Consider the following 57,671-nt stretch of genomic DNA (forward strand, 5'->3'; position numbering starts at 1 on the left):
GAAAGAAACGAGTGGAGACGTGCGAAAGAGACAAACCACCTGATAGAGGTCAGCTTTAAGCTATGCCGTACGCAAAAACATAATGATTAAAATGGCTGTTCCCAAGAGAAAACAAAGGGGCGAGTAGAGCACAGTGTCCCACTTTGCAAAAACAGTTCCTTTCTTTCTCTTGAAGAACCCTACCCATTTGAAATCTCCTATAGAACGTAAAATAAATACGCACGACAACAAGCCTGCACCGTAGGAATGAAAGGACCTGAAAAACAGGAATTGTGTAACTCCACCTAGTTCTAGGACGAACCAAGCGGCTAAAGCTAGTAGAATAGCTACAATTGATGTCCCTATCTTGGAGGGCTCAAAGAGCAAAGCCGTTCCTGTGCTTGGGATCGCTACCTTTGCACCTTTTTGTCCGCCGAATACCCAATATAGATGCATGCCGCTCAGTACCCATAGAATTCCGCCAACTGCCCATGTAAGTAACTCCAACATGTGACATCCTCCTCAAATCGAAATCCATTCTGTCCAAATCATATGAATATGTTGCTGAATGGCTTCGTCACTTAACGTCTCTTGCTTGTGACGCTCATACCAACCTAAGTAGTAATGGTACAACATCCATGATTTCTGAAAGGCTTTCTCTGGTTGCATTCCCTTCTGTATTAGAAGCTCTTTCATAAACTCCATTCTCATCTGTTCAACTTCATTGAGCAAGGAACGGTAACTATCATCCTTCAATGACAGTTTTCGCAGATAAAACAGAAAATCTCCTCGTTTCGTCTTTCCGAACATCTGGGTTAACAACTCTCTGATCCGCTCATCTGCGGCAGCATGGATGATGGACGCTGCAATAACCTGTTGTGTCGTCTGTTCCTTCCATGTCTCCACAATCTGTCTAATGTAGCTGCTGCGATTGTTAAAATACCAATAAAAACTACTCTTACTGCACCCTAAAGAAACGGCCATTTTTTCAACTACGAGTTGATCAATCCCACCCTGTTCAAAACGTTCGATTCCTTTCTGAATCCATTGTTCTTCTGTGACAATAATTTTAGGCATCTCTCCCTCTCCCTCTCCCTTTCTGTACGGTATCGTCTAGATAAGTATATATTATAGTGTTTTTAGAGCTGTGTAAATATGGGCACATGAGCTCCCTTAGCCCGCTGATGCATAGGAGGCATGAACTTACATAAACGCCCACTTGAAATACCTGCGAATTTGATCTATAATGCTGTAGCATATAGTGATATTCAAGGCATTGACCAAAGACATGATTTCCTTGAAGGGCCGTTCAGAGAGAAAAGACGAGGCTGAGAGCTTTTCCGGCAACCGCATGTGAAGTTACCCCTTTGTAGCCGTGACGTTGAACATGTAGCTGTGCAATCTGGCAGTAACATCAGTAAGCGCCTACCGCTTTATCCCCGTTAACGGATACCAATGGAGGGTCACGCATGTCGTGCATGAGCATGTTCCGATGAACATAAATGTACGCACAGGAGCGGGCCGAACTAGGGTGGAACCACGAGCTGAACGCACTCGTCCCTTGAGGGAGAGAGGCGTTTTTTTGCGTTCAATTTTGATATAGCACACAATTTGAAATGGAGGCTTTAATCGTGAGTATTCAAGTGAAATTGCCAGATGGAGCCGTACGCGAGTACGAGCAGGGCGTAACGATCGCCGACGTGGCGGGTTCGATCAGCTCCGGGCTGAAAAAGAACGCAGTAGCAGGTAAAGTGAACGGAAAGGCTGTAGATCTGAACACCATTTTGGATCAGAACGTTGATCTTGAAATCATTACGCTGGACGGTGCAGACGGTCTGGAAATTTATCGCCACAGTACAGCGCATTTGCTCGCTCAGGCGCTCAAACGCATTTACGGTGAGAAAAACGTGAAGCTGGGTATCGGTCCGGTTATCGACAGCGGCTTCTACTATGACATTGATATCGAAAACCCATTGTCCGTTGACGACTTGGCCAAGATCGAGAAGGAAATGACGAAAATCGCACAGGAAAATCTGCCGATTACACGTCGTGTGGTCAGCCGTGAGGAAGCAACTCGTATTTTTGGAGAGCTGGAAGATCCATTGAAGCTGGAACTGATTCGTGATTTGCCGGAGGATGCGGAAATTACGATCTATGATCAAGGCGAATTTTTTGACCTGTGTCGTGGTCCGCATTTGCCATCTACTGGCCGCATCAAAGCTTTTAAACTGCTGAGCGTAGCGGGTGCATACTGGAGAGGCGATTCCAACAACAAGATGCTGCAACGTATCTACGGAACAGCATTCCCGAAAAAAGCGCAACTGGATGAGCACCTGCACTTGCTGGAGGAAGCGAAAAAACGCGACCATCGCAAGCTGGGTAAAGAGCTGGAACTGTTCATGTTCTCCGAAGAAGCACCGGGCATGCCGTTCTACCTGCCTAAAGGTATGGTTGTCCGTACTGCGTTGGAAGATTACTCCCGTGACATTCAACGTCTGCATGGCTATGAGGAAGTACGTACACCGCTGATGATGAACAACCGTCTGTGGGAGCAATCGGGACACTATGAGCATTACAAGGAAAACATGTACTTCTCCGAAGTAGATGAAACTACATTTGCTCTGAAACCGATGAACTGCCCAGGGCATATGCTTGTGTTTAAAAATGAGCTTCATTCTTATCGCGATCTGCCAATTCGTATAGCCGAATTTGGACAAGTGCATCGCCATGAGCTGTCCGGTGCGTTGAACGGTATGATGCGTGTTCGTACATTCTGTCAGGATGATGCACATATTTTTGTCACACCAGGTCAGATTGAACAAGAGATTACAGACGTGATTAAGCTGATTAACGAAATGTATAGTGTGTTTGGCTTTGACTTCACAGTGGAATTGTCCACACGTCCAGATGACTTTATGGGCGAGCCAGCGCTGTGGGATCAAGCGGAACAAGCTCTGCAAAACGTGCTGGATCACCTGGGCATCAACTACCGTATTAATGTGGGAGATGGAGCATTTTATGGCCCGAAAATTGACTTCCACATTCTCGATGCGCTCAAACGCAGCTGGCAGTGCGGAACGATCCAATTGGACTTCCAAATGCCTGAAAAATTCGACCTCACTTATGTGGGCGAGGACAACCAGAAGCACCGTCCAGTCGTTATTCACCGTGCCATCTATGGTTCGATTGACCGCTTCATGGGCATCCTGACTGAGCATTTTACAGGTGCATTCCCATTGTGGTTGGCTCCTGTTCATGCAAAGCTGTTGCCAGTATCCGAGAACTATATTGAGACTGCCAATGAGATACAGGATGCGTTGCTGAAAGCAGGTCTGCGTGTCGAAGTGGATACTCGCAATGAGAAGCTTGGTTATAAAATCCGCGAGGCGCAATTGGAGAAGGTTCCATATATGTTCGTTATCGGGGAAAATGAAAAAACAACCGGTACTGTAGCGGTTCGTAAACGCGGCGAAGGCGATCTGGGATCACTCAGCATTGCGGACATCGTAGAGAAAATCAGCACAGAAATTCGCGAGAAGCAGTAATATTTGATCGAAAAAATGTGTAAAAGAGCCATCAAAACCATGATGAACGTGGTTTTGATGGCTCTTTATTTATACCCAATACATAAGAATCCAGCTTGAGACTGAACCAACGTTTTTGCAGCCTCGACTGAATTCTTAAGTTATCTTGTACACAAAAACTTAGCAGGTTTGTGGCCGTGAAGTGGCGTGATCTGCAGGGAGGGAGAGTGTCTTCAAGGACGACTCTTCGGATGGTTTCGCCGGGGATTCTTCCGCATCCTGTTCTTCGCTAAGCGATAAAATTTCGCCGCGCAACTTCAGCATTTTCTGATCCAGCTCGTAAGTTGCACGTGCAGCTTCGGTCAATCCATTAACGACATGTTCAGGCACTTTCTTATCGAACTTATAGTACAAAATATGCTCCATACTGGCCCAGAAATCCATAGCCAATGTGCGCAATTGAATTTCAACCTTGATCCAGCGTGTGCCCTCAAACAGGATCAGCGGAATTTCCACAATGACATGCAGGCTCTGATAGCCGTTGGGCTTAGGATGGGCTATATAGTCCTTGACCTCCAGAATACGAATGTCTTCCCGTGTGTGAAGATGATCCATCAGACGATAAATATCTTTCACAAAAGCGCATACCACGCGCATTCCAGCGATATCATGAATTTCACGCAATATATTGTCCAAGGTCACTTCATGCCCTTTGCGCCGAACCTTTTCCACGATGCTGTGGGGCTCTTTGATCCGGGTTTTAATATGCTCAATCGGGCTAAAACCGTCTAACAGCTTCCATTCCGTCTGGATTAGCTTAATTTTATTCTTTAATTCTTCCAGAGCCAGCTGATAAAGGACGGGAATCTTTCTCCACTCCTCTAGTTGCTTGGCGTCAACACTGTTTTGATCCAGCTGTAGCTGAAATTCCTGCAAGGGTAATGGGACAGCATTCAGGTGCTTCCAATCCGGTTCATTCACAGAGCATTCTCCTAAATGAGGCTTATGATGTCCTCGATCTTTTTCGTAAAAATGCATTATCGTATACATTGTACACTATGTCAAAACCTACAGGCAAAGGAGAGACGGTCAAAGAAAAAAGAAATACGACAAGAATTATGGTGGTAAAACCGAGTAATCCGATGTATAATTACAAAAATACTGATTTGGAGCATTTAATTCTTTTAAAAAAACACAAATGTAGAGTATCCATCATTAGATTAAAAATATAAATTACAGAAAAGAGGAAATGAAAAATGGCAAAAGTAGAAAGTTTTCAATTAGATCACACGATTGTAAAGGCTCCTTATGTAAGAGCGGCGGGAGTAGAGCATGACGAAAAAGGAAGCACAGTACAAAAGTATGACTTGAGATTTTTGCAACCCAATGAAGATGCACTTCCTACAGCTGCTGTACATACGCTGGAGCACTTATTAGCGACGTATCTGAGAGATGAAATCAAAGGAATTATTGATATCTCTCCTATGGGATGCAGAACGGGGTTCTACTTGATTTTATGGAATGAACATGAGCCTGAGGAAATTGCACTCGCTTTGGAAAAAACCTTGAAAAGAATTCTGGAAACGACAGAGGTTCCGGCTGTTACTGCTTTAGAATGCGGGAACTACAAGGACCACTCTCTTTTTTCCGCGCAGGAATATGTGAAGATTGTATTAGAGGCGGGTATTAGCCGCGATCCTTTCGAAAGAGTATTTTAAAATCTATGATTTCGATTGACCTATCTCATCAGACAGCGGTAGTGACAGGCGGCAAGTCAGGCATAGGCAAGGGAATTGTAGAGCTTTTCATTCAAAGCGGAGCTAAAGTGATTTCTGCTGATATTTCTTATGAAGAGCCATATAGAGTGGTTAATCCACAGTTGGTTGAAACGCAATTGGACATATCGAAACCGGATGATATCGAAAGATGGTGCGATCTACTAATCAGCGAAACGGGAGTTCCTGACATATTGGTGAACTGCGCAGGTACTTCTACGATGGATTATGTCATTGATAGTGAGTTAGCTGATTGGGAGAAAGTATTTTCGATCAATTCAACTGGGCTGTATGTAGCGTCCAAACGGTTTGCCAAGGAAATGGTGGATGCGCGCAAACCAGGACGAATTATCCAAATTGCTTCGCAGGCTGGAAAAAATGGATATCGGGCCATGGGCGGATATTGTGCATCCAAACATGCGGTTCTCGGCTTGACCAAGGTGATGGCCATTGAGCTTGCTCCGCATCAAATTTTGGTGAATGCGGTTTGTCCAGGTATCGTAGAAACGCCGATGAAGCATCGTGAACGGATTGAAGGGGGCGTCATTCGAGGAATGACCGCTCAAGAAATATACGAAGAAGATTGTTCACAGGTACCTTTGGGGAGAACGGCCGAGGTGGAGGATGTCGCCAATGTGGTGCTGTTTCTGGCCAGTCCGCTCTCTGCATATATGACAGGACAAGCGATTAATGTTACAGGTGGAATGACGATGCACTAGCATACATGATCTGGGGGAAAACAACATGAAGAAATCGTTCGTTTTACTATTAGGGATTAGTTTATTATTGGTTGCTGCAGGATGCGGTAATAAAAGTTCAGACAGCAATGGCTCCAGCGCCGCTTCCGGTTCGGAAACGCAAAAAGTAGTCATCGGCTCCATGGGCTCTGACGCCCAGATCTGGAAGCATATTGCCCAGTCTCAGGCCGCCAAGGATGCCAAGCTGGACATTGAAGTGAAAGAAATTAACGGCGGAATCGAAACGAACAATGCGACCAAAGAAGGCGAAGTAGACGTGAATGCATTCCAATCGTGGGCGTACCTGGTTAGCTATAACAAAGAGAGCAAAGCCGATTTGAAGGCGATAGCCACAACCTATCTGGAGCCTATGGGGATTTATTCGCAAAAATTCAAAAGCATTAATGAAGTGACCGACGGGGCTCTGGTAGCTTTGGCAGATAACCCGGCCAACACGGCAAGAGGTTTAAAGTTATTGGAAGCATCCGGTTTGATTAAGCTTAAGGCTGACTTTAATGATGCCTTGGGTACAGTCAATGATATTACTAGCAATCCTAAAAACCTAAAATTTGAACTAATTGATGACAAAACAGGACCACGAGTGATTCAAGATGTAGGCTTGGTGCTGATTGGGAATACGATTGCTTTAGAAGGGGGTCTGAATGTACTGAAAGATTCCTTGTTCCATGAGGAAATCAGTCAGGCAACCAAAAATAATATTAACGTCCTGGTTACTTCATCTGATAAGGCGAATGACAAAGGGCTGCAAAAGTTAGCGGATCTCTATCATAACGAGGATACTCAAAAATACATTAAAGATGAATTTGGCGGTACCAAAGTAGAAGTTAAAGAGCCGGTTTCTTATTTGGAAGGACAAACTACAACAAAATAAACTTATGAGATCAGCCAGTTTTTCTGGCTGATCTTTTTTGTTCGTAAGAGGCCCCGTACCGGTAGTCGGGTAGAACGTCATCTCTGCTCTTGGAGTCCATGCCGAATAGGTGACAAACGTTGAGTTGATGTCTCCCATCTTCCAAATGAGTCAGCGATTGTATTTTTAGTAGTCGGCTTGAGTTTGAGCAAGGGTTCCTGTTCGATAATGTTTGGGGGAGAGTCCCTGTACCTTTTTAAAAATTTTCGAGAAGAGTAAAGGGTCATTATAGCCGACTGAACGGGAAATATCACCTATCGAAAGTTCAGCGTTTCCCATCATTTCACATGCTTTGTTGATCCTATAGCGAACCAAATAATCCTGAATGCTTGTGTTCACTTGTTGTTTGAATAACGAACATAAATAGCTTCGATTGAGTCCGATAAAATTTGCAATGTGCTCAATGGTAATTTTCTGAGCATAATTCATTTCAATAAAATCCTTCACTTTTTCAACGTAAATTTCCGCCCGGCTTTCCTTTTGTTCGGGAGGTGTTACCGGACCGAGCTCTATAAGCTCCGATAACATTAAGCAAAGCAGACCGGTCAGTCTGGTTTCCCGAGCTTTATGGCACCCACTTGATTCGTTCATTCGCTGCAAATACTGATAAATCAAATGGTCTCCTTCAAAGTTGAGGATTGGACGCGTCATCGTTAGGCCTGCTTGCTTGAGGAGTGTTTCTGCCAGTGCCCCGTCAAAACCAAACCAGCAATAAGACCAAGGATTCACTACATCGGCTTGATAATAAGTAATGACCTGGGGGCAGATTAGAAACCACTGTCCTTTCCGCAAGCGATAACTGAACCCACCGACCTCGAAGGTACCTTCTCCGTCCAAAATATAATGAAGCAGATAGTGATCTCTTATCGCAGGTCCAAAAAAGTGACTCGGTATGCATTCCTCTATGCCAAACTGAGTTAGATACAATTCAGAATGCTGTTTACTACGCGGCAGATATTCTATCACGCTAAATCTCCTTATGTAAATTATCAAGTATTATAACATAAATAGTGAGCACCATGCCATGTACTTCATATCTAAAATTAATATATCATTTCTATAGAACCTATTGCGATTATTATGAGGAGATTATCAAGCTTTACACCATGTGAACTTAGTTGATGACTGTTACAAAAAGGTTCTTCTATGTACCTTTTTAGGTGCGGATTTCCGAGAGGTATGATTTAGAGGAAGGGGGTATTTTTCCATGGGTATCATTGTTCAAGAGCAAACGGGGCTGTTTCATCTGCAGTCGTCGGACATGAGCTATATTATTCAGATTGTAGATGGATTTCCTGTACATGTATATTGGGGAGGCAGGCTGAAGCACCGTGAACCAATGGCCGATCTATTGCTTCACACTCCTGCGACGGCTGGATTGGATCGGTTGCCGCAAGAATATCCGCAGTATGGGAGCGGGGACTTCCGTAACCCGGCGTATCAAGTAGAGCTTGAGGATGGAACTCGTATCACGGAGTTAAAGTATAATGGCTACCGGATCACTAAGGGAAAGCCATCATTAACCGGGCTTCCGGCCGTATATACCGAAAATGAAGACGAAGCGGATACGTTGGAACTGGAGTTACAAGATGACTTTTCAGGCCTTGAAGTTGTTCTTCTTTATACCGTCTTCGCAGATCGAAACGTAATCGCTCGTTCGGCTCGTTTGAGTAATGCGGGAGCCAAGAACCTTCGGCTTCTCCGTGCTCTAAGTGCCAGTGTCGATTTTTCAGGTAAAAGCGATTTGGAGTTCATGTATCTTTCGGGAGCATGGGCACGGGAGGGGAATATTACCCGCAAACCGATTCTTCAAGGTGAAACCCGAATTGATAGTAAAAGGGGCATGAGCAGCCATCAACTCAACCCTTTTGCTGCATTGGTCACTCGGGGAACAACGGAAAGCTATGGTGAGGTATTCGGCTTTAGCCTCGTGTACAGCGGGGGGTTTGAGGCGGGAGCAGAAATAGATTCATTCGGCTCTACACGGTTTAGTATCGGCGTGAACTCCTTTGACTTTTCGTGGTTACTGAGCCCAGGGGAGAGTTTCCAAACGCCAGAAGCCGTTATGGTTTACTCCGGTCAAGGACTGGGAGATATGTCGCGGACATATCATCGCTTGTATCGGACTCGACTTTGCCGAGGGAAATATCGGGACGAAGAACGCCCTATTCTGGTCAATAACTGGGAAGCTACCTATTTTGACTTCAATGCAGATAAGCTGGTATCGATAGCGAAAGAGGGGGCTGAGCTAGGCATCGAACTATTTGTCTTAGATGACGGTTGGTTCGGAAAACGTGACTCCGACAATTCGTCTCTCGGCGATTGGTACGAGGATCGTCGGAAGCTGCCAGACGGACTTGCGGATGTCGCGAACCGTATCAACCAGTTGGGTCTTAAATTCGGGCTCTGGTTCGAGCCAGAGATGATCTCTCCAGACAGCGAGTTGTACCGGGAGCATCCGGATTGGTGCCTTCACGTACCGGGACGCAGGCGCAGCGAAGCCAGATGGCAGCTAGTGCTGGACTATACTCGCAAGGAAGTGCGCGATTTCATCTACGATTCGCTGGCTGCCATTTTCTCCAGCGTGCCGGTTTCTTACGTGAAATGGGATATGAACCGCTGCCTGACGGAAATCGGTTCCGCTGCTCTGCCGCCGGAACGCCAATCCGAGACTGCCCATCGCTATGTTCTTGGATTGTATGAGCTGTTGGAGCGCATCACCACCGAATTTCCGCATATTCTTTTCGAGAGCTGTTCAAGTGGCGGAGGGCGCTTTGATCCAGGAATGCTTTACTACATGCCTCAAGTCTGGACTAGTGATAATACCGATGCGGTGGAACGCCTGAAGATTCAATATGGAACTAGCCTTGTCTATCCTGTAAGCGCCATCGGAGCGCATGTGTCGGCAGTTCCGAACCATCAAGTTGGACGCATAACACCCCTTGATTTTCGAGGTGATGTGGCCATGTCAGGAAATTTTGGATATGAGCTTGATCTCACGAAATTCACCGATGAGGAAAAAGAGACGGTCAAACGCCAAATCGCAGTATACAAGCAGATACGTGGCTTAGTACAGAAAGGTGACTTGTATCGCTTAAAGAACCCGTTTGAAGATAACGAATCGGCTTGGATGTTTGTTTCCGAAGACCAAGAGGAAGCTATCGTCTACTATTTTCAAGTGATGGCTGTTCCGAACGCGCCTTGGCGGGTCCTGCGCCTTGACGGACTTAATCCAGAGCTCGAATATGAAGTTAAGTCAGGAAATAGCGGGCAAAAGTCTATCCATGGGGGGGATCGGCTTATGAAGTTGGGCCTCCCTCTTCTCTACAGACAGAAAGACTATGAAAGTGGATGGTTCAGGCTTCGGGCAATAAAGCCTGGTAAGGCTTAAGGATCAGTACAACAGTATAATTGCCGAAAGAGAGAAAACAATCGATGGAGTTATGCCCCTTTTTATATGAAAAGGGGTATTTTGCGTGTAGCAGCAGTACTGATCGAGGAGGGGGAAGCCATGTTTTTTATACGAATGATGAATGACATGAAACTGAGAAAGAAGATGACGCTTACATTCATTTCGGTAGCTGTTCTTCCCTTACTGTTATGTGGCCTGTTTCTGACGGGGAAGCTTCGAGAGGCCGTCATTAAAGACGCCTTTATGCAAGTGTCCAACAATGTTGAGCGGGTCCGAAATCGTACAGAAGAATTGATCAAAGTGCCGCTGGACATCTCGTACCGGTTGACCAATGACAATCGGATGAAAATGGTAGCCAGCCAGAAGTATGACAGCTATATCGAAGTCATTCAGGCATACCGGGAGTATACAGATATTCGTGACTACCTCCAGTTGTACAAAGAGATATCCGGCATCCGTGTCTATGTCTCTAATCCTGGAGCACTTAATAATTGGGAGTTTATCCAGCCGGATGATAAGATCACAACCGCAGATTGGTACAAAGAGGCCATCGCGCAGGAAGGATTGGCCGGCTGGAATTTAATTAAGGATGAGAGGGACGATGCCGATTATCTCAGCCTGATTCGATCATTTTCAGTGGATTCACCAGGACGAAAAGGGGTTCTGGTCATAAATGTTAACAAGCGCCAATTAAATTCAATCCTGAATCAGGAATCGTTCCCTACCTTGATCGTGGATAACCGGAATCAGATTGTCGCGTCTAATGAAGCAGAGTTGTTCGGGAAGAATCTTTCTGAAATTCATGCCGACGAAAATATACTTTTCCATCAGGAAGGAAGTTACAACATGCTCATCGATGGAAAAGCGTCGAAAGTGGTGATCGCAAATCTAACTCCACAGAACAGCTGGAATGGACTTCGCATTATTTCCATTTTTTCCGTTTCTGAGATTACCCGAGATGCTAATCAAGTGATATGGCTTGGCGGAATCGCGATCACAGCCAGCCTGATATTTGCAGCCTTGCTTATCTATGCTTCTGCTTCGCTATTATCCAGAAGGCTTCTTCGCTTGAGCAAGCATATGACCCAAGTAGGGGCGGGCTCATGGGAAACCTATCTCCATATCGATGGGAAAGATGAAGTGGGGCTATTATCGAGGGAATTTAACGCGCTCGTCAGTAGCGTGAACGATTTGGTTCAGGAGGTTCAAGAGACGAATCGCCAGAAAAGTCTCGTGGAGCAAAGACAAAACGAGATCAAGTTCAAAATGCTGGCAAGCCAGATCAATCCGCATTTTCTCTTCAATTCTTTGGAGTCTATCAGAATGGAGGCCCACATTCGCCAACAGGACGATATCGCTAAAGCAGTCTGGCAGTTGAGCGCGTTGTTGCGCAGCAGTCTGGAGGCTGGTAACGACAAGATTCCACTGCGTAAAGAGCTTGAGCAAGTGTGCTGTTATCTCGATCTTCAAAAGTTTCGGTATGAAGACCGTTTGGAGTATCGCTTAACCGTTGATCCAAATTTGGAGAAAATGTTGGTTCCACCTCTGATTATCCAACCATTGGTGGAAAATTCCATTGTACATGGTCTGGATAATCAAGCAGAAGGAGCTGTCATTGAAGTGAAAGTTAAGGAAATCCCGGAGGGGGTTCGAGTTATGGTATGTGACAACGGCGCTGGTTTCACGGCCGATCGTCTCGCCCTAGTACAAGCAGAGCTTGCTGCATCCGTACATGAACAGGAGGTCCAGCGAATTGGACTACGAAACGTAAATGATCGTTTAGTCTTACTGTATGGGACCTCAAGTGCTTTACATATTGAGAGCGAGCCTGGGAAAGGCACTTGTATTCAGTTTTTCATACCTGGAGGTGAATCCAAATGATTAAGGTAGTCATCGTTGACGATGAGCCGAAGCTTCGTCAAGGGCTTCAAACGCTGATCCCATGGGAAAGCCTCGGATTTATCGTTACAGCTACGGCAGCCAATGGAAAAGAAGCACTGGAAGTCATCGAGGAAAAAGCCCCTGATGTCGTAATCGTCGATATCCGCATGCCGGTTATGGATGGCCTACAGTTGATTGAGCGCTTGACATCCGACGGTCATCATTTGCATTTTATGATCCTCAGTGGATATGCCGACTTCGAGTATGCCAAACAAGCGATCAAATACGGGGTTGTCGGCTATCTCCTTAAACCGGTGGACGTCGCTGAAATGTCGGCCAACTTAAAGAGGATACGCGAGCGGATTGAAGAGGAGCGACTTCAAGGAGAGTGGCGTGAGAGGGAGATTATAAATCGTGATTTTTGCCTGCATAGCCTGCTCGTCCCGCAAGAGAGAACTGAGGATCCTGCCAAATTGAGAAGTAAGGCAAAAGAAGCGGATTTGTTGTGGACCAGCTATGAAGTCGTAGTCGTCTACCCGCGTGTTTCTGAAGTGGATCGTGCCGATGTGGTAAATCGGCTTTCGATTGAGTTAAAACCAAAGATAGAAGGGCAGATGATGGGGCTTGTAACTGTGATTCCCCCCTATACGGTCCTTCTGCTCAACGAGCCGCTGCACGGAAGGAAACGACGTGAAAGTCTGTATAACGAGATTCGTAACGCCGCTGGTAATGTACGGTTCGTTGCTGCAACCGGAGGGGGAGTGTCTGTTCCCGAAGATATTTGCAAATCTTTTTTTAAGGCCCAGAAAGCAGTAAAACAATCCTTTTTCAGTGAGAAGAACCGACTGCTAGGTCCGTATCCTTTCTTTTCTCCTGCGCTGGATTCCCCCCGATTATCTGCTGATAAAGCTGAGGAAACGATGGAGGAATTCATCTTCCGCCTGTATTACAGTCTGGAAGTAGGAAACCAAACCGCAATACTGCCATTATTGAACGAGGCGGCTGCATTTTTTCTCCAACAGGGGCAAGATGAGAAGTCAATCAAAGAGTCGTTCTTTTTTATGTCCAATGCGGTCATTCATAAGCTGACCGCGGGTTTCTGTATCGAGTTGAAAGAGACGGAGGAAGTTTCCCGTTTTTTGAATGGGATATACCAGCATGATCATTTACATGATCTTTTGGAAGAGACCTACCGTTTCCTGCTAGCTTTGGCGAAAGACTCCGAACCTCGTGGAAAGGAGCAGGAATTCAAAAAAATGATCGACTTCATTCACAGTCATTATACAGACAACCTGAAGCTGGAAACGCTGGCTGGACTACTAAACTATAGTACTGCCTATTTGGGCCAGCTATTCAAGAACAAGACTGGGGAGTACTTTAACACCTATCTGGACAGAGTCCGTATCCACAAGGCAAAGGAGTTGCTGGACCAGGGAATGAAAGTTTACGAAGTCGCTGAAAGCGTCGGCTATACAAGTGTTAACTACTTTTATAGCAAGTTCAAAAGGTACGAAGGCTGTTCACCTTCGGAATATAGAAATCCATAATTTGTGTATGATTTTTCCCGAAATCCGTTGTATGGGCTCTGACTCTCCTCTGTTTTATGATGGATTTAAGAGAGGGGATGAAAAAAATGAAAGCGGTAACAGCAAATTCGGAAAACGTATACAAAAAACCGAAGCGGAATGCTTGGAAGGTATTTAAAAGCCAAAGGTATCTTTATTATATGTCCATTCCGTTTGTGATCTGGGTCTTCATCTTTCAGTATTTGCCGCTATGGGGCTGGACAATGGCATTTCAGAAATACAGACCCGGTTTGAGTTTTTTTGAACAGAAGTGGGTGGGCTTGGAGCATTTTCGTACTTTGTTCCAAGATGATCATTTCTACCAAGTACTGCGGAACACGCTGGCTATGAGCCTTATGGGACTGGTCGCTGGTTTTATTGTACCCGTTGTCTTTGCTCTATTGCTCAACGAGGTCCGCATACAAGTGATAAAACGATTTGTTCAAACCGTATCTTATCTGCCGCACTTTGTTTCATGGGTGGTTGCTGCAGGCATTGTCACCAAAATGCTTTCAGCGGATGGCGGTGTCGTAAACGATATGCTCATGGGTCTAGGCATCATCGATCAGCCAGTCCAGTTTATGGCCCAAGGTAAATTATTTTGGTGGGTTGTAACTTTCGGAGACATCTGGAAGGAAACGGGGTGGAACGCCATTATTTATCTGGCTGCCATCGCCGGTATTGGTCCTGAATTATACGAGGCTGCGCGGGTGGACGGCGCTAGCCGATTACAGCAAATGTGGCATATCACGCTGCCGGGGATCCGGCCGACTATTATCATTCTCCTAATTATGTCTATTGGTCATCTGCTCGGTACAGGATTCGAGAAACAATTTCTGCTGGGCAATCACTTGGTCATTGATTACTCTGAAGTACTTGATTTATATGCGCTTAATTATGGTCTGGCAATGGGACGTTACTCTTTCGGAACGGCCATTAATATTTTTAATTCGGTGATAAGCCTGATCCTATTGTTTGCGGCTAATGGAATCTTTAAGCGCTATACCAACGAGAGCATTATGTAAGGAGGAGAATGGACATGGAGGCTGTCAAAAGCACTACGCCGGTCGGCGGATTAAACAACAAGCTTCAGGCGAAATCACTACAAGACCGAATCCTGGGGGTAGTTGTTTATGTTTTCATGATTGTGGTCACCGTTCTGACGATCTACCCGTTCTTAAATGTGTTAGCTATCTCTTTTAACGATTCGGTAGACACCATTAGAGGTGGGATCACCATCTGGCCAAGGCAATTTACGTTGAAGAATTACGACTTGATTTTCACCTATGAGGGGTTAATCACTGGATTCAAGATCTCCTTTCTGCGAACCGTCATTGGCACCGTAGCGGGCTTGGTCAGCGGCTCGATGCTTGCCTATACGCTTGCACGAAGTGATTTTCAAGCTAGAAGGTTCATCTCAATCTTTCTTGCTGTCACCATGTATGTTTCCGGGGGATTAATCCCAGGTTTTATCTTGATGAAGGAATTGCATTTAATTGATACATTTGCCGTCTATATTTTACCAGGCCTTGTAAGTGCGTTTAATGTCTTCATTATTCGTTCCTTCATTGATGGTCTGCCTTATGCGTTACAAGAATCAGCTAAGCTGGATGGTGCCAACGATTTCACGATATACTGGCGCGTTATTCTTCCTCTTTGCAAACCAGCATTAGCGACCGTAGCGCTCTTCTTGGCAGTAGGGCAATGGAACTCTTGGTTCGATACTTATCTGTTTAATGGGTCTAACGAATCGTTGACGACCCTGCAATATGAATTGATGAAAATTTTGCAGAGTACTACAACGAGCGCAACCAATTCCCAGGATGCTGCTAATATGGCTGAGCGTATGGCACAAGTGTCTCCGGAATCCGTCAAAATGGCAATCACCATCATTGTTACAGTACCGATTCTTATCGTCTATCCTTTTCTACAAAAATATTTTGTTAAAGGTATGACGCTTGGAGCGGTAAAAAGCTAAAACGAAGCAGCAAACATTCATTATACAGGGAGGTTTCGCTCCATGAAGTCAAGAAAAAACAGAATGATCGTATCTTTCGTAATGTCACTGACTTTAGTGGCGACCCTTGCAGGGTGCAGCGGTAATAATCCATTTGAGGCTACCAAGGCCGTAACAACAGGTGACATCACGCTTACTTATTTTTCGGAAGACTCCAGCACAAATTGGAATGGCATGAAGGATGAAGTCGGTAAGGTCATCGCTGAAAAAACCGGAGTAACCCTAGATGCTGAATTCGCTGTCGGCGACCCGGTCCAAAAGATTTCATTGATTGCAGCCACAGGAAACTATCCTGATTTAATCGCTGCTAAGGCGGATGTCGGCAAACTTGTCGATGCTGGCGCAATTATTGATCTGACGGATTTGATCGACAAGCATGCACCAAACATCAAAAAAATGCTGGGTGACAAGCTTGTTCGAACAAAGTACAGTTTGGACGACCCATCAATCTATGTGATTCCAACTTGGTCTGCTGTCGAAGAGAAAAAAATCAAACCCGACGTAGGATTTAAACTCCAACACCGTGTCGTCAAGGAAGCGGGATACCCAGACATTCGTACGGTACAGGATTTCGAAAAAGTCATTAAGGACTATCTAACCAAGCATCCGACGGATGAAAATGGCAACAAAAATATCGGACTGTCCCTAAATGCGGACGATTGGCATATGTACCAGGTAACGAACTCAGGATTCCAAACAACTGGGGGACCAGACGATGGCGAATACTACATCGATCAAAAAACACACCAAGCGACTTATCATTTCCGTCGACCGGAAGAAAAAGAATATTTTCGCTGGTTGAATCACATGAATGCCATTGGATTACTTGATCCGGAAAGCTTTGTGCAAAAGACTGACCAGTTTAAGGCGAAAGTGGCTTCAGGTCGCGTACTGGGCCTGGCCGATCCGGAATGGGACTATGGCGACGGACAAAATGCGCTGAAGGCGGAGGGCAAATTCGATCAGACTTACGGTCATTATCCAGTTACCATGAGCAAGGAGTACAAGGATACCAACTTCTGGCTGCCTGGTTTTGATGGGGGGTACGGGATCTCAATCTCTAGCAAATGCAAGGATCCGGTACGCGCTATCCAGTTTCTCGACTTTCTAGCATCGGAAGAGGGGCAAGTCCTGAATAACTGGGGAATTGAAGGAAAGCATTACACGATGAAAGACGGCAAACGGACGATTACTCCGGCTGTACTTGAACGGATAAACAATGACAATGCGGCTTTCCAAAAAGAGTCTGGAATCGGCCTATATTGGAACTTGTCGGTCCATTATGGTGATGGCATCGAGGACTCAACCGGCAACTATTTCACTCGTAGTTATCCAGAACTGCTGACAGCGACTTACAATAAGTCGGAGAAGGAAGTTCTGAAGGCTTATAAGATCGAGCACTGGAAAGATCTATTCCCGAAGGAAGAGGAATTTCCGCCTAGAGCATACGGAGCAGCATATACAATGTCTCTTCCCAATGACGATCCGGCTGTTATTCTCGGAGCCAAGATGAAGGATATTACCTGGAAACGAATTCCGGAAGCGGTCATGACCAAGCCGGAAAACTTTGATAAGGTTTGGGATGCCTATATGGCAGAACTGGAGAAAGCCGGAGTACAAGAAATGGAACAATCCTTTACCAAGCATATCCAAGACCGAATTAAGCTGTGGTCCACGAACTAACTCGTTTCGCATAAAAGAACGGGGCCGTTTCCACTTTCCTGCCGGAGAGGAGACGGTCCTTTTTCATAATGGTCTCTTTGTTAGAAAAGTAGCTACATTAACGAAACGGGAGAATAGAAATATGGAGCATTTGAGGTACAAATAAACAGCGGTACCCTGGTTATTTTCAGAGGTAGCCGCTGTTTGTTAGAGGAAGACTACTTCGTTACTTTACGACGCTGGATGGGACGGTATAGTTACGGATACGTTCAAAGTAATTTACTCCGCTTCATTCTTGGACGAAGTAAATAGGTCTTGGGGAAGCTCATCCCTCGTGATCACGTAATCGCTGTTGAACACTTTTATGAGATGATCCAGGGAGTTATATTGTCCGTTGCGGATGAAGTCGCCTGTCCATGTGGTGAAAAAGAGCCAATGCGCTGAATATGTTTGAAGTAATTCAGGATCGCCAATCGGGCCGTTTTCGGACAGACCAACCAGCTTCTTGCCTTGCACGAGATTCACCAAGCTGTCATACTTGCCGATACTTGGGCTATAATTAGCCGCCTGGTTGTAGATATCCACACTTACAATATCGACGACATCGTCTCCCGGATACCACTCGGGGCTCTCGGAGTTCCATACCCAGATCAGGTTGTTCAGGTGATGGTAGTTTGTTAGGCGGTCGTACATGATATGGTACAGTTGCTTGGCGGAGTCTGGCCCTTGGGCGCCCCACCAGAACCATTTGCCCTCCGCCTCGTGCAGTGGTCTCCACAGCACCGGAACGTGAGCGTCTTGGAGACGTTTCAACTGAGCAGCAATAGCATCGATATCCCTTAGGATAAGCTGATACTCTTCCGACTCGGGATGAGTAAGCGCATATTGAACGTCGAATGTAGTAGCGTCCGTGTAAAATCCGCGCCACCATTCTTTGCCGGGAATATCATGCAGTCCCTTAGGAGCATTCCAGTGCCATGCGAATGTGACAATTCCACCTTCTTTGGCCCATTGAATCGCCTTTTCCACTTCAGTTGAGGTGGCGCCATGTTCGATGCGAGAGGGGGAATAATCCATCATGTCCGTTGATAACATCGCAGGATACTTTCCAGTTTGGTCTTTAATCCACTGGGCATCCTCAAGAGTGTGCTGACCGGAAAGAATTTTGTTCCCGTAAACATCCACGAGATAACCCATAAGTGCCTTGGTTTCCGCAGTCGCATTCGGGTTTACGGGCTTTTTCTCAATCTGATGCAGTTTCGGGGGGGACACTGCTGACAGCTTGACGTAGTCGAAATGATATTGGTCCGAATCGACATTGAACTGTATGGTATTGTTTCCCGCACTCAGCATCAGTTTGCCGCCAGATACCTCTGTGTAGCTTGCTGTTGTCGGGAGTGATGTTTCGCTGGTCTGGCCATTGACCACCAATTGGGTCTTTTTGTCTCCATTGGGGTTACTGTAACCGATTGCAAGATTGTAAAGCCCGCTTGAGGCTGCGTTATAGGCAAAGGTTAACGACCCTGTGCCTTTAAAGGCTGCGTAACCGGTACCGGAATAACCCGTATCAGCAGCTTCGATGCTGACCTCACCAGTAATGGCTCCGTCTTCGGCTTCCATTTTGCTTATTGCAGCAGGCAGATTGGCGAATTCAACCTTCACATACTCGATCCCGTAATATCCCCAGCCTCTTGAAAAAGTCAGCTCGTTTGTGCCAGCATTCAGCATGATCTTAGTTACCATTTTCTCGTTCACCGCCGCACCTTTCGGAGGAGCAGCCAGCGTTACGTTTTCAGCCATTGTGCCATTGACCTTGATGCTGGTATCCTTGGAGCCGGTGTCCGCCGGAATGTAGTAGCCGAGGCTCAGCCTATAAAGACCTGCTGTAGGCACGTTCACTTTAAACGTAGCCGTCCCGTCAGACTTTCCTGAGTTTGGGTCATAGTCATAAAAGAAGGATACATAGCCATCGCCTTTATAAAGTGTATCGCCGGTATAGGGAGTATCCCGTTTTTCTACGCCGTAACCTTGAAGAATTGCATCTTTGGAGCTGACGACTATAGGAGAGGAATTGCCGCTAGTGGATAAATCTTGACTTGCATTCATCACTGTTCGGCCATCAACATCGGTGACCAAGTGAGCTGATTCTGCTTTTGCTAAGTTTGGAATTAAACTGAGAGATACCAACAAAAAGGATAAGAGAATAAAACTGAGAATACTGAAAAACCTTTTTTTCCATGGGTCTGGCATATGACTCACTCCTTGAATTAGATGTTAACGCCTTAGTTAACCTGCAACGCTAGTTCGGAAAACGCTTTCATTAGTGCGTACTCATTAAGTACTTTGAAGTAATTGATGACAGATGATTCGCCGTTCACCAGCATTCCTTCTTCAATTGTATGCGTTTTCAATATTTGTCATTAATTTTTTCAGTGCCTCACCTCTCTTTCATTTCATCATAAATTAGACGCGAGGCAGGAACCATACAATGAATTTCGGAAAAAATCATCCTTAAATTATGGATTTTTATACTCTGGCGGCAAACAATTCATATTTTTTGAAATGTATAACCCAAGATTTTTTTAAGGCTATATGGGATAAGCGGGAAGAATAGTTTCAATTTGTGGTATCATGCCAGTAAGTATTCCACGCATAGGAAAAGTATGTGTAATGAAAGGGACTAATAAATGATTTCTCATCAATTGCTCACCTACGAAACAATTAGTCAAACGGGATTATCGGGGAATAGCCCGATCTAAAGGAGGAAGAGGGCTTTGGAACAGAGTGATATTAATATTTATCAACTGACTGACGAGATCCATCAGATCTTACACAAGAGAATTGATAAGCTAGGTGTAGCATACGGCATCGTTAGCGAATTTAGTTATAATCCTGAGGAGCCACCGTCTTGGATTATTAGTATCGAGGACTCTGAAATCGTGCTCACCACGGCCATCTTGTTCCAATATATGAAACAGCATAAAAATTTAAAGGATACGTTAACCCATTTTATGCGAGATCACTTACCATACTTCAATTAAACAGTGTCAGCAGGATTATATAAGATTAATCGACGGGAACCGTACTACACGTGATGGTACAGACAATCAGAAAAGAAATAGCTCTTAATCCTTGATTTCATTTCTAAATTTCCGGAATTCTTTAGGTGTTTTTTTATGATGTTTCTTAAAAGACTGAATGAAGTGATTTACATGATTGAACCCCACTCTGTGGGCTATTTCAGTTATTGTAGAATCTGTTGAAATTAATAACTCGCTGCTTTTCTTGATACGGTACTTAATTAAGTAGTCGTAAGGTGTCATATGAATGGTTCTCTTAAAACTACGAGTGCATTCCGAAATACTTAAATGTGCTATAGCAGCAATTTCTTGCAGTGTTATATTGTCTGAGTAGTTTTGATGGATAAAGCTGAGCATCAATTGAAGTCGCTCCTGTTGCAATTTCATGTATTTAGGTGCTTCCTCAGAAGACAGCGAAATATTAGATATTAAGACTAACCATAATTGTGCCGTTTTGATGGAAACCTCGTATTCCCAGCCCCATTTTTTTTTCATATCAAATTTCTGTTTCATATCCCAAAGCATTTGCAGTATTTGATTTTGCCATTCAACATCTCCTTTGATTACTAAGGACAATAAGAGAGAGTTTGTATAAGGCAGTACATAGTTTTTTTCCATCGCACTATCTGCATAAAAGGCCAGCAGCTTCTCAGGGAAATTAAAACTGACATATTGACCGTTATGTGTAAGGTGTGTAGTAACGTGAAGGACACCTTTATTAATTAAAATGGCCTGACCTGTTTCTAATTCATGATCAATCCCATTAACTTGTATCACTAGCTTTCCTTTGGTAACCAAAGTGATTTGTAGTTCCTCATGCCAATGTAAATCGTTGAATCCTCTACCTTCAGGATTACTTGCATGAATAGTATGGGTGTACATGATGTATGGAAATGAAACATCGGGATATAGAATGGTCTCATGCAATTGTTTTTCCATTTTAGCGAGGTCCTTTCTGATGACGATATTTCTATATAAATTAAAGATATAGTTACACAAATAAAATAAAAGTGGTGATATTATTATACCAGATCTTTGGCTTATCATTACAATCCTGTGCACAGGCGATTGGATAAGACATCTTGGAGGCGTACATGTGAAAATAAATCAATCGTCGTTACCGTTTCATCCGTATATTTTGCTTTTAATCAGCATACTGTCTGTTTCTATCTCATCCATCATGATAAAATCCTCAGATACTCCAACCTCTGTGGCTGGGATGTACAGATTGTATATGTCAGTACTCATAATGCTTCCTTTTGTACCTTGGAAAATGTTCCGTTCCTTAGAAATGAACAAAAAAGATTGGAGTACCGTTTTCATAGCTGGTCTTTTTCTCGGGTTGCATTTCTTATTCTGGATGGAATCATTAGTATATACCTCAGTTGCGAGTTCCATGGTCATCTTATCCTTACAGCCTTTATTTGTAATGATGGGTTCATACTTTATGTTCAGAGAACGAGCAAACATATTGACCCTTCTTTGTTTGATCGCCGCTCTTATCGGTTCAATCATTATAGCTTGGGGAGACATTGGGATTTCGAGAGAGGCATTAATCGGAGATGGATTATCTTTAGTAGGAACAATTTTGGTTTCAGCATATATGTTGGCAGGACAGAAAGTAAGCCACAAAATAAATGCAAATGTATATAGTGTTATTGTTTTTTTTATTGGTGGCAGCGTCATGCTGGTCTACAATTTGTTGAATCATTATGCCTTGATCGAATATGACTCGTCGGATTGGATTTATTTCTTGTTACTTGCAGTAATCCCAACTATTTTCGGACAATATATTTTTAATTTGTTGTTGAAATCAATGGGTGCAACTACAGTCTCAGTTGGTATTATTGGGGAGCCTGTTCTTGCCATAATTCTCGCCTACTTATTCTTGGGAGAAATAATCTCTGCATTTCAATTCATAGGTGGAATCATGACTTTATTCGGTATGGGGATGTATTTTTGGGCAAAATCTTTAAAGTATACTACGGTTGCAAAATATTAAATTTGAAATTCATTATCGCGAAATTGAATAAAACAATCGATGAGGAGAATGTTTAGATGGCAACGATTGATGATTTTTTGAAACTAGATATTCGAGTTGGAACCATAATTAAAGCTGAGTTTTTTGCAGAAGCAAAAGTACCTGCTATTAAACTTGAAATTGACTTTGGACAAGATATCGGAATAAAAGCTTCGAGTGCACAAATTACAAAAAGATATGTGGCTGAAGATATTATAGGGGAACAAATCATAGGTGTAGTCAACTTTCCACCTCGACGGATAGCAGGCTTTAAGTCAGAGGTATTGGTCCTTGGAGGAATACCCGAAAAGGGGGATGTGGTTCTATTGAAACCAGATACCAAACTACCTGACGGAACACCTATTGGGTGATAGAACGCTTGTTTAATCATTAAAATGTATAACTTCACAACAGGCAAGGCATTGAACTAACGGGATACGATCGTTCGATAGCAAGTTAAAACAGATAGCGGCAGACTAGGATTTTATTTTCATATCCTAGTCTGCCGCCTTTTCTTTTATTGGTCTGTCTACAACTTAACTTTTTTGATTCATTAATAATCTGCAACAGTTAGGCTGGAAATCACGAGTGTCACCAGTCCAGTAAAAGCACAATTCTCCATACCAGCTATGCGCCTTATGCTTATCTGGCTGGGATGCTGCGTGTCCCCTCTGTCATCGGGGAGGCGCAGAGCGGGCACACCGGCGGCGTGCCTGTGCTAGCCGCGCTTGTACGGCGTCCGCTTGTTGTGTCGCGACGCATCCACGCTTTGCAGGCACCGTCGGTGCATTTCCACACAGGCACGTTGATGCGTGGCTCCGCCGGAGACCCTGCCACCGACGAGGTCGTCCGTGTCGTAGCGCTGCCTGGTCCCGGCCTGCTGCTCACGCGGGTCGCTGTGCCAGACGCTGGCGATCCAGCGCCAGCACGGTTGCTATACCCGGAAGCACCCTTCGGTTGGCCGAAGCTGCTGCGGCGTGTTTCCGGCTTGGAAGCCTCAGGAGTGACCCCGTAGGCTTCCAGTAGGAAGCGTGACACGGCGGCAGGCTTGCCATGATTAGAGGCGGGAGAGGTGATGTATAGCAACTCCTTCGCCCGGGTGACGGCCACATAAGCGAGGCGGCGCTCTTCTTCAAGCGCTGCCTCGTTATCCACAGCGGTAGTCGGGGCGGCGCCTGCCCGCCGATCCTCCGGAAGCTCGCTGTGCAGCGCCGAGCTGTGCGGCAGAATGCCTTCGCTGGCTCCGATCCAATATACGCAAGGGAATTCCAGCCCTTTGGCGCGGTGGATCGTCATGAGCCGAACAGCATCGCTGTCTTCTTCTCTGCGCAGCGATTCCATTTGGCGGTGACGCTCGGAAAGCTCGTCCGCAAAGCTGACGAACGCCTCCACGGTGTCAAACCGCTTGGCTGCCGTTTCGAGCTCCTCCAGACTTTCTTGCATCGTTTCCTTATAATGAGTCCACGCGCCCGTATCTCCGCTTTCCAAATATTTGTCATAAAAGACTCGCCGCATTTCTTGAATGGCATAGGCAGGCTTCATTGTAGTGAGACTGCGAATTAGACGAATACGCTCTTTCACCTGTTCACGCTGAAAATCACGTAGTCGATCCCAGCGGCTGAGATGAATCAGCGGGTATTTTTTAGCCTGCTGTTTCTCCTCGCGCATAATCCATTCCATACCCGCCTCGCGGGAGACGTACAGCGGCCCAAGGGTGCTCGGAATGGATTCTATACGCCGGGGATTCAGCGACAAACGCAGGTGATCCATTAAGGGACGAATCAGGGACTGATCATAAAATACAGCCCCTGCCCCGTACTGAATAAATGGGACATCCCGCATAATTAATTGCTCAAAAATAGATCGGCTTCCGCTGGCTGTCCGGTGCAAAATAGCGATATCCCGGTAGCGCAGCCGACCTTCCTCTACCTGCCCGAGTAGATGAGTAACAATATGCCCCGCTTCCTCCTCGGGTCCGGATGGGGTGGCAAACTGCGGCGGCAAGCCTTCACGCCCGGCAGCCGAAAGACGTTTGGAGCGTCGATGAACATTTTTGGCGACAATGTTAGAGCCCAGCCCCAAAATCCGCGCATCGCTGCGATAATTAATATCCAGGGTAATGACCTTTGCATCCTTATAGACCTTGTCAAATTCCAGAATGGATTCCTGGCGTGCTCCATTAAAGGTATAGATCGTCTGATCATCATCCCCCACAACCATCAGATTGCGATGTCGGGCAGCCAATCGCTGCACCATCTCATATTGCAGGGCATTCGTATCCTGAAATTCATCGACCATGATATGTGAAAAACGCCGCTGAAGCGGCTGAAGCACATCCGGGTCACGCAGCAGTGCGGAGGCACGCAGCAGAATATCGTCAAAATCCATTTTATTGCGTTCCTGTTTCCACGCTTCATAGGCGAGCATGGCACGCTTGGCATCCGATTCCTCGCGCACGCTTTCCGGCAGCTCGTCCGCGCTGCGGCCTTCCGCTTTCCAGGCGGAGAGGGCAGACAGCAGGCTTTCTGGCTGGAAAGCCTCGCTGAGCCCAAGCTGCCGCAGCATCATTTTCATGACGGTATGCTGGGCCTGCGTTTCACCGAACACTTCATCTTGCACGCCGCGATGACGCAGCATCGCCAAAGCGAATGAGTGAAACGTGCGAGCCTGAACTGCACGTGCAGCGGCAGGGCGCACACCGGGTAATCCCGCGATGCGCAGTTTCATTTCGGCAGCTGCCTTGCTGGTGAAGGTCACCAGCAGAATGGACGATGCAGGGACATCCCGCATCGCCATGAGGTAGCCTGCGCGGGCAGCCAGCACTGTGGTTTTACCGCAGCCCGCCCCTGCAAGGGTCAGAAGGGGGCCTTTGCCGTGGCGGACGGCCTGGATCTGGGGGCGGTTCAGGTGAATGCCGGCGTTCTCTAAAGCACGAAAATAGGCCGAGTCTTGGTCGGTGTCAGGCACCAGCGTCATACTGGTATCCATGGAAGCACGACGTGCCTGAGGGCTCGACGTTGAATAAGGAACCCCGATGGGTCGGGGGTAAAAAGAAGGATTTGGGTCCATAATCCTGAAACCCCTTTCGTTCTTAAAATCTTCCATTTTCACAAATGGGGGTAGTTTTTGGTATGATAGAGTTCTAGTCAGCTTTAGCTGACGATAAGAACAAGGCGATGGACTAAAATAATGCTGAAATTCATGCGGATCTTGCCGGAGCGACAGAACGTCAATACGTTGACGCTAATGTCTATAGCCTTCAATCGGGCGATATGACCGCATTCCATTATACAGGAGTTCGAGGTTAGCCAACAGAAAAAAACTTTGGGATATACGGACGGTACAGTGAAATCCGGCTGGATATGGGGAGGAAATAACGATGAAGCTGATTCAACGTATAAAGGAAGGCGCTAATCGCGCAACAGAAAAGGCGCAGCATGCTGTCGAGATTAGTAAGATCAATTCACAAATTACAACGATTCAGCAGGAAATGGATGTTCATTTCTTACGAATGGGTCAGATCTTTTACGAAGGTTACCGCGCATCCGACATGTCGGTGGCAGAAACCGAGATGACACAGCTATCCACCGCATGTGATGAGCTTCAGGATGAAATTGACGAGCTGCGCAGTAGAATTGCAGAATTAAAAAACGCTCATTTATGCACCTGTGGAGCAGTTGTGCCACTGGATGCCAACTTTTGCCCCAAATGCGGACGCAAGCTGAATGAAGGACAGGCTGCTTCCAAACAAGTAGCTGCTGTGCGTGAAGAGGTGCCAACGGACGTCTATTCTTTTGATCTGCGCAAGCCAGAGGTAGTGAAGGATGCTGCGCCTGCTTACACGGAGTATGCAGAACATGAAGTAGTCGATCGGCATGAACAGGAACAGGATGAGCGGTATGAAACACACGAACCAGCGGGACTAGACCGCGATTACACAGTGTCTGATTTTACACCGGAAGAAAAAGCGGCATTCGACGCTGAGTGGGAGCGCCGTCGTCAGGAAGAGCTGGAAAAAGAACACCGTCGCCTTGAAGAACTGGCACGTGAGCGTGAGCGTCAGGAAGAGCTGGACGAGCGGATTCGATATTGGAAGGCCAACAACTCCGGGGCTGATAAGCCGGCAACGCCGTCTGCACAAGTACGTGAAAATGTAAAATGCCAAATCTGTACTGCAGAACTACCCAAAGGGTCCAAATGGTGCCCGCGTTGCGGAGCTGAACAGATTTGACGCAGCCGAACAGGCTGCTGCAGGACACAGACATAACGCCGGGCAGCATAGGGGGAACAGAATATATGGAGCGTTTGCTGCATCATCTGCGGAATCTGGGTTTTACGGAAATGGAAGCCAAGGTTATGGTCGAGCTTTCGAGGCAAAATGCGGCTTCCGGCTATGAAGTGGCTAAGCGTCTGGGCGCATCGCGCTCCAACGTGTACGCGGCTTTACAGCGTTTGGCCGGACAGGGATACCTCAGAACCAGTGCTGGAGAGCCTGTTCGTTACAGCATGCTGCCACCGGGTGAATTGACCCGGATGATCGAAGGACAAATGCAGGAGTCCCTGCGTGCGGTGGAGAAGGAAATGCCACGAACAGAACCAACCAAGCCGACCTTTTATAATGCGGAAGGCGATAGGAAGGTGCTGGAAAGTCTGACACGTGAGTTGGAACGGGCAGAGCATGAGATTGTGTTGGATTTGTGGCGCGAGGAAGCCGAACTGCTGCGTACAGAGTTGGAGAAAGCCGAGAGTCGAGGTGTGCGTCTGCTCTGGTCCTGCGATAACGGAGAAACCATGATGGGACCGTGGTTACCGCTTAGGTCTGGTACAGACGGACAGGAACCAGCAGGGCGCAAGTTTTCTTTTGTTATTGATCGGCGTTGGTGCATGCTGGGTATGCGGGGAGAGAATTGCCCGACACAGGCGCTTATTACCGAGCATCCGGTAATGACAGGTCTGCTGCTTAATCATTTTGCTCAGGATCTTATTCTGTATGAGCTGGAGCATGATATGGGCAGAGAGCTGTCGACCCGGTATGGCTGGCGGTATGAAGGCATTATCGGCAAATATATGTCAGCTGGAGAATAGCTAAAGATTACTGGCTAGGAAGTTCCATCAGTGCCCGGCATATAGATGTAATATAGCCCGCCTTATGAGGCACGAATTGATCCGATGTAATCAGGCGGCGAGTTTTTTCTGGATTCGGCCCTGACGTAATGCCTTGGGCTTCGATAAAGGGAATATGGCCTTCAAAAAGGGCCAGTGCTTGGTTAAGATCTGCTTCGTACAGTCCGGCTACTTCTTCTTGCTGGAGGTGATAAGCTTCCAATGGCTGGTTCGATAGCAGTCCAAACACCGAGCTAACCTCCCGGTCCCAAAAAGAGATACCCTGTGCGGTACCTTTGCTTTCATACCGAACGGTCATCAGCGGTGTTAATGAGGCAAAGGGCACATGAATACCCAGTTCTTCCTCCAGCTCACGAGCCGCCTGAGACATATCTTCGCCTGCCGTCAAATGACCGGCTGCTGTAATATCGTAGCATCCGGGGAAGGTATCCTTCGTATCCTGACGCTGTTGGAACAGTAAGCGACGGCCTATCGAAGTGTCTCGTGCTAGCCAGCAGTGAAAGGTATGGTGCCAATATCCCTTGGCATGTGCGTCTTGTCGAGAAGCTGTGCCAAGGGGGTTGTCTTCATCATCGTAGATATCCAGAAGCTCGCTAGTCATCGTGGTTCCTCCTATAGTAAGCAGAAATCAAAGGTCTACTTTACAGTATAACGTGTTTTCCGTCCTGACGATATGAAGGCGCGTGTGGAATGTGGAGTGGCATTTGGGGTATGCTGGGAACATGAGGATTTGCAACATCACACAGGTTTACGATTGAAAGGAGCGATTTTACATGGAATGTATAGTACATTTTCGAGTCATGCATCCGGAGGAACCCAAGGAACTTCGTGGGTTAATTATGCTGGAAAGTGGGGGCAAGCCGGGGATTGATCAAATCACGGATATGTTCAAAAATATGGGCTATGATGTCCGTCCAGACAATCCGGAGGAATTGATTTTTAAACCAGTCGATGTCAGAGCCAATTATACATATATCCGGGTGATTGAGCTGGATACGGGTGAGGAAGTCTACCAGGAAGATAGGGATTTGCGCGCGATTTTGGAAAATTTGCTGAATAAACGCTAAACGTTAAAGATCAGGAGAACTAATCGATGGAATGAGATAAAGCGATCCTGTCGCCATTCATAGGAACGGAGAACCAATGATGAGATTGTATATTATCCGACACGCAGACCCCGATTACCCCAACAACACCATCACGCCGGAGGGGCATTTGGAAGCCCAGGCACTGGCCAAGCGGCTTTCCAGTCACGGACTGGATCGAATTTATGCCTCTCCTTTGGGGCGGGCTTTGGATACGATGCGCTACACCGCCGACTCTCTGGGTATGACTCATGAAGTGGAACACTGGACGCAGGAGCTGGCCCTAAAGCTGGAGGAAACTCCATACGGCCGTCTTTCCCATTGGGATTTGCCTGGTGAAGTGATCCGTTCCGAATTGCCCCTGCCGACTCATGACTCTTGGCAGGAGATTTCTTATTATCAGGGAACGCAAAGTCCCGAAACCTTCGAGCGGCTGAAGCTTCATTCTGATGAATTCCTGAAACGGCAAGGCTTCGAGCGGGTGGAGGGCAGGTACCGGATTCTGAAGCACACCGAAGATCAGGTGGCCGTATTTTGTCATGGCGGCTTCGGGCTGACCTGGCTTGCTCATCTGTTGGAGCTGCCATTGGCCTTGGTCTGGTCCGGTTTTTGGATGCCGCCTAGCTCTGTAACCACGATTTTGTTTGATGAGCGCTCCCAGGAATGGGCAGTTCCCCGTTGCATCGGCTTCGGTGATGTTTCCCATCTGTATGCTGAGGGTTTGCCCGTCAGACCCCGTGGCATTATCACCAATTTCAACTAATCAGATCTCCTACACCATACCAAAACGGCTTAAGACGGTATACCGTCTTAAGCCGTTTGTTGTAGTCATATATAGGTGTGGGTTGAGTCAGCGTGCTTCGACGTACCCCTCCAGCTTGGAGGTGCAATGTGCGCAACGGGTAGCAGCTACAGGAATTTCGGATAGGCAATGTGGACATTCCTTGATCGTTTTTTCCTGAGGAGGTTTTTCTTCCTCTTTGCGTTTCAGCATGTTAATTCCCTTGACCAGCATGAACACACAGAAGGCCACGATCAGGAAGTCCAGCAGGACGTTAATGAACTGACCATAGGCGAGGACCGCAATCCCTGCTTCTTTGGCCTGTGCCAAAGTCATGCGTGTACCGTCAGCATTTAAAGGATCGGCATTTTGTAAAGCTACATACAAGTCTGGAAAATTCATGCCGCCCAGAAGTTTACCAATCGGAGGCATGATAATATCGTTTACCACAGAAGTGACAATCTTGCCAAACGCTCCACCGATGATAACACCGACCGCGAGGTCAATCACGTTACCCCGTACAGCGAATTCTTTAAATTCTTTTATAATACCTTTTCCGCTCATGTGAGTGCTCACCTTCTTTACATAAAATCATTTATCTATAATACATGCTATGTCAATTGAGGGCAATTCCAAATTGATGATTACACATTGTCACAAAATCACATGTTCATTTGTCTTCTATATGTAAACCAATAATGGAGGCGATGTATCGTGAGTTTAAGATTCAATCACAGAGCAGTGAGTCCTAGTACGTTCAAAGCGATGCTGGAGATGGAAAAATATATTTCCGGTCGTTTTACAGACAAAGTATTGTATGAACTACTGAAAATTAGAGTATCCCAAATCAATGGATGTTCCTATTGTCTGGATATGCATGCGAAGGATTTGCTCAAGCTGGGGGATTATGCTGACCACATTTTGCAGCTAGCCTTATGGCGGGAGGTTCCTTTGTTCACGGAAAAAGAACGTGTTATGCTTGAATTAGCTGAAGCGGTCACTCGCATCTCTGAACAAGGGGTACCTACGGATTTGTACAATAGGGTCAGAGAACATTTTACAGAGGAAGAATACGTAGATTTGATAACCGCGGTTAACGTGATTAACAGTTGGAACCGGATTGCGATTGCAACGGGAATGTATCCGGGCATTCTTTAATGAACAGGGGGCTATGCTTTGTCTGGCAAAGAACATAGGATTGAACAAGAATCGGTGGATTTAAATCTGGAGGAGCTGTATCAAAGATATCGCAAATATTCTTTTGCCATTGCTTATCGCATGCTTGGAACGGTTACGGATGCCGAGGATGTAGTTCAAGACTGCTTTGTCGAGCTGAAGAATAAGCCCCTGGATGATATACACAATCCCAAAGCCTATGTAGCCAAAATGACGATGAATCGGTGTCTAAATCTGTTGAACTCTGCGCGCAAGCAAAGAGAGACATATGTAGGACAGTGGCTGCCGGAGCCGTTGGGTGAAAGCGCAGATCTCCCTGCGGATTGGTTAGAGCGTAAAGACATGATATCTTACGCTTTTCTGGTTTTGCTGGAGCAGCTAAAGCCGATAGAGCGGGCTGTTTTTGTGCTGAGGGAAGCTTTTCAATATGATTACAAAGATATTGCGGAATTGCTGGGGAAGACTGAGAGCAACTGTCGTCAGTTGTTCAGTCGCTCCCGTCGTATTCTGTCTTCGGGAGAATCTGCTCTTGAGGCTCAGTCCAGTTGCAATGTGAATAACTCTTCCCGAATAAAACTACTAGAACGTTTTACAACCGCCTTTCTTGCCTACGATGTGACTGCTATGCTGGAACTACTGGCTGAACAACCTGTATTCCTGTCAGATGGCGGAGGTAATGTGCATACGGTAATGAGACCGATGGTTGTACGAAAAGGTGTTCTTGCCCTGTTGACTTCTCGTCGGGTATTAACCGTTTTACGAGAAAGAGATGTGTTCCACACCGTCATCAATGGCGAGGTTCAGCTGGCATTTCTGGAAGACGGAAAAGTGAGAGAAACCTTATGTCTCAGACTTACACCGGACGGGGAGCATATTCAGAGTTTTTATTTAATGGTCAACCCAGATAAGCTGGGATACATTCATATAGGACAGAAGAAGTGAACATGCGATAAAAAGTAATCATCAAAACAGCAAAAACCTTGAATCCTGCTAAGGATCAAGGTTTTTTGTTGTCTTCACAACTGCCGGGCTTGATGAAGAGCTAGATCGCCTACCCAGGGAAGCTTGAGCCACTTGCCTTGTCCCGCGCGAATTAACAGGATGACCCACAATACAAGGCCTGCCAGCGTTAACAGGGAAGCGAGCAGAGGACCGAGCAGCGGAATGAATCCAACAAGCACATGCCCGATCATGAGGGTGACAAACAAAAATATGGATTGCAGCGCGTGAAATAATACGAATCGACTTTTCTTTTCCAGCATGACAAAGGCCAGTGCGCCAATACATGCGAACAGATAGCACAGGACAGCTGCTATATTTTCATCCAATCCCGTGGAAGACTTATAGACTGACATGTCAGGCAAATCCCCCTTTATAAGTTATCCGTACTATACAAGCTATGAGGACAGGATTGAAGGATATGCCCGATCTCGGTAAAAAAGTTGACTCTACACCAAGGATAAGCGGTCAAGCGAATGGATATACTCGAATTTGGCGATAACCTTTTTTACTTTTTTGGTTTGCAAATGATCGATAAAGTGCCACGTTCCGTGGTTGAAGGGCCTCCCATTTGGACTGCGCTTCTGTCGCATCGCCCACAAGCTTCGCAGATTCGATGTTCGACTGCAGGCAGACGAGCTTGCAGACTCATTGAACCACTTCCACCTTACGAATTGCCTGATAGTCTTTCCCGAGAATCCGTTTCGGTTCCCGCCAAACGTTTTAGAAACGTATTTCTCCAGTTTACGGACAATTCTTCCACTTCGAGAATTTGTTTAATACCCTCGATATGATCCTTCTCTTGATGCATAATTCGATTGGCAAATGAAACCGTAATTGCTTTCGGATGGCGATGAAGGAGAGATAGTCCGTCGGCTTTAGAGGCAACTCCCTCTTCCAGAACGCGGAAGTAGAATCCCGTGTAGCCTGTTTGCTGTACCTTCAAGGGCATGTCCGATACGCCGTACTTGATGGACAACTTGTAGCAAGGCTGTCTCGGCTGGCTAACTTGAACGATAGCTTTGCCAAGCTTAAAGACGTCTCCAATGCAAACGTCGGATTCTAGCAAGCCCTTTATCGTTAAATTTTCCCCGAACGAGCCGTAATCGAGCCGTCTCCGCAATTCATTTTCCCAGAACGGATAGTGCTCGTAGGGATAGACGCATACAGCTTTCTCTTTACCCCCGTGATGAACTAGATCGCCCTGCCCATCCCCTTCGAAGTTTAGATAAGATAAATACAAATATTCATCTGTGGCCGACTTGAATATCCCCGTAGAAACGTCCTTCTGATTAAACTGGATCTGCTTGGGCATGCCGACATTAAGTGAAAGGATTTTAATAGATGCCATTCGGATCACTCCACTCCAAATTTTGGTCAACGAGTTTTTCTAGATGCTTCTATATACCGCGTTCCTGCATTCGTTCGCCTGCCTGAAGCGAGATTTCTATGATGACTACGCCTTTTTACATTTCGGTAATTTCTCTTTTGACTCTGTTCGTCCCCGTTTCCATTTTACACTCCTCTATGCGCTATTTGTGAATTTTCGATTAGTCTCCGTTAATGTTATAGAGTCCTTTTTGGGCAACTCATCATTCCGTTGTTCGAACATACCCGATCTCGGTAAAAAAAATGAATTAGAGAATGTGTATAAAAATACGAAAAAGGCTGAACGAAAGGGATTCGTTCAGCCATTCACACGGTTATGCACAGGTTTTGCACATCTTGTACGCACTTTATCCACCGCACATTACTATTTATCCACAAAAACAGCATGCTTTATGCACAATTTGTGCACAAACTGTAGACAATATAACGATATCTCACACTTTGCACACAGATTGTCCACAAACTATCAACATATTGGGAGTAACTGTGGATATACTTCCGTAATTATCGGTCGCCAGTTTTTAAATGGCGGCGTGGATGTGTGATTTTACCCATTTTATTCTTGTCATCCTTTTTGGGGATAAGTCGTTCATCAGTACGTCCTTCATGATGATTATCAAAGGCATATTCGGTCATTTTCCACTCGGAAGTACCCAAAACAACATCAGCGGGAAAATGCTGGCCTCTGTGCAAATGCTGCTCATGTCCATCCTCATCAATATAAACACCGTCCACTTCTACCTTTTCACCCGTTAGCGGGAGTAAATCCTTTCCTTTGCGTTCCATTGGTATCCCCTCCGTCTGGCTTATTCTTCGTTAATTTGTCCGTACGGAAGGTCTTTTATCCACAAGCTGATGCAAAATATCCTCGGCAATCTGGTCTGCAGGATGAGGCTTGCGGAGCAACTCAATCGCCTGCGTCATTTCTTCGGCAAGAGAGGGGGTGGAAATCAGGTCGAGACAATGCTGAATCAGCTCCTCCGTCGTGCGAGCAATACGGGCAGCTCCTTTTTGCTGCAAATACAGAGCATTATTTAGCTCCTGACCGGGTACGGGCTTGAACACAAGAATAGGCAAACCGGATGCAATGCTTTCCGAGAGTGTAATGCCGCCGGGCTTCGTAATCACCAAATTGCTCGCACGCATAAGTGCTGGAACAAAGTCCACGAATCCATAGGTGTAAATGTCCGGGTGGTCTGCATACAGCCCATCCACTTCTGCTTTCAGTTGCTGGTTACGTCCGCAGACGATGAGTAGCCGCAACTGAGGAAGCTTGCTTAATTGCCGACAGATATCCAGTATGCCGGATAGCACACCATAGGCGCCTGCCATAATGAGTACCGTAGTAGTCTCAGACTGTAGTGATGGAATTACCTGTTCCTGAACAGGAACTTCGTTAGCAGACATGTTATAAAAAGAAGCGTGAATCGGAATACCCGTAGCGATAATGCGTTCGATAGGTATTCCCCGCTGGGCGGCTTCCTGCTGGATATCCTCAGTGGCTACATAGTAGCGGTCAATATCGGGATGCAGCCAGCGCCCATGCAGATCGAAATCTGTAACTACGTTGACAATAGGCAAATTCATTTCCATTTTGCGGCGTAACGCCGGGAGCGCGAGCTGCGGGAACGTATGTATCACGAGATCCGGCAACTCCTTTTTCAGTGTGAGCGTAAGTTGACGCATTCCGAATGAATGCAACACATGGCCGAAGGCCGATTTAGCCTTCATACCGCGGGTGATGTTATAGACCCAGCCGTAAAGCTGAGGAATGGTTTTGAAGCTTTGCATATATACAAATTTGGTCAGACCGTTCAACCAGGGATGAGATTCAGCCATCAGGTCGAGAAGTTGTACCTCGCAGCGTCCGAGTCTTCGCAAACTGTCCATAATCGCCCGAGCGGCCTGCACATGGCCTTCCCCGTAACTGGCATATAATATTAGAATTTTTGGTGCTGAGACTTCCATGATTGTTTAGCCTCCTATATTCAATAAGCACATTAAAGCTCATTTCAGGAACGTTCCAAGTTGAGGGAGGATACGGCTGGCAAAACGTAGCGCTCCAGCAGTGTTCGCGGATTTTTCCAACGGCTCACCTTGCTATCTGCTGTAAATACTGCGACTGCGTTCGCTTCTGGCACAAGATAAATTTGCTGTCCTCCATGTCCGTGCGCACACGCATAGTTGATGCCGTGGAGTCGTCCTGTCCACCATTGGAATCCGTAATCCCCGAATTCTGGATAGCCTTCAACCTGTCGTTGTGTCGCCTGATGTAGCCAATCGGCCGGAATCAATTCTTTTCCGTTCCAGCTGCCTTGATGAAGGCAGCAGTCGCCGAATTTAGCCATGTCACGCGATGTCAGATATAGCCCGATGTGTCCCATAGTGTAGCCCTCTGGATCTTGTGCCCAACCACTTCTCCCGAAACCTAAGGGTTCGAACAGATGCTGGAGAGCGTACGTATAGGCGTCAATCCCACAACAATGGGTCAGCAGCACGGACAACAGGTGCGAATCAACACTACGATATTGGAATACACCGAGTTGATCCTCCTGTACAGGTAAGCGCAGGGCAAAGGACGGCCAGCTTTTGCTGCGATGAAAACGGTGGATAAAAGCTTCTCCGAGCTTTTTGCCCGTCTGCCAATACAAGCCGGATGTCATGGTCAACAGATGGCGAATCGTAATCTGCTCTAGCAGTGTTTCCTTCCGTCTAGGTAAATACTCAGGCAACAGCATATGCACAGCCGTCTCTGGCCCGGGCATATCACCGCGAGCCATAGCTATGCCGATGAGCGTGGAAGTGAAGCTTTTGGTCGCGGATCGCAAATCGTTCAGAGAGCTTACTTCATGACCATTGTAATAGCGTTCCCAGATCAGCTTGCCGTGGCGCAACAGTAGGAAGCTGTGCATTTTAGGAAACTTGGCTTGGATTTCACGGTCTGCCTGATCAAGTAGGGAGACATTGATGCCCTCCTCTTCACAAGTTCCTATGTTCAGGGCAGACATGCGGGCAACAGGTGCAGTGAACAACGGAACATAGCGGCTCATCCTTTTCCCTCCTTGTTATGTTTATTTATTTTACCCCAAACACATACACTCCAAAAACCGATAAATAAGGTATATCCTCTGTGCAACAGCTGATTGAGTACCCCAAATGACATGATGCGTAAAAGATAGGTAAAATCAATGTAAATTTACTGGAAAGCTGAAAGCTGTATCTGAATATGTTATAATGGGGTAGTGATTCAGCCAAAAGAAAATCGGTTAATAATAGTGTCAGGTACATGCCTTGTATAAGGTGTTCCCGACCTAAGCTGCAATTAGACATACTACTTCACTGCATAAGGACATCAATACTTTTCGGCATTCTCTTCAACGGAGCACTTATTTTCAACGTTTTGGGAGGGAGTTACATGGCAACGAAAGGTCACAATGAAGTTAAGGAAAGTCTGCGGGAAATGACTCGAATTTTCCGGCCTAAGGATCCCAAAAAATTTGTAAAGGAATATGTGCGAAAATACCGGATTACAGGAGGGTATGAGGAAGAGTTGACCATGGTGGTGGAAAACGAACTCGGTCGCATAAATTCTTCAGTATCTTAAAGGGTTCGATTACCCGAAAAACTAGAAATACGACTTTTATAAACCGTCTATCCACAGAGGAGACGGTTTTTTTGTGTCCGCCTTGCATACAATGGGATAGGTTTAGTGAATTTGTATGCTCAAAGGAGGCGGATTCCAATAGAGATAGCGATACGAACACCGGAGGAAATCGGCTACATGAGGGAGGCCGGACGTATTTTGGCAGATTGCCATCGTGCGCTGGAAAGTCGTATTCTTCCGGGAATCACAACGCTTGAAATCGATGCTTGGGTGGAGCAGTTTTTAAGCAAGCGCGGAGCTACGCCTGAACAAAAGGGCTATAAAGGTTTTCCTTATGCCACCTGCGCTTCGGTCAACGAGGTGGTATGTCACGGTTTTCCCTCGGAGCGGGTGCTTCATGATGGGGATATTGTGACCATCGACATTGTGGTTAACAAGGACGGTTGGCTGGCTGACCGAGGATGGACCTATGCGGTAGGTAACATTAGCCGCCCGGTAGCACGACTGTTGCGGCAGACCCATAAGGCACTGGTGCGCGGTATCGAGGTTGCCCGCCCGGGGAAGACGTTGGGGGATATCGGGCATGCTGTGGAAAAAATGGCAGGCTGGCGGCGGTTCGGCAACGTCAAGCCTCTGATCGGGCATGGCATTGGTCGCCAAATGCATGAGCCGCCAGAGGTTCTGCACTACGGTCGTCCCAAAACGGGATTACCGCTGCGCGAAGGGATGGTGATTACCATTGAGCCGGTATTTACCCTCGGAACCGAGGGCGCGGTGCTCTGGGGAGACGATGGCTGGACCATCAGCACAGCAGACGGCAGTTGGGGAGCTCAATACGAGCACACGATTGCGATTACAAAGAACGGTCCTTATATTTTGACCTCGTAAAAGAGAGTTGTGCCATAGGGAGTCAATGTGCGGGTCGTTTGCATAAGGCTCTCTAGGTAAGTTTTTTCAGGATGACACATTCATCGTGCTTGTAGAGATTTTTCGATAAAGCAACAGATAAATCCCCAGCTCGACAGGGGAGGAAACAGCCATCACAATTCCCGCCACTTTGCCATCCAGTCCTGGAAAAAAGCAGATACACAGAATAAGCGCGAGAATCGCAAAGCTTACAGAAAACAGCCTACCGATAAAGATAGGTTTGGTATTGCCGATTAATATCGACCGTCCAATAAAATATTCCACCCAAGGATAAAATGCAACATAGACAGCCAGTATACGAAGCAGTCCTCTGATTTCTAGCAACAGTTCTCCTTCCAATCCCAATACATTCCGTAACACAGGATCGCCAGCAAATCCGAAGGAAAGTAACAGTAGTAGCAACGGCGACAGGGTGGACAAAAAGCTCAAAAATATCAGCACTTCCCTGCGCTTGGACGTATAAAATTGAATCACAATTTGATGCAAAGAGCTGCAAAACCAGACAAATAAATTCAGGATTTGCAGTGCTACAGAAAAGGATGCCACGGCCAACAGTGGATCAGTTGTATTGTTCAGCGCTGCTTGGATGGAAGGATTCAAGATAACCAGCACCAGCGCCGAATATAGCAAAGGAAGGTAAAAAGGTAGGAGATGCTTCGCGTGATGGATGGTTTGCTCCCCGTTGTCAGGAGGCAGCATTCTTTTGAGAACCCGGCCTTCTAAAAAAGTAACGACCAGCTCTATGAGAATACCTGCAATAAAAATGGCGGCACCGACTCGTCCGTCATTCGTCCAGCCAGCACGGATCAAAAACAAGGAAGCAATTAGCATCACGATAATACGTATGGACGAGCTGAATGTCATCCATGCCGTTCGGTGCTTGTTAATAATAAGTCCCTGATATATGTTACGGACAGCTACCAATATGTATAGTAAAGTAAGAACCTGAAATACGTTCTTGGTGGGTTCGATCAATACTGGGGACACACCAAATACATATTGAAAGACCAGATTGCCTACGGGCGTCAATCCGATACTCCAGCCGATGATCAATACAGCCACCGCCACGAACGTACATAAAATACCAATAGAATGAACGGACTTGCGATCATAACCGAATTTCGTGGTCATCTGCCGTACAGCGGTTAACGGAGTTTCCAACAGCAGGCACAGGCTGACGGCAACCGCATAGCTGCTTAATGTAAACGAAGGATGCTCCGAACGAGCAAGCACAGCATTGACGATGACATGCGTTAGTGCAGCAATTAATGACGAAATGCCAAGCGGCACATAAAATGAAACAATTTTATTCAAGTCGAATCCTCCAGTAATGAATGAGTAGCATTGAATATTCTTATTATAGAACAAGATTTGGATCATCGGTATTATAGAAAGCATAATATTGGAAACTAGGAGTGGAACTTACATGAACATCAGGGAAGCAACGATTTCAGATGCCGAAGGCATCGCCAAGGTGCACGTAGATTGCTGGAGGACGACGTACAAAGATATAATGCCTGCCCAGGTTTTGAAACAGCTTTCCTATGAGCAAAGAACAGAACTGTGGAATGCGAATCTATCCAGTGAAGACGGCCATCGGGTATATGTTGCTGAAAATGAGAAGGGGGAAATCATCGGATTTGTGAGTGGGGGTCCAGAAAAGTCAGGTGAATATCCCCCGTTTGGGGGAGAAATAACGGCTATTTACGTTTTGAGTGAATACCATAGTTTAGGCTTGGGGAAGAGACTATTTTTACGTCTGCTTCAACATTTTAATAGTATGGATATTCACTCTGTAATCGTATGGGTGCTAGCAGATAATCCAGCATGTACTTTTTATGAAAAGCTGGGAGCCAAGCTTATAGTAGAACAACATATTATAAATATGAGTGGCAAAAACCTGAACATGGTGGCTTACGGTTGGATACTATTCGGATAGAATACGCTTTTGTCCTTCCAAGGCACGAATTGGTGCGATATTTTGCGTAAATTCCAACGTTCCCAGATAGCGGCCCTCAGCATCACGGATGGCAAAATAACGGATGTAGACAAATTTGTCCTTGATTGGAATCCAAAAATCTTCAACATCCTTGCGACCTGCCTTAAAATCTTCCAGCAGCTTCTCAACGACATGCACGCTTTGGGGTGGGTGGCAATTCTGTACGGTACGACCAATGACGGCTTTCGTGCGCGCGAAGATTCGTTCCTTACCATGGGAAAAATAGCGAACAACATCGTTTTCATCAATAAATGTCAGGTCAACAGGTAGATGGTTCAACAGCAGTTCCAATTGTTGTACAGATATAATCCCTGTCTCAAATCGCACGAAGCCTTGCGGTGTTCCAGATGTACCTTCCGTTTGCTCAAGGGCTTCTGCGGGTTCCTCTGCCCGTTCAGGTATCCATTCACGTTCGGGAGCAGTCAGGCAGAACCCGATTTCTTCGCTTTCCCGGGCTATTTTCAGCCACTCATCCTCTGTCAGCTTACTGAGTGCCATCGGCAGCAAAATATTCTCTTCCTTGAATATCATTTCATTCACTTCGCTCATGATATGGGCAAGTGCCTTCCCAATCTGTTCACGATCTCCGTTATATTCGGTGAGCAGACTCTTTGCCTCCTTAATCGCGGCACGAATGCTGTCGTCCACACCCCACATGACTTTGGTTGGGCCAAAAATTCCATAGCGTTCTAGATAAGGAAAGACCAGATTTTCTTTGCGGCTATAGTGCTTGTCGAGATCGAGCAGCAGACTTAAATCTTCCAGTAACTTGTAGATGATTTTGGGGCTGTCGTCCTTTTGAAATTGGTCCGCGTGCAATGACAACTTGAAGTTGACCAATCGTTCGATCTCTCGATTTTCCAGCTTGAAGGTATGAACGGGATGTCCCGGTTGTTCCTCTGGTCCTGAAGGACGGTGAATATCCTCAATGGAGCCCTTGAATATCGATGTATGCACGGAACAAAGACGCTGCACTTCCGATACGGGAATTCCCTCCTCAGTCATCAATGCATGCTCCATAGCTGAAATTTCCGCCACGCTTACTCCGCCAACAGCCTCTGCGAAACGGGCCTTGACTTCCTCCACACTTTTCCCGGCATGTAATTCTTTTATAATTTCCTTTAGCGTTTGTTGGCGTTCCGTTAATTCCTGTGCTGTATGTTCACGGTTATTAATTAGCTCGCTCATGATCGTTAGCTCCTTTATTTTTGAATGGTAAAACCATGTTGCAAAAACGTGCGTTCCACGGTTTCCATAGCTAATTTTTTCAATGCAATACCTTTGGACAGTGTCATAAAACGACCTGCGGTTTGTAACATGCCAGGCTTGGCGATATCGTGAAAACCCAGCTCTACCATAATGTCCTTCACTTCGGGGTAACGGTTAACAAGGTTAAATATCGGCTCATCCCAGTGCAGTATCTTATCCATTTATTCATCCCCTTGATTGAGAACGTTTATCATTTACAGAGTAGCATAGGTTCTGACGAGCTTTTGTGATTGTACGCACAATTTACATTCAGGTGTTGACAGTTGTAATTCATGGTTTATATACTGTGTATAAAGATATATACAGTAATAACACTGATTACTGTAATATAACTTCGTATGAAGAGAGAACGAGGTCGTCATTACAGGCAGTGCAGAAGGGATCAGGATAAGAAAATGACAATCATCAAGCAGGCATGGAAGATTACCCGGCAGGATTTTCGCAACAATCCATATGTCATGCTGTGGACATTGCTGTTTATTGCGTATTTGGGATTTACCATGAGTTTTGCTGTAAGTGTGCAATGGGGTGAACGTGGAAACTTGAGTCCAGTAGCCGATTTTATCATGCTGGTGTTGATTCCGTTTCTCGGATTCATTTATAACCGCCGTGCATTTAAATATCTTCAGGAAGATTCCTATACGCATATGCTAGCCTTTTTCCGCACTTTGCCTATACCGATGAATGCGGTGATTATGAGTCGAATTCAACAGGCGCTTTTGGCGTTTGTTATGAATAGTGTAATATTTTTCACTCTCTTTTTTACGTTGTCAGCTACGTTTCGGGTATATGCGAGTACAGGTTTCTTTGTATCGTTTGCACTTACCTGGATAGGCTACGGAATGCTGATTCAAGCCATTTATATTCATTTGGAATTTCTTAAAAAAGGAAAATCCTACTTTTGGATATCTATTGTCATTATGCTCATTTGTGGGATAGTTACGATTATAGTTCGAGTATGTGGGGCCAATCTGGTATTGATAACGGCATTTTATAGTAAGGAATGGCAGCTGTTGTCTCCGGTGATGTGGGGAGCGTTGCTGGCAGGAGTTCTGGGTATGTGGGTGTCCTATAAGGTGACACAGCGTAGGCTTATGAAACGGGACTTAACTTAGCGGTATGTGTACAAAGATAGATAAAAAGGGGGGAGAAGCAGGTGAATATACCAGTGCAAATTGATGAGAATAGCGCGGAACCGCTGTATGCACAAATTGAAAAGCAACTTCGTTCACTCATCGTAACCGGACAGATTGCAGCGGGAACGCTGCTTCCCTCCATTCGGGAGTTTGCAGGGACGCTCCGCTGCAGCGTCATCACCGTCCGGCGGGTCTATCAGGATTTGGAGAACGAGGGCTTGCTTCGTACCCGGCAGGGGACGGGCACCTTCGTAGCTCTGGTCGAGGACGATAAGCGCTCAGGTTACCGCCTTAAAGCAGTGACCGAGGCGTTGGAAACGGCGATTGACACAGGCATTGCTGTGCAGATGACAGAACAGGAATTGTTGGAGCTTTTCGCAGAAATGGTGAAGAGAAGGTATGAAGTCCAAGTGAAGGAGTGAAGCCCGTGAAGAACGATGCAAACCATCATGTGGAAGTTCCTATGGAGATACAGATAAAAACACCGATTATTGAGATGATCCAAGTCTATAAAACCCGAGGTAACCGGGAAATTGGACCGATTAATCTAACCATTGAACCGGGATATGTAGTCGCTTTGGCTGGACATAACGGATCGGGCAAAAGTACATTGATTCACCTGCTGACTCAGCTTATCCATCCGGATTCCGGTGAAATCCGTTGGTTCGGTCAAGCGTATCCGGACGGCATGCCGGCAGATACACGACAATGGGTTGGGTATGTGTCAGAGCAGCCAACCCGTGAGGAAGATCGACTCACAGCAGAAGCAGCAGCGGCTTTTCGAGCCTTGTGGTATCCCGGCTGGGATGAAACACGTTTTCAGCGTCTGATGGAACGATTTCAGGTTCCTCAGCATACGAAATTATCGCGCATGTCCAAGGGAGAGCGCCGTAAGTTTGAGCTGGCTGCAGCCTTGGCACCTCACCCTCGTTTGTTGCTGCTGGATGAGCCTTCGTCAGGTTTAGACCCTTTTGCCTGGAAAATCATGCTGGAAGAACTGCGGGATTGTATGGAGAACGGCAAAACGACGGTCATTATTGCTACTCATATTATAGACGAGATTAAGCGTTTGGCGGATTATATTGTTCTGATGCATGATGGCAGGCTGCTCGGCAAGCTGGAAAAAGACCATTTGCTCGAAAATAGCAAGGAAATGTGGTTTGAGGGCACGCCAGAGGAGGCATCGGAGCTTCCGGGAGTGGTAGAGACGGAGAGCGAAGGCGGATTGCAGCGAATTGTAACGTTGGCAGCCGGAGAGACCAGCGCCATATTGGAACAAGCGGGCATTCGCCCCATCCGTGTGCGGCGTTTGGAGCTGGATGATATTTTAATACATTGGTCTGCTGGACAACTATCAGATGATGCGGAGACATACTTGCAGAAAAAAGGAGCGGAGTAATCATGAGCATGCTGCAATTGAAAGAGGTCGTGAAGCAATATGGGAACCACACGGCGGTGAACGGAATTTCGCTGAATGTGAACGGCGGGGAGATTTACGGACTACTGGGAGGCAATGGAGCAGGCAAAACGACAACGATGCGCATGGTGCTCGGTCTGATTTACCCTGATGGGGGAAGCATTCAATATGAGGGTAAGCCCTATAGTAAGGAGCTTCAGCGGACGATGGGCTATTTGCCCGAGGAGCGTGGACTATACCCCAAGGTGAAGGTGAGCGAGCAAATTAACTATTTGGGCAGGCTGCGCGGCATGTCGGCCAAGGAGGCGGACAAAAGTCTACGTTACTGGCTGGAGCGCTTTGGAGTGCCGGAATATTACGACAAGCGGATAGAGGAGCTATCCAAGGGGAATCAGCAGAAAATGGGTTTTATTGCCGCTGTAGTGCATCGCCCGACGCTGCTCATTTTGGATGAGGCCTTCAGTGGGCTTGATCCTGTGAACGTCGAGCTGCTTAAGGAGACGGTAAAGGAGCTGCGGGACGATGGAGCTGCGATTTTATTCTCGACCCACCGCATGGAGCATGTGGAGGAACTGTGCCGCCATATTACGATTTTGCATCGTTCAAATACCGTTGTGCAGGGAAGTGTGCAGGAGATTAAGGGCCGTTACCCACGCGAAAAAGTTCGTCTCATCACTACAGGTGAAGTGAACGGACTGGAGCAATTGCCCGGCGTGCGCCGTGTAGAGCCTATGGATCGCGGCTGGATGCTGCATATTGAGCAGCCGGATGCGGCAAAGTTGATTTTACAAACGGCGTTAGGGCAAACGGATGTGGAGCATTTTGAGATTAAGGAACCTACGCTGAACGAGATTTTCATAAGAGAGGTGGGTGATTCCCATGAATAGACTGGGTACGGTAATCGGTTTTACGTTTCGTCAAAAGGCGAGAACCAAATCTTTTATCATTACAACGCTGGTACTGGCCTTGCTCATTACGATTGGTATGAATCTGCCGTATTTGATTTCTTTGTTTAAAGGAGATGGGGCAGGAGGTTCGGGCACAACGGCAGCCGAGCATCATCGTTTGGGTCTAATCGCCGGGAGCCGGACAGAAGTGGCGAATCAGCTGGAACAATTCACCAAGGAGCAATCCAACCCGGCAGCCATCTGGGTGCGTTATGACAACGTACAAACGCCGGCCATGCAGCAAGCCTTGAAAAACGGGGAGCTGCAAGGTTACGTGCAGTTCACGGAGCCTGCCGCCAAGGGAGACACGTTTCCTAAAGTGGAGTACGTCTCTGTAGAAAAAGAGCCATCTCCTGCTGTAATTACATTGTTGCAGACGGGACTTCAGGAAGCTAAGGTCAAAGCCATTATGGGCGGCAATGCATTAACCAGCGATCAAATTCGCGAAATTAGCACACCTGTATTGGTGGATAGCAGGGAAGTAGACGGTCCGTCTGAGGCAGGGGGAGCCGTGGGGACAGAGAAAAAAGAGACCTCTATGATTAACTATGGTTTGGTCTATGTACTGATGATTTTATTCTTCACCTCCTCCATGATGACGGGGAATATGATTGCTGCAGAGGTGACATCGGAAAAAAGCTCACGTATCATGGAGATTCTCATCACAAGCGTATCGCCGTTGACCCAGATGTTCGGAAAAATTATCGGCATTTTCCTGGTCGGTCTACTGCAAATTGCTGTCTTTGCAGCCGTTGTATGTGCCAACCTTATGCTGCCGCATAATAATGTCATTCTTAGCTCAGCCGGGCTGGATCTGTCGCAACTAAATATCGCGGTGTTGGGTTATGGTCTGGTATTCTACATCCTCGGCTACTTTCTCTACGCAGTATTGTTCGCCGCGGTGGGCTCCATCGTTAGCCGTACCGAGGAGTTGGGACAGGCGATCATGCCGATTACCGTGCTGTCACTAGCAGCCTTTTATATCGGTATCTTCAATATCGCCGCACCTGATACGATTTTCGTAAAGGTGGCTGGGTACATTCCGTTCTTTTCTCCGACCGTCATGCTGTTGCGGATTGGTCTGGAACGGGCGAGCTTGCTGGAAATCTGGCTGTCACTTGCCATTCTGGTCGCCTCCATTTTGCTGTTCGGTTGGTTGGCCGCCAAGATCTACCGTACGGGCGTCTTAATGTATGGCAAACGTCCTTCGTTCAAAGAGCTAAGAAAAGCTATGAAGGCTTACAAGATTTAAATTTTTTAAGAGCCAGTAAGTGTGTGGAATTATTCATTGTTATACATTAAATAATATTTAGTTTCTCCGAGTGGGTGGGTTCGATTGTGAACCCACCCATTTTCCATTGAACACAGTTATGGTTCTTTCTGTAAACAAAATCACTAATTTGTCCGATACATACATAAGGATGATTTACTGTTAAATATACCCTTGAAAATTATGATTTCACATATCATTAAAATTAGACTTCGGTTTAAGATAACCAACTACTTGAGACGTGCAGCCTATGTAAATGTGACGACTAGAAAGGAGATAGAGCGTGAATCGTGAAGAGGTTTTTCGACATTTTAAAAATGAAATCTATGAACCCCTAAAGCATCGAATGTTATTCGCATTGGAAGTCTATTTCCAAAATCATAAGCATGCCTTGGCTAAGGCATTTCGAAATTCACTGGAGCAGATATTTGAGAAAGCCAAGTTGATGCAGCAAGAAGGTAACAAACAGGCGTTGGGATATATATCCTATTCCATGCTTCGTACCGAATTAGCAAACGGAAGGGCGACCTATTTAGTGGAGGCGATGGATAAGAGATGGTTTATGGATCGACATACTTGTCGAGATACCTATAATGCAGATTGGGCATTTCGCTACTTGGACGAGTGGGAGATGGAATTAAGTAAGCATGCTAAGAAATATGGTGGAAGAATCGGACCAGATGATATTCAGAGGATGAAATTGCATGCGGCAGTATATGTTCATCAATATATCATTGCCTTGGCGCGTTTTAGTATCACAGAAGAATGGTTCGATGATATTCAGTTTGCTCATGAAATACAGTTGGAAGATGTGTTCGAACTAAGAGTCGGAGAGTATTTAGACCAAAGTGAAGTCGTTTATAAACGAGATATGCGTGTCAAAGATTCGACGGTGATTAAAGAATGGCTTGAAGAAAAAAAGACATATGACTACATACATGAAGTTTTTCGGGGAATTGACGGGTCTCAAGGAAACTATGAGGGAATACGTCTACAATATGCTGATTTGAGTGAAAGTTCCTTTAACAATAGTGATTTTACGGGAGGCAATTTGATTGGTTCCTGTTGGTATAAAGCATATTTACAAGAGGCTGATTTTAGCGATTGTTTGATTCAAGAAGCTCGTTTTGAAAAAGCCAACTTAAGAGGAACGTCTTTTCGAGATGCAGTAGCTGTACCTGGAATATACCAGTCTGAACGATGGGAAAGACCTGGTTTTCAACCCGTAAGTTTTGTAGGAGCAGATCTTACAGGAGCCACATTTCAGGGCGCTTACTTACAGAATGCAGATTTCACCGGGGCTATATTGCAGGGGGCCGACTTCATTGGTGCAGCTATAGAGGGGGCCTGTTTCAAAGGGGCGGTGCTGGATGGAAGCCGGTTTAGTTTAGGTATGCATCCATCCGTTCAGAGTATAACTTAATTTGAATAACCCAATGTGGGGCAGACGGAATGGAAGGGATGTGGCATAGTGGAGTATTTCCTTTGTCAGCAGGATGATCGGATGTTGAATTCTGCTGTTCCCGTATGGGACGAAGAAGCCAATGCAGAGATGATGGACCTAAATGACTGGACGAATTGGCCCCCGTCTTATGCTGCGCAGTTTAAGTTCAAGGGTCACGAAAATACAATTTACCCTGATATTCTAATGGGTTCCAGGACGATGGTATCTGATGCTGTGCATGAATTGTTACAGGTCTATGTGCCAAGCTTGTTCAGCCGCATGGCTTTGCTTCGGGATATGGAACGTTCGCAGCAAAAGTTGTATTGGATGATTCAACCCCCTTTAGTGGATTGTTTGGGTGAGAAAAGTCAATTTCATCCCGGAGGAACATTGATGAAGCTAGTCGTAGAGCGAGAGCGCACCGAGGGAAGACCTTTATTGCAAATCCAAGGGTTGCGTGAAACCTGCACGTTGGTCAATCTGGCCTTGGCGGAAAGTCTGCTGCGGAGAGGGACAAGTGGCCTCACCTTTCAGGAAGTCGCCATGCAGTAATAAAGATGGGAGTGGATGATGTATGGAACATCTGGATAAGGAAATTGTCTCGATGCTACACACAGTAACAGCAGAAAATGCCGAAAATGATCAATCTTTAATTGAGCATGAAGGAGTGAATCACGCTCACGGGAATGAGCCGTTTGGACAGCCGCTACAAACACTTATGCAAATTGGCGGGGAAAGACTGGTTTTTGCTCAGCGGTATTTAGTGGATGAACGCATCAGTATAACAATGCCAAAGAGCTTTCGGGATATGCCAATTGATGAGCAACTATTAAAATATCCTTCTCATCATCGCCCAGATTTTATTTTCACTAATGAGGCAGGCACGATTAACTTAACCTTCAAGCATACCGAAAGCCCGTTGCAAACAGCAGAGTTGGAGGACTTTACGGATGAGATGGCTATGGTGGTAAAACAAACCCAGAAGTTGACCGAATGGTTTGGCCATGAAGTGTTGGAGGTAGGAGAGAATCGAATAGGATACTGCGAATTTATGACGCCTGTATGGAATGCACGTATGTATAATTTATCCTTTTTCACAGTATTGGAAGGACGGGCGCTAATGTGTGCGTTTAACTGTACGGAAGAAGAAATGGTGACTTGGAAGCCCGTTGCCCGCAGTATGCTGCTAACATTGAAAATCGAACCCGAGCGAAAGGAAAGTAAACCTTTATGACATTAACTAACATTACATATGATCGGCTGCAAATTACACCATTTGAATTGGTGAGTATTCAGGAATTGCGTATGACCAAGCGGTTGAATGAGCATACCCGGCTCTCTTTTACAGCTATTTTACCTGAAGAATTACAGGACAGTTATGTTCAATTGATCGAAGCCGATTCCCCGGTTTGTGTATCACAATTGGATGAGGCAGGAACACCAACACCGCTATTTAACGGAACGATACTTCATATGGAAGTCAAAGCTGTCCGAGATGTGTATTACCTGGAGGTCGAGGCTATATCACACACGTATAAACTGGATATTCGCAAAAAAGACAGGTCCTTTCAGGATAAAAATATGAAGGTAGAGGAATTGCTGCGGGATGTAGGTAGGGATTATCCCGGTTTTGACATTATTGATTCGGCTACAGGGGGAGCAGATTTAGGTCGCATAGCGGTCCAATATCGTGAAACCGATTGGGAGTTCCTCAAGCGGATCGCTTCGCGTTATCATACTTCACTCACGCCTGCCTCGGTGTTTGATGTGCCGAAGTGTTATTTTGGTGTTGAGGAGACCCAGTCAGGACTTGATGTAACGAATTATCATTATACCGTCAGTAAACGAGTTGCGGATTATCGTTATTTTAACGGCAATGATACAGCACATGTAAACGAGCATGATTTTATTGATTATCTGGTTGAGGCGGAGCAAGTCTTGGAGTTAGGCAGCACCGTTACCTTTAAAGGTAAAAGCTTGTATGTGTACAAGGTAGACACTCACATGCAAAAGGGTGTACTGCAGCACGTGTATACCTTAACTTCTCACAAGGGGTTGAGGCACAAGGAAGTCTTTAACGAACAGCTTATTGGTCTGTCTTTACCAGGTAAAGTCATTCAGGTAGAGCGAGATCGTATCAAATTACATTTGAATATAGATGCCGTTCAAGACCCTGCGAAGGCCCACTGGTTCACGTATGTTTCTCCTTATACTGCAGAAGGACATAGCGGATGGTACGTGATGCCTGAGTTGGGAGATACCGTGCTACTCTATTTCCCTGCCCATCGGGAAGAAGAAGGCATGGCAAGTACATCTTTGCGCCAAAAGAATCAGAGTGTAGAGCAGCATGCGCTTGCTAATCCCGACATCAAATTATTTCGTACGGCCCACGGTAAGGAAATCAAATTAACTCCTGATGAAATTGTAATCACCAGTAAGGAGGGAGCTGTGTATATACAGTTAAATGAGAAGGATGGTATTCATATTGTAAGCGACAAACAAATTCATTTCTCAGCAGGAGGAAATATCTCCATACATTCCGGCAGTAAAGTGAAAATCACGGCAGGGAATGAAATTCAAATGACTAGCAAAGGCAGCACCGTATCACTGGGTGGAATGACAAATGTTCTTGGCAGTGAAGTGAAGACGAACTAAGAAAGGAATGAAGGGGGGATAGAAGAATGGCAAATAAGTCTCATTCCGATAAGGAACCTATTCAAGCTGGACGGGGAAGTAAACAAGGATATGTTGTTGCTGGGGCGATCTTAAGCTGCAGCTTTGGTACGCAACCGACACGTCTCAAACGTCCGTTCAGTCACGGAGTATATGTAAAAGAGAAAGCGCAAATGAACGTTGGGGATTACTTGCCAGGAACCAATATCAGCAATTTCGGTCGTTGCTCCTGCCCAGCTAACCCAGCGGTCAAAAGCAGTGACATGGTGGATATCTACGGGGTGAAAAAAGCGAACTGTGTTCCGGTGATTACCGGACCCTGGATCGGCGGCAAAAGCGATGTGCTCGTGGAAGGAGAACCAGCCTTGCTGGATCAATGCTCGAATGCGTGCCTATACGGGGGAATGATTCGGATTACAGACGATGGCCAGACGCTGGAGTAAGGAGGTACAAGTTGAATCACACACAAACGATGTTAACGTATACGGAGTTGGAATGTACAGGTCCATATCCTCTTCAGACGATCCATGAACTGCGTATTGAACGGAAATTGAACGATCATGCCCGGTTAAGGATCAGTGGATGGATAGGTGAAGAGCAGAGAGACCATTACATAGAACAGGATCAGGATAACGAGCCTGTCATCATCCGAACCAAAACAGACAATGGTCAACCTGAACGGATTTTGTTCCATGGTTTACTCGTCCATGCAGAAACACGGATGGTGCGTGGCATCTATTATGTGGAGCTTGAAGCCGTTTCTCATACGATTCAGTTGGATATCACACCTGTCACCCGTTCTTATCAGCATTCCTTAATGCCCTACGGAAATTTGATCAAGCAAATCATTCAGAAGTACAGTCAGGCCGATGTTATTGATAACGCAACAAACGGTACTATCTTGCATGAATTTACTTTACAATATCGAGAGACGGATTGGGCCTTTCTCAAACGGATGGCTTCCCGGTTTGGAACAGTGTTGATCCCAGAGATCTCACTAAATGGACCTAAATTCTGGTTTGGTATGCCTGAGGGGCAGTACGTTGAGATGAGGCATCCGGTTTACCGTACTCGACGTAGTTTTGATCCGAAAAGGATAGCGGAATTCAGCTATATGATGGAGAGTGAAACGCTTGCCCGGCCCGGAGACCTCACGAATTGGAATGGTGAGCAATGGATGGTGGCAGAAGTCACTTCTGAATTGCGAAAAGGATTGCTGCTACACGAATATGAACTGGTTCGCGAACAGGGAGTTCAGCAAACAGAGATTTTGTGCCCCCACCTCACAGGAGCTTCACTCGAAGGACGTGTATTAGAAGCCAAATCAGGCCGAATCCGTGTTCATCTTACAGTGGATGAAAAACAAGATCGGGATAAGGCATGGTGGTTTCCATATGCCAGCAGTTATACCGCCGAAGGACATAGCGGTTGGTACGTCATGCCGGAACGAGGAGATAAAGTATCTGTCCGCTTCCCTACAGAGCAGGAGGCGGATGGATATGCGGCAAGTTCCATACGACAAGGGCGAAGCTCGTCCCCCAAGCTCGCTGACCCAGCCACCAAGTATTGGGGGACACCTCATGATAAGGACATCAAGCTGAGTGCCAGTGAATTAAAGGTGACGGCTAAATCGGAACAGGTTCACATTTCAATGAATGGTTCAGGAATTCAGGTCGTCAGTGAACATGAATTGTCATTGTCGGCAGGCAAGACGCTCTCCTTGCATGCGGACGGGGAGCTGAATATTCAAGCTGCCGAGGCTATTTATTTCAAAGCGGGCAGCAGTAGCTTGGTGTTGGATGGAGAAACGGATATACGGTCCGCTAAAGTACAGCTGGAAGGCACGGTTAAAAGGCCGGTTTTTGTAGTAGATTTAGCACCGATTTGGGAACCCCCATTAATGTCTGTGAAAGCTTATGCAGAGGCGCAGGCGGCGAAAAGTGCAGCAAACAGCAGTACAGGACGAAGCTCCAATTCAAGCGTTACATCGAAAGATGGGGGAGCCGTTAAGTCAGCCGTAAACACTCCGAATTCACCGAAGGCTAGTCTACTCGATGGCGTATTAGGATTAGCTCAGAAAGTATGTGATGTGGCTGCGTCTATTCCTGTATTGGGAGCTATACCGAAAGCAGCAAGTAAAAAAATAGCTTCGATTCGTTCCGAAGTGGCTTCCTCTGGACCGTCATCCATAGTTAAATATGCGGCAGCAGGATTGTCCATGATTGCCGGCGTACCTTCCCATGGTTGGGGAGTGGTGCTGGGGAAGACCGCCAAGGTTGCTGCTCAAACCTTACATGCGCACGCGGAGGAACAGAGGGCTCGTGAACGGCATGCGACAATGGATTTTCTTGGTAAGGTATGGACGAGTGCCAGAGGGTATGGAGAAATACAATCCATACATGACTTCATCAACTATGTAAAGGGAGTCAATCAAGCTTCCGTCCAAGCCTATAGCGAAGTACCTTCTGATATACGGGAACGCTGGTATCAAAGAAATGTGGATCAACAGTTTGAAAAGGCGCTGGATGCTTATTATAATAATCAGGATCTCTCCACAGATATAGTCGCATTAATGGAACATCAACGGCAGACAGACAATCATTTTCGATATAGTGACAGAGCTTTGATGAGTTCCAAGTATCGGGATGATATGAAAGGGTACACGACAGAACAGAAGAAATATCTAATTGATTTTCTGAATTCAATTGACGAATATAGGAAAGAGTATGGGCCGTATAGGGAAAGCCCTTTTATGAAAGACCTGGATGAGACTGAGCGGATTGTGTTTAATGAAATCAAAAACTTTGCCTATGAGAGTGTAGAGGACATGGCAGAGAGGCTCCGGAATTTCCCTAATATAGATATTCACCAAATGGTGATCGATAACATCGAAGGAAAACAAGACGTAGCAGATAAAATTGTTAAAGTCATAACGGATCCAGATGCTGCTTATGAAAAAACGATAAACAGCTCCAAACAAGAAAATGCCCGTCTGTTAGTAGAAGCAGCATTTTTATTTGCCGTTGGAAGGAAAGGAAAGAAGCATTCTAAAGATGACGGTGCTTCACCAGGAGGATCGCATAATGATCATTCTTCTGAGGAGACGAATAATGGTGGTTCGGGCGGTAGTAGGACTAGAATAATTTCAAGTGCTGATGATTTATCAGACGGGGCAAGATCAAAAATAACGACTAGCCAACAAGCTACTTTAAATCTACACGACAGGGTCTATACTCATGTAACACCAGATGATTTATTAGGAGCTGAAAAGGAATTAAAGGGAATACCGCTCTTAAGAGAGGATGGTTCACTAGTATTGAGGGAAGATGGATTGCCATTTAACCATATGCAAGAAGTTTCAGACTCATATAGAGGATTGGAAAAGCTTGAAAAAAGCTATGAAGGAATTCTTAAAAATCCTAATTTAGATAGTGAATTGAGACAATTGTATACTAGTAAAATTAATGAGGTAAATGCTTCTATGAATAAAATAGAAGATATTTTTGCTCCATTTGGAGGAATATTACCTCCAAAATAATTATCAATAAGGCGGTGTTGAATGTGTTTGATAGAACTAAAAAACTTAGTTTGTTTATAACTAAAGAAGCATATGAAGAAGCAGTCCAAAATGCAATAGATAATCCTAATAGTCCTTTAGTCAAATGGTATCTAGATATTCTTGATAAAACGCTTGAAAACTTAGAAAATTTTGATCTTATACGATGTATAAGACAAAATATTTTTGTGGAAATGGTCGTTTTTGAAATTATTCAAAGGATTTTAAAGGATAATAACCCTTTTTTTGCAGAGATTGATACAGTAGAATTAACGGAAAAGTTATCATCTGTTGATCATAAAATCTTAGAAGCAAATAAAGAATCTTTAATTAAAATAATTAGTTTAATCATAGACAATGATCTAATTAATAAATCAGACATTTGGTTATACGAAGATGAGAAGGATGAGTATAGGACATATATAAATAAAATTAATAGAAAATTAAAAGTGGGCTATTGATAGTTTTTTGAACTGAATAATAGCTTCGGTAGGTATTGGCACAGACCGAATACAAGGCGGTGAGCCAAGCCTGGATTATAAAATGGGTGGTAACTGGTAAATAGTTGCCACCTTCTTTATGTCTATGTTTAAGATTACAACTTAGGGGACGGGTAATGATGGCTCGAAACCTAGTGGGGCTGAGCCGAATTTTAGGCCCGAATTTCGATAAAAAATTAAAAAAACATGCTCAAGATATCTATGAAACTTCAAGGGATTTAGGTGTTCCAGTTAAAAAAGGGGATAAAGAAGGGATGAAAGAGATGTTTCCTCAATTGTAAATGACTCAAAAAATCTCGCTAATTCGAAACCTTTTGAATGGAATACAATCGAGTCTGTAGATGCTTTTGTTAAGGGCGATGCAGTTGTTTTAGTTAATCGACAAACAAACGAAATATTGACTTTCTTAAATAAAAAAGGAGATCGTTTATCAAGTAAGTTAAAATCTGAATTAGATTTGATTGGAGAGTGAGGACGACTATGAATAACTATATAATATCTTTTACAAAAAAGTTTGATTATTTTTTCGAGCAAAAAGAAATCTCAAATATTATTTATTTACATGATGAGGATGATAATGAGAGATTAGACCATGTCCTTTTCCTTGAGAAAGATGATGGTAATGTTATAGGCTTATATATAAGAGGCATGAATCCGTTAATCTCAGTGAATAGAATTTACGATTTGGATGATTTTAATTTATTTGCAAGTTATGAAGGATTGGTTGAATCTAAGGAAAATATTAAACTCAGAATAGAGTATATATGTTTGTTTTTTAGCTCTGAATATAACGAACTATTAGGTTTTTATTTATCGAATAACGATGTATCCAGTTCCCTATTTGTATTATTTTTACAAGATGAGATTGATGTGAAAAAGAATTATAGTAAGTCAGACGCTAGTAAGGTACTTAAAAATAAGTATTCGACTGAAGGTTATATAACTTACGAAAAAAAGAGTGAGACGGACTGGAAAAAAATAAACTTCTAACCGGAAAAAATAATTATAATGAAGGTTATAATTGGACAAATTTTCATGTATATGACCCTAAAGCTTCGTCCTACTCAGAAATAATACTTTAGAGTTCTATTCATTTGTCAGTTAACATGAATGATGCTATATGGAAAGGTGTCCAATATTGCACTGCGTTACTCTCACAAAATTATGTATCGCTTTGAATGCCGCTGAGTGGTGTATGATAGTAGAAGATCACCTTTTTAAATGGGATGAGAAATACTCGGAATATGATCTATCTAAGTAATGTTAGCCAATAAATTCAACTTGTTTACAACTACTACAAAATGGTTGTGTAGTACAACCAACAAGCCACAATACGAGATTGCCGTCCGATTGTGGTCTTTTTTTTTGTTATTGTTCCTATCTCGGATGTTGATGAATAAACCCTTACCCAGTGCCGAATGAGTCGGGCGACCGAGTCCAAGTAGACTTAACTCTTACATTGAACAGGTCGATCATGGTCAGATACCACCATGATTGACCTGTTTTTTTGCTATCTTCGCTTTCTCGCATTTTTAAGATTAATTGCAGCAATGTACATGCATAGGACGATAGTTAAGATGGACTACTGTCAATAAGTGGACGCTCTGAAACGAGAATCATTATGCTGCATTTGCATACTGGTTCGGTGGTGACGGATTGTAATATTTAAAATATTGTATGGATTTTGACCATTCCATTTAAGCTTGTTACAATAGGTTAAACTAAGTGGAGATACTTCAATATAGAATGGTGTGGTCTAAACTTGCAACATGAAAACGAACTTTTGGATGTATGGTTGTCTTTGTCTCACATCCATTCCACTTTAAATGATAAGTTAGAACAAGCTCTACTACAAAATTATGATTTATCCTTGAAGGAGTTTTATGTTTTGGGTTTTATATCCAATTCCGAGGAAAAAAAATTACGACTGCAGCAACTTCAAGAATTGGTGGGATTAAGTCAAAGTGCGACATCGAGACTCGTAGTGAGAATGGAAGCCAAAAACTGCGGGGCTTTACAAAGACATACATGCGAGGATGATCGGCGAGGTGTGTATACTCGGATTACGGAATTTGGTGAAAATAAATTCCAGCGTGCACTTCAAACCTTTAATCAGGTTTTACAATCAGAACTTCAGAAAGATGGAGTGAAGTCACAATTTCAAAATCTTACGCAAAAGCTGTTTTAGACTTTGCGACCTGTGTATATCGTTCTTATTTTCTTAGGGTAATATGTGGCTTGAACGTTGTGCCACGAAAGGCTCTTTACAGGGACTTAGTTTATTACCCTACACAATTCAATAGAAATGTTATGAAGTGGAAAGTAACCATTTGCATGATTGCGCATGCATGTTTTAATTAAACTTCCAACCATGTACGTATAGAAACGCCCTTCCGAAACTCCTCCTCATAAGGAGGAGTTTTATCCTCTGGAACCAACGCGAGCCCTCTTTGCTTAAGAAACAGAGGCCGTATTGCGCTTTTCCTTGGCGTTGCCGCGGTCACGACGACTCAGCAGAAACCCGACCAGAGATGCCGTGGATTGCTGGAAAATCATCCCGAGTACAACGGGCAGTGCTACCGGGGCCGGGAAATAGGTGATGGCAAGCACGGCTCCCGCGCTGATATTGCGCATGCCGCCGTTAAAGACAAGCGCCGTACGGTCTGCATTATTCCACCGCATCAGTCCTGATATCAGATAGCCGATCGCATATCCAGTGGAAGCAAGGACGATTATGGATAGGCATACCCCGACAAGCTTAAGATTAAAATCGACCAGATAAGGCGCGATGACAGATCCGTTAATCATTACGACAAGAGCCATAGCCAGCTTGGAGAATGGGCCCAGCCGAGGTCCCCATACCTGCTTGATCTTCCCTTTAGTCCACTCGTTCAACACCATGCCGATTAGCGAAGGGACGACAATCATCCAGAACAGGCTCTGCATCATCGCCCAGGTATCAAGCTGCACATCCGCTCCGATCAGTAGGGACATGATGCCCGGAACGGCAAATGGGGCCAAAATCGTATCAATTAAAATAATCGCCAATGTCAGCGCCGTATTGCCTTTATAGATGTTGACCCACACGAAGCTGGAAATGCCCGTAGGGATAGCTGCACCAAGAATAAGTCCAGTGATCGTATAAGGATCATTACTGAAGGCCAGATGCCCCAGCATCATAGCGAGAAGCGGCATGGCCAGATGAAGAATAAACAGACAGGCGATCAGCGGACCAGGATGCTTTATCACATGGACAAAATCCTTAAACCCCATACTGATGCTGCCCGCGAAGGTCATGAATGCAAACAGCCAGGGAGAGAGTTCGGTATATTCTGACAACGGCGTACCGATTAGGACGCCAATTAGAATGCTGATTGGTGTAATTAGCGGCATAGCTGCATTTAGTCTTCGATTCAACGTGAGGAGCATACAAAACTTCCTTTTTTAACCTTAAGTATAGACCTTGCACCCCCGATTCGTAAATGATCTGTGACCTTGCGGTAGCCCGATAGAAGCAAATTTGAACGCTCCTGATGGACATAGATCAACCCTTCAAATTATTTCGGTATTCCAAAGGAGAGCAGCCCATTATTTTTTTGAATAGTCTGGAGAAGTAGTAAGGGTCCCTAAAACCGAGTTGTATGCTAATTTCTTTAATAGAAGCATTCGTTAAATCCAAAAGCTGACTGGCCCTCTGTATCTTCATTCTTAAATAGTAATCGACAGGAGAGTAGCCAGTGGATTGCTTGAATATCAAGTTCAGATGCTGCTTGGATACCTGAACATGCCGAC

The 57,671-nt window shown here is 45.4% G+C and carries 57 protein-coding genes and 2 pseudogenes (3 of these 59 only partly in view); 39 read left to right on the forward strand and 20 right to left on the reverse strand.

Going from position 1 to position 57,671, the window contains the following annotated elements; genetic code table 11:
* Positions 1-43, forward strand: the 3' end of a protein-coding gene (locus C1T21_RS01060; protein WP_103046864.1) for an MFS transporter. 1,181 nt of this gene lie to the left of the window's left edge; 43 of the gene's 1,224 nt are visible here — the last part of the coding sequence; its start codon lies off the left edge, out of view; it ends in the stop codon at positions 41-43.
* Positions 44-60: 17 nt separating this feature from the next.
* Here the strand turns inward: C1T21_RS01060 and C1T21_RS01065 are convergent, their stop codons facing one another.
* Both C1T21_RS01065 and C1T21_RS01070 read right to left on the reverse strand, forming a co-directional pair.
* The gene (locus C1T21_RS01065) at positions 61-489 is read right to left on the reverse strand and encodes a DUF3995 domain-containing protein (protein ID WP_103046865.1); all 429 of its coding nucleotides are present in this window, start codon (positions 487-489) and stop codon (positions 61-63) included.
* 12 nt (positions 490-501) lie between these two features.
* Positions 502-1,056, reverse strand: a complete 555-nt coding sequence (locus tag C1T21_RS01070; protein ID WP_103046866.1) for a TetR/AcrR family transcriptional regulator — start codon at positions 1,054-1,056, stop codon at positions 502-504.
* Positions 1,057-1,610: 554 nt separating this feature from the next.
* Between C1T21_RS01070 and thrS the strand changes: the two genes are divergently transcribed.
* Positions 1,611-3,524, forward strand: a complete 1,914-nt coding sequence (thrS, locus tag C1T21_RS01075; RefSeq protein WP_103046867.1) for a threonine--tRNA ligase — start codon at positions 1,611-1,613, stop codon at positions 3,522-3,524.
* A 159-nt stretch (positions 3,525-3,683) separates the two neighbouring features.
* On the opposite strand, the gene C1T21_RS01080 is transcribed toward thrS, so the two are convergent.
* On the reverse strand, positions 3,684-4,484 hold the full coding sequence (locus C1T21_RS01080) for a GTP pyrophosphokinase (protein WP_103046868.1): 801 nt from the start codon (positions 4,482-4,484) through the stop codon (positions 3,684-3,686).
* A gap of 275 nt (positions 4,485-4,759) precedes the next feature.
* On the opposite strand from C1T21_RS01080, the gene C1T21_RS01085 reads away from it, so the two are divergent.
* Genes C1T21_RS01085 through C1T21_RS01095 form a run of 3 tightly spaced genes read left to right on the forward strand, consistent with a single transcriptional unit; the run spans position 4,760 to position 6,907 of the window.
* Complete coding sequence (locus C1T21_RS01085) at positions 4,760-5,221, forward strand: S-ribosylhomocysteine lyase (protein WP_007428584.1); 462 nt, start codon at positions 4,760-4,762, stop codon at positions 5,219-5,221.
* Between the two features lie 5 nt (positions 5,222-5,226).
* On the forward strand, positions 5,227-5,997 hold the full coding sequence (locus C1T21_RS01090; RefSeq protein ID WP_061829983.1) for an SDR family NAD(P)-dependent oxidoreductase: 771 nt from the start codon (positions 5,227-5,229) through the stop codon (positions 5,995-5,997).
* A 25-nt stretch (positions 5,998-6,022) separates the two neighbouring features.
* On the forward strand, positions 6,023-6,907 hold the full coding sequence (locus C1T21_RS01095; RefSeq protein ID WP_103046869.1) for a MetQ/NlpA family ABC transporter substrate-binding protein: 885 nt from the start codon (positions 6,023-6,025) through the stop codon (positions 6,905-6,907).
* A 165-nt stretch (positions 6,908-7,072) separates the two neighbouring features.
* Here the strand turns inward: C1T21_RS01095 and C1T21_RS01100 are convergent, their stop codons facing one another.
* Entirely contained in the window at positions 7,073-7,912 is an 840-nt protein-coding gene (locus C1T21_RS01100) for an AraC family transcriptional regulator (protein WP_103046870.1), read from the reverse strand.
* Between the two features lie 241 nt (positions 7,913-8,153).
* On the opposite strand from C1T21_RS01100, the gene C1T21_RS01105 reads away from it, so the two are divergent.
* The 6 genes from C1T21_RS01105 to C1T21_RS01130 all read left to right on the forward strand — a co-directional run bounded on the left by C1T21_RS01105 (position 8,154) and on the right by C1T21_RS01130 (position 17,504).
* Positions 8,154-10,337, forward strand: a complete 2,184-nt coding sequence (locus C1T21_RS01105; RefSeq protein WP_103046871.1) for an alpha-galactosidase — start codon at positions 8,154-8,156, stop codon at positions 10,335-10,337.
* Between the two features lie 120 nt (positions 10,338-10,457).
* Positions 10,458-12,239: a cache domain-containing sensor histidine kinase gene (locus C1T21_RS01110; protein WP_103047028.1), complete on the forward strand. Its 1,782-nt coding sequence runs from the start codon at positions 10,458-10,460 to the stop codon at positions 12,237-12,239.
* Positions 12,236-13,786 carry a response regulator transcription factor gene (locus C1T21_RS01115; RefSeq protein WP_103046872.1) on the forward strand — a complete coding sequence of 517 codons (1,551 nt, stop codon included), beginning with the start codon at positions 12,236-12,238 and terminating at the stop codon, positions 13,784-13,786. Before C1T21_RS01110 ends, C1T21_RS01115 begins: the two co-directional genes overlap by 4 nt.
* 86 nt (positions 13,787-13,872) lie before the next feature.
* Positions 13,873-14,829 (forward strand): ABC transporter permease, encoded by a 957-nt coding sequence (locus C1T21_RS01120; protein ID WP_069010822.1) that lies wholly within the window; start codon positions 13,873-13,875, stop codon positions 14,827-14,829.
* Positions 14,830-14,843: 14 nt separating this feature from the next.
* Positions 14,844-15,782, forward strand: a complete 939-nt coding sequence (locus C1T21_RS01125) for a carbohydrate ABC transporter permease (protein ID WP_064796667.1) — start codon at positions 14,844-14,846, stop codon at positions 15,780-15,782.
* 42 nt (positions 15,783-15,824) lie between these two features.
* Positions 15,825-17,504, forward strand: coding sequence for an ABC transporter substrate-binding protein (locus tag C1T21_RS01130; RefSeq protein WP_103046873.1), 1,680 nt, complete (start codon positions 15,825-15,827; stop codon positions 17,502-17,504).
* A gap of 258 nt (positions 17,505-17,762) precedes the next feature.
* Here C1T21_RS01130 and C1T21_RS01135 read toward each other — a convergent pair whose 3' ends face one another.
* The gene (locus C1T21_RS01135) at positions 17,763-19,733 is read right to left on the reverse strand and encodes a glycosyl hydrolase (protein ID WP_103046874.1); all 1,971 of its coding nucleotides are present in this window, start codon (positions 19,731-19,733) and stop codon (positions 17,763-17,765) included.
* Positions 19,734-20,257: 524 nt separating this feature from the next.
* On the opposite strand from C1T21_RS01135, the gene C1T21_RS01140 reads away from it, so the two are divergent.
* Positions 20,258-20,524, forward strand: coding sequence for a hypothetical protein (locus tag C1T21_RS01140; RefSeq protein WP_103046875.1), 267 nt, complete (start codon positions 20,258-20,260; stop codon positions 20,522-20,524).
* Positions 20,525-20,608: 84 nt separating this feature from the next.
* Here C1T21_RS01140 and C1T21_RS01145 read toward each other — a convergent pair whose 3' ends face one another.
* Positions 20,609-21,502: an AraC family transcriptional regulator gene (locus C1T21_RS01145; RefSeq protein WP_103046876.1), complete on the reverse strand. Its 894-nt coding sequence runs from the start codon at positions 21,500-21,502 to the stop codon at positions 20,609-20,611.
* 157 nt (positions 21,503-21,659) lie between these two features.
* Here C1T21_RS01145 and C1T21_RS01150 point away from each other — a divergent pair, with 157 nt between their 5' ends.
* Both C1T21_RS01150 and csaA read left to right on the forward strand, forming a co-directional pair.
* A complete protein-coding gene (locus C1T21_RS01150) occupies positions 21,660-22,565 on the forward strand; it encodes a DMT family transporter (RefSeq protein ID WP_103046877.1) in 906 nt (301 codons plus the stop codon).
* 56 nt (positions 22,566-22,621) lie between these two features.
* Positions 22,622-22,954, forward strand: a complete 333-nt coding sequence (gene csaA, locus C1T21_RS01155; RefSeq protein WP_069291001.1) for a chaperone CsaA — start codon at positions 22,622-22,624, stop codon at positions 22,952-22,954.
* A gap of 271 nt (positions 22,955-23,225) precedes the next feature.
* On the opposite strand, the gene C1T21_RS01160 is transcribed toward csaA, so the two are convergent.
* Positions 23,226-25,652: a UvrD-helicase domain-containing protein gene (locus tag C1T21_RS01160; protein ID WP_103046878.1), complete on the reverse strand. Its 2,427-nt coding sequence runs from the start codon at positions 25,650-25,652 to the stop codon at positions 23,226-23,228.
* 310 nt (positions 25,653-25,962) lie between these two features.
* On the opposite strand from C1T21_RS01160, the gene C1T21_RS01165 reads away from it, so the two are divergent.
* Both C1T21_RS01165 and C1T21_RS01170 read left to right on the forward strand, forming a co-directional pair.
* The gene (locus tag C1T21_RS01165) at positions 25,963-26,814 is read left to right on the forward strand and encodes a zinc ribbon domain-containing protein (RefSeq protein ID WP_069010833.1); all 852 of its coding nucleotides are present in this window, start codon (positions 25,963-25,965) and stop codon (positions 26,812-26,814) included.
* Between the two features lie 65 nt (positions 26,815-26,879).
* Complete coding sequence (locus C1T21_RS01170; protein WP_103047029.1) at positions 26,880-27,668, forward strand: TrmB family transcriptional regulator; 789 nt, start codon at positions 26,880-26,882, stop codon at positions 27,666-27,668.
* A gap of 7 nt (positions 27,669-27,675) precedes the next feature.
* On the opposite strand, the gene C1T21_RS01175 is transcribed toward C1T21_RS01170, so the two are convergent.
* Positions 27,676-28,308 carry an NUDIX hydrolase gene (locus C1T21_RS01175; protein ID WP_103046879.1) on the reverse strand — a complete coding sequence of 211 codons (633 nt, stop codon included), beginning with the start codon at positions 28,306-28,308 and terminating at the stop codon, positions 27,676-27,678.
* Between the two features lie 172 nt (positions 28,309-28,480).
* Here C1T21_RS01175 and C1T21_RS01180 point away from each other — a divergent pair, with 172 nt between their 5' ends.
* Together C1T21_RS01180 and C1T21_RS01185 are read left to right on the forward strand one after the other, a co-directional pair.
* Positions 28,481-28,774, forward strand: coding sequence for a hypothetical protein (locus C1T21_RS01180; protein WP_023986824.1), 294 nt, complete (start codon positions 28,481-28,483; stop codon positions 28,772-28,774).
* 79 nt (positions 28,775-28,853) lie between these two features.
* Positions 28,854-29,555, forward strand: coding sequence for a histidine phosphatase family protein (locus C1T21_RS01185; protein WP_029515948.1), 702 nt, complete (start codon positions 28,854-28,856; stop codon positions 29,553-29,555).
* An 87-nt stretch (positions 29,556-29,642) separates the two neighbouring features.
* Here the strand turns inward: C1T21_RS01185 and mscL are convergent, their stop codons facing one another.
* Positions 29,643-30,137, reverse strand: a complete 495-nt coding sequence (mscL, locus tag C1T21_RS01190) for a large conductance mechanosensitive channel protein MscL (RefSeq protein ID WP_028541125.1) — start codon at positions 30,135-30,137, stop codon at positions 29,643-29,645.
* A gap of 150 nt (positions 30,138-30,287) precedes the next feature.
* Between mscL and C1T21_RS01195 the strand changes: the two genes are divergently transcribed.
* Together C1T21_RS01195 and C1T21_RS01200 are read left to right on the forward strand one after the other, a co-directional pair.
* Positions 30,288-30,731, forward strand: coding sequence for a carboxymuconolactone decarboxylase family protein (locus tag C1T21_RS01195; RefSeq protein ID WP_103046880.1), 444 nt, complete (start codon positions 30,288-30,290; stop codon positions 30,729-30,731).
* An 18-nt stretch (positions 30,732-30,749) separates the two neighbouring features.
* Positions 30,750-31,691 (forward strand): sigma-70 family RNA polymerase sigma factor, encoded by a 942-nt coding sequence (locus tag C1T21_RS01200; RefSeq protein WP_103046881.1) that lies wholly within the window; start codon positions 30,750-30,752, stop codon positions 31,689-31,691.
* A 74-nt stretch (positions 31,692-31,765) separates the two neighbouring features.
* Here C1T21_RS01200 and C1T21_RS01205 read toward each other — a convergent pair whose 3' ends face one another.
* The 6 genes and pseudogenes from C1T21_RS01205 to C1T21_RS01230 form a co-directional block, all read right to left on the reverse strand.
* Complete coding sequence (locus C1T21_RS01205) at positions 31,766-32,104, reverse strand: DUF4870 domain-containing protein (RefSeq protein WP_103046882.1); 339 nt, start codon at positions 32,102-32,104, stop codon at positions 31,766-31,768.
* A gap of 99 nt (positions 32,105-32,203) precedes the next feature.
* Positions 32,204-32,333, reverse strand: a pseudogene (locus C1T21_RS28275) (YggS family pyridoxal phosphate-dependent enzyme); the annotation flags it as partial.
* An 82-nt stretch (positions 32,334-32,415) separates the two neighbouring features.
* Positions 32,416-33,099: an MOSC domain-containing protein gene (locus tag C1T21_RS01215; RefSeq protein WP_103046883.1), complete on the reverse strand. Its 684-nt coding sequence runs from the start codon at positions 33,097-33,099 to the stop codon at positions 32,416-32,418.
* 542 nt (positions 33,100-33,641) lie between these two features.
* Complete coding sequence (locus tag C1T21_RS01220) at positions 33,642-33,923, reverse strand: transposase (protein WP_103046884.1); 282 nt, start codon at positions 33,921-33,923, stop codon at positions 33,642-33,644.
* Between the two features lie 30 nt (positions 33,924-33,953).
* Positions 33,954-35,105, reverse strand: a complete 1,152-nt coding sequence (locus tag C1T21_RS01225) for an MGDG synthase family glycosyltransferase (protein ID WP_103046885.1) — start codon at positions 35,103-35,105, stop codon at positions 33,954-33,956.
* 44 nt (positions 35,106-35,149) lie between these two features.
* Entirely contained in the window at positions 35,150-36,187 is a 1,038-nt protein-coding gene (locus tag C1T21_RS01230) for a serine hydrolase domain-containing protein (RefSeq protein ID WP_103046886.1), read from the reverse strand.
* A 365-nt stretch (positions 36,188-36,552) separates the two neighbouring features.
* Here C1T21_RS01230 and C1T21_RS01235 point away from each other — a divergent pair, with 365 nt between their 5' ends.
* Together C1T21_RS01235 and map are read left to right on the forward strand one after the other, a co-directional pair.
* The gene (locus tag C1T21_RS01235) at positions 36,553-36,741 is read left to right on the forward strand and encodes a hypothetical protein (RefSeq protein WP_007428354.1); all 189 of its coding nucleotides are present in this window, start codon (positions 36,553-36,555) and stop codon (positions 36,739-36,741) included.
* A gap of 105 nt (positions 36,742-36,846) precedes the next feature.
* Positions 36,847-37,629, forward strand: a complete 783-nt coding sequence (gene map, locus C1T21_RS01240) for a type I methionyl aminopeptidase (protein ID WP_103046887.1) — start codon at positions 36,847-36,849, stop codon at positions 37,627-37,629.
* Positions 37,630-37,695: 66 nt separating this feature from the next.
* Here map and C1T21_RS01245 read toward each other — a convergent pair whose 3' ends face one another.
* Positions 37,696-38,982 (reverse strand): hypothetical protein, encoded by a 1,287-nt coding sequence (locus C1T21_RS01245; RefSeq protein ID WP_103046888.1) that lies wholly within the window; start codon positions 38,980-38,982, stop codon positions 37,696-37,698.
* 112 nt (positions 38,983-39,094) lie between these two features.
* Here C1T21_RS01245 and C1T21_RS01250 point away from each other — a divergent pair, with 112 nt between their 5' ends.
* Positions 39,095-39,607 carry a GNAT family N-acetyltransferase gene (locus tag C1T21_RS01250; RefSeq protein WP_103046889.1) on the forward strand — a complete coding sequence of 171 codons (513 nt, stop codon included), beginning with the start codon at positions 39,095-39,097 and terminating at the stop codon, positions 39,605-39,607.
* Here C1T21_RS01250 and C1T21_RS01255 read toward each other — a convergent pair.
* Together C1T21_RS01255 and C1T21_RS01260 are read right to left on the reverse strand one after the other, a co-directional pair.
* Complete coding sequence (locus C1T21_RS01255) at positions 39,596-40,855, reverse strand: DUF438 domain-containing protein (RefSeq protein ID WP_061831089.1); 1,260 nt, start codon at positions 40,853-40,855, stop codon at positions 39,596-39,598. The two genes, C1T21_RS01250 and C1T21_RS01255, sit on opposite strands and share 12 nt — an antisense overlap.
* Positions 40,856-40,869: 14 nt before the next feature.
* Positions 40,870-41,097 (reverse strand): DUF1858 domain-containing protein, encoded by a 228-nt coding sequence (locus C1T21_RS01260; protein WP_103046890.1) that lies wholly within the window; start codon positions 41,095-41,097, stop codon positions 40,870-40,872.
* A 234-nt stretch (positions 41,098-41,331) separates the two neighbouring features.
* Between C1T21_RS01260 and C1T21_RS01265 the strand changes: the two genes are divergently transcribed.
* The 15 genes from C1T21_RS01265 to C1T21_RS01330 all read left to right on the forward strand — a co-directional run bounded on the left by C1T21_RS01265 (position 41,332) and on the right by C1T21_RS01330 (position 56,067).
* Positions 41,332-42,051, forward strand: coding sequence for a hypothetical protein (locus C1T21_RS01265; protein ID WP_103046891.1), 720 nt, complete (start codon positions 41,332-41,334; stop codon positions 42,049-42,051).
* Between the two features lie 41 nt (positions 42,052-42,092).
* Positions 42,093-42,494 (forward strand): GntR family transcriptional regulator, encoded by a 402-nt coding sequence (locus tag C1T21_RS01270; protein WP_039270421.1) that lies wholly within the window; start codon positions 42,093-42,095, stop codon positions 42,492-42,494.
* Between the two features lie 41 nt (positions 42,495-42,535).
* Positions 42,536-43,471 (forward strand): ATP-binding cassette domain-containing protein, encoded by a 936-nt coding sequence (locus C1T21_RS01275; protein WP_103047030.1) that lies wholly within the window; start codon positions 42,536-42,538, stop codon positions 43,469-43,471.
* A 2-nt stretch (positions 43,472-43,473) separates the two neighbouring features.
* Positions 43,474-44,376: an ABC transporter ATP-binding protein gene (locus C1T21_RS01280; protein WP_103046892.1), complete on the forward strand. Its 903-nt coding sequence runs from the start codon at positions 43,474-43,476 to the stop codon at positions 44,374-44,376.
* A complete protein-coding gene (locus tag C1T21_RS01285; protein ID WP_103046893.1) occupies positions 44,369-45,688 on the forward strand; it encodes an ABC transporter permease in 1,320 nt (439 codons plus the stop codon). Before C1T21_RS01280 ends, C1T21_RS01285 begins: the two co-directional genes overlap by 8 nt.
* Before the next feature lie 301 nt (positions 45,689-45,989).
* Positions 45,990-47,129, forward strand: coding sequence for a pentapeptide repeat-containing protein (locus C1T21_RS01290; RefSeq protein WP_103046894.1), 1,140 nt, complete (start codon positions 45,990-45,992; stop codon positions 47,127-47,129).
* 48 nt (positions 47,130-47,177) lie between these two features.
* Positions 47,178-47,702 carry a hypothetical protein gene (locus C1T21_RS01295; protein ID WP_258012327.1) on the forward strand — a complete coding sequence of 175 codons (525 nt, stop codon included), beginning with the start codon at positions 47,178-47,180 and terminating at the stop codon, positions 47,700-47,702.
* 22 nt (positions 47,703-47,724) lie between these two features.
* Positions 47,725-48,384: a hypothetical protein gene (locus C1T21_RS01300; protein ID WP_103046896.1), complete on the forward strand. Its 660-nt coding sequence runs from the start codon at positions 47,725-47,727 to the stop codon at positions 48,382-48,384.
* Positions 48,381-49,805, forward strand: a complete 1,425-nt coding sequence (locus tag C1T21_RS01305; protein ID WP_103046897.1) for a phage baseplate assembly protein V — start codon at positions 48,381-48,383, stop codon at positions 49,803-49,805. Before C1T21_RS01300 ends, C1T21_RS01305 begins: the two co-directional genes overlap by 4 nt.
* A 26-nt stretch (positions 49,806-49,831) precedes the next feature.
* Entirely contained in the window at positions 49,832-50,266 is a 435-nt protein-coding gene (locus C1T21_RS01310; RefSeq protein ID WP_039270432.1) for a DUF4280 domain-containing protein, read from the forward strand.
* A gap of 11 nt (positions 50,267-50,277) precedes the next feature.
* Positions 50,278-53,361, forward strand: a complete 3,084-nt coding sequence (locus C1T21_RS01315) for a phage baseplate assembly protein V (protein ID WP_180984528.1) — start codon at positions 50,278-50,280, stop codon at positions 53,359-53,361.
* A 23-nt stretch (positions 53,362-53,384) separates the two neighbouring features.
* The gene (locus C1T21_RS01320; protein ID WP_146032465.1) at positions 53,385-53,840 is read left to right on the forward strand and encodes a contact-dependent growth inhibition system immunity protein; all 456 of its coding nucleotides are present in this window, start codon (positions 53,385-53,387) and stop codon (positions 53,838-53,840) included.
* A 155-nt stretch (positions 53,841-53,995) separates the two neighbouring features.
* Positions 53,996-54,160, forward strand: a complete 165-nt coding sequence (locus C1T21_RS27180; protein WP_180984529.1) for a hypothetical protein — start codon at positions 53,996-53,998, stop codon at positions 54,158-54,160.
* Between the two features lie 199 nt (positions 54,161-54,359).
* Complete coding sequence (locus C1T21_RS01325) at positions 54,360-54,869, forward strand: hypothetical protein (protein ID WP_103046899.1); 510 nt, start codon at positions 54,360-54,362, stop codon at positions 54,867-54,869.
* 772 nt (positions 54,870-55,641) lie between these two features.
* Entirely contained in the window at positions 55,642-56,067 is a 426-nt protein-coding gene (locus C1T21_RS01330; RefSeq protein ID WP_039270457.1) for a MarR family winged helix-turn-helix transcriptional regulator, read from the forward strand.
* 266 nt (positions 56,068-56,333) lie between these two features.
* On the opposite strand, the gene C1T21_RS01335 is transcribed toward C1T21_RS01330, so the two are convergent.
* Positions 56,334-57,308 (reverse strand): bile acid:sodium symporter family protein, encoded by a 975-nt coding sequence (locus tag C1T21_RS01335; protein ID WP_069291017.1) that lies wholly within the window; start codon positions 57,306-57,308, stop codon positions 56,334-56,336.
* A 115-nt stretch (positions 57,309-57,423) separates the two neighbouring features.
* Positions 57,424-57,671 (reverse strand): annotated as a pseudogene (locus tag C1T21_RS01340) (helix-turn-helix transcriptional regulator) (its annotated part continues 31 nt past the right edge of the window); the annotation flags it as partial.
* Positions 57,622-57,671 carry the 5' end (the start) of a hypothetical protein gene (locus C1T21_RS01345; protein WP_258012331.1) on the forward strand. The gene runs 628 nt beyond the window's last position, so only the first 50 of its 678 coding nucleotides appear in the window; the start codon lies at positions 57,622-57,624; its stop codon lies off the right edge, out of view. The pseudogene C1T21_RS01340 and the gene C1T21_RS01345 overlap by 81 nt on opposite strands.

This window comes from Paenibacillus sp. F4, assembly GCF_002894905.1.
GTDB classification, from domain to species: Bacteria; Bacillota; Bacilli; order Paenibacillales; family Paenibacillaceae; genus Paenibacillus; species Paenibacillus polymyxa_B.

Excerpts from the sequence above, each read along its gene's own strand:
- C1T21_RS01305 (WP_103046897.1), top strand. The coding sequence starts at position 48,381 with ATGACATTAACTAACATTACATATGATCGGCTGCAAATTACACCATTT.
- C1T21_RS01255 (WP_061831089.1), bottom strand. The coding sequence starts at position 40,855 with ATGAGCGAGCTAATTAATAACCGTGAACATACAGCACAGGAATTAACG.
- C1T21_RS01310 (WP_039270432.1), top strand. The coding sequence starts at position 49,832 with ATGGCAAATAAGTCTCATTCCGATAAGGAACCTATTCAAGCTGGACGG.
- C1T21_RS01230 (WP_103046886.1), bottom strand. The coding sequence starts at position 36,187 with ATGAGCCGCTATGTTCCGTTGTTCACTGCACCTGTTGCCCGCATGTCT.
- C1T21_RS01090 (WP_061829983.1), top strand. The coding sequence starts at position 5,227 with ATGATTTCGATTGACCTATCTCATCAGACAGCGGTAGTGACAGGCGGC.
- C1T21_RS01115 (WP_103046872.1), top strand. The coding sequence starts at position 12,236 with ATGATTAAGGTAGTCATCGTTGACGATGAGCCGAAGCTTCGTCAAGGG.
- C1T21_RS01135 (WP_103046874.1), bottom strand. The coding sequence starts at position 19,733 with ATGCCAGACCCATGGAAAAAAAGGTTTTTCAGTATTCTCAGTTTTATT.
- C1T21_RS01265 (WP_103046891.1), top strand. The coding sequence starts at position 41,332 with ATGACAATCATCAAGCAGGCATGGAAGATTACCCGGCAGGATTTTCGC.
- mscL (WP_028541125.1), bottom strand. The coding sequence starts at position 30,137 with ATGAGCGGAAAAGGTATTATAAAAGAATTTAAAGAATTCGCTGTACGG.
- C1T21_RS01205 (WP_103046882.1), bottom strand. The coding sequence starts at position 32,104 with ATGTCAGTCTATAAGTCTTCCACGGGATTGGATGAAAATATAGCAGCT.
- C1T21_RS01105 (WP_103046871.1), top strand. The coding sequence starts at position 8,154 with ATGGGTATCATTGTTCAAGAGCAAACGGGGCTGTTTCATCTGCAGTCG.
- C1T21_RS01300 (WP_103046896.1), top strand. The coding sequence starts at position 47,725 with ATGGAACATCTGGATAAGGAAATTGTCTCGATGCTACACACAGTAACA.
- C1T21_RS27180 (WP_180984529.1), top strand. The coding sequence starts at position 53,996 with ATGATGGCTCGAAACCTAGTGGGGCTGAGCCGAATTTTAGGCCCGAAT.
- C1T21_RS01215 (WP_103046883.1), bottom strand. The coding sequence starts at position 33,099 with ATGGCATCTATTAAAATCCTTTCACTTAATGTCGGCATGCCCAAGCAG.
- C1T21_RS01145 (WP_103046876.1), bottom strand. The coding sequence starts at position 21,502 with ATGGAAAAACAATTGCATGAGACCATTCTATATCCCGATGTTTCATTT.
- C1T21_RS01220 (WP_103046884.1), bottom strand. The coding sequence starts at position 33,923 with ATGGAACGCAAAGGAAAGGATTTACTCCCGCTAACGGGTGAAAAGGTA.
- C1T21_RS01280 (WP_103046892.1), top strand. The coding sequence starts at position 43,474 with ATGAGCATGCTGCAATTGAAAGAGGTCGTGAAGCAATATGGGAACCAC.
- C1T21_RS01185 (WP_029515948.1), top strand. The coding sequence starts at position 28,854 with ATGAGATTGTATATTATCCGACACGCAGACCCCGATTACCCCAACAAC.
- C1T21_RS01120 (WP_069010822.1), top strand. The coding sequence starts at position 13,873 with ATGAAAGCGGTAACAGCAAATTCGGAAAACGTATACAAAAAACCGAAG.
- csaA (WP_069291001.1), top strand. The coding sequence starts at position 22,622 with ATGGCAACGATTGATGATTTTTTGAAACTAGATATTCGAGTTGGAACC.
- C1T21_RS01335 (WP_069291017.1), bottom strand. The coding sequence starts at position 57,308 with ATGCTCCTCACGTTGAATCGAAGACTAAATGCAGCTATGCCGCTAATT.
- C1T21_RS01160 (WP_103046878.1), bottom strand. The coding sequence starts at position 25,652 with ATGGACCCAAATCCTTCTTTTTACCCCCGACCCATCGGGGTTCCTTAT.
- C1T21_RS01070 (WP_103046866.1), bottom strand. The coding sequence starts at position 1,056 with ATGCCTAAAATTATTGTCACAGAAGAACAATGGATTCAGAAAGGAATC.
- C1T21_RS01275 (WP_103047030.1), top strand. The coding sequence starts at position 42,536 with ATGGAGATACAGATAAAAACACCGATTATTGAGATGATCCAAGTCTAT.
- C1T21_RS01095 (WP_103046869.1), top strand. The coding sequence starts at position 6,023 with ATGAAGAAATCGTTCGTTTTACTATTAGGGATTAGTTTATTATTGGTT.
- C1T21_RS01130 (WP_103046873.1), top strand. The coding sequence starts at position 15,825 with ATGAAGTCAAGAAAAAACAGAATGATCGTATCTTTCGTAATGTCACTG.
- C1T21_RS01065 (WP_103046865.1), bottom strand. The coding sequence starts at position 489 with ATGTTGGAGTTACTTACATGGGCAGTTGGCGGAATTCTATGGGTACTG.
- C1T21_RS01110 (WP_103047028.1), top strand. The coding sequence starts at position 10,458 with ATGTTTTTTATACGAATGATGAATGACATGAAACTGAGAAAGAAGATG.
- C1T21_RS01165 (WP_069010833.1), top strand. The coding sequence starts at position 25,963 with ATGAAGCTGATTCAACGTATAAAGGAAGGCGCTAATCGCGCAACAGAA.
- C1T21_RS01250 (WP_103046889.1), top strand. The coding sequence starts at position 39,095 with ATGAACATCAGGGAAGCAACGATTTCAGATGCCGAAGGCATCGCCAAG.
- C1T21_RS01125 (WP_064796667.1), top strand. The coding sequence starts at position 14,844 with ATGGAGGCTGTCAAAAGCACTACGCCGGTCGGCGGATTAAACAACAAG.
- C1T21_RS01180 (WP_023986824.1), top strand. The coding sequence starts at position 28,481 with ATGGAATGTATAGTACATTTTCGAGTCATGCATCCGGAGGAACCCAAG.
- C1T21_RS01170 (WP_103047029.1), top strand. The coding sequence starts at position 26,880 with ATGGAGCGTTTGCTGCATCATCTGCGGAATCTGGGTTTTACGGAAATG.
- C1T21_RS01260 (WP_103046890.1), bottom strand. The coding sequence starts at position 41,097 with ATGGATAAGATACTGCACTGGGATGAGCCGATATTTAACCTTGTTAAC.
- C1T21_RS01085 (WP_007428584.1), top strand. The coding sequence starts at position 4,760 with ATGGCAAAAGTAGAAAGTTTTCAATTAGATCACACGATTGTAAAGGCT.
- C1T21_RS01325 (WP_103046899.1), top strand. The coding sequence starts at position 54,360 with ATGAATAACTATATAATATCTTTTACAAAAAAGTTTGATTATTTTTTC.
- C1T21_RS01225 (WP_103046885.1), bottom strand. The coding sequence starts at position 35,105 with ATGGAAGTCTCAGCACCAAAAATTCTAATATTATATGCCAGTTACGGG.
- C1T21_RS01175 (WP_103046879.1), bottom strand. The coding sequence starts at position 28,308 with ATGACTAGCGAGCTTCTGGATATCTACGATGATGAAGACAACCCCCTT.
- C1T21_RS01235 (WP_007428354.1), top strand. The coding sequence starts at position 36,553 with ATGGCAACGAAAGGTCACAATGAAGTTAAGGAAAGTCTGCGGGAAATG.
- C1T21_RS01285 (WP_103046893.1), top strand. The coding sequence starts at position 44,369 with ATGAATAGACTGGGTACGGTAATCGGTTTTACGTTTCGTCAAAAGGCG.